Here is a 57,671-nt window from a genome sequence, read left to right on the forward strand (position 1 = left end):
CACCCTTTCACGACTTGAAAGGCTAATGTGTGCAAAGGGCAAAAAAAGTCTATAAGCACATAAAACCTGCAGAAGTCTTTTTTCGCTTACATCTTTGGGTGAAATTTTAGCATTATTAATAATAGGTCTTAAGCGTGGGATAGAAAGCGAAAATTCAGCGTGGGGGTATTTTTGCTGCAAAAAGTGTGCGTGAAGCGCACAAGCTAATGCGTCTTTTCTAAAATCATCAATCCCAAGCAAAGCCCCAAAAGCCACCCCTCTCATACCAGCCATTAGCGCTCTTTCTTGTCCAAAAAAGCGGTATTTAAATACACTTTTTTCTCCAGCTAAATGAATTTTAGAATATTTAGTTTCATTATAAGTTTCTTGAAAAATTGTTACATAATCACAGCCACTTTTATGTAAAAAGGTATATTCATCAACATTCATAGGGTAAATTTCCACGCCTACGACCTTAAAATATTTTCTTGCTAATTCACACGCTCTAGCGATGTATTCTACACTTGCAAATTCTCTACCCTCACCCGTTAGCATTAAAATTTCTTGCAAGCCGCTTTTAGCTATGGCTTGCATTTCCTCTTCAATTTCTTTTTCGCTTAATTTTGCTCTTGTAATTTTATTGCCCTTTTGAAAGCCACAATACACACATTTAGAATTACAAAAATTTGACAAGTAAAGTGGGGTAAATAAAGAAATATTATTACCAAAATATTTAAGTTTAAGTTTTGAAGCTTTGAAAGCCAAATCCTCTATAAATTCCTCAGCAGCCGTGCTTAAAAGGGCTTTTAAATGCTCTATATTAAGATAAGAAGAATTTAAAGCATTGATGACATCGTTGGTTTGATATTTTGCTTCATCATAGCTTTGCATTTCTTTTATAACTTTATCTAAAATATCGCTTTGAATAATTTGCATATGAGGAAGATAATCCATCATTTTCCTTTTGATTTTTAAGGATTGTAACAAAGAAGGGTTAGTGAAATTTAAATGAGAGAATTTGCCCTCAAAAGAGGGCAGGAGCTTAATGGAGGCATTACATCATACCGCCCATTCCTCCCATACCGCCCATAGCACTCATATCAGGCATAGCAGGTTTATCTTCTTTAATCTCGCTAATTGTCGCTTCAGTCGTTAATAGCATAGAAGCCACAGAAACAGCGTTTAATAGAGCCACTCTTTCCACTTTCACAGGGTCAATAATCCCAGCTTTAAACATATCCACATACTCGCCCTTAGCAGCGTCAAAACCGGAATTTTCATCACTACAATTTTCCACGCTATTGACAACCACTCCCGCATCAAAGCCCGCATTTTCTGCGATTTGTCTTAAAGGCGCTCTTAAGGCTCTTTCCACGATAGCCGCACCAATAGCCTCATCACCCTCTAATTTCAACTTAATCTTAGATTTAGCCTTGATAAGTGCCGCACCACCACCGATGACAATACCTTCTTCAACCGCCGCTTTTGTCGCACTTAAAGCATCATCTACGCGGTCTTTTTTCTCTTTCATTTCTGTTTCAGTTGCCGCACCGACTTTAATAAGCGCCACGCCTCCGCTTAATTTCGCAAGTCTTTCTTGTAATTTTTCTCTATCATAATCGCTTGTCGTTTCGGCAATTTGTGCCTTGATTTGATTGACTCTTGCATCGATATTTGCTTTATCTCCAGCACCATTAACGATAGTTGTGTTATCTTTATCGATAATCACGCTAGAAGCTTGTCCCAAATCTTCTATACTTGCACTTTCAAGTGTTCTTCCAAGCTCTTCAGCTATCACTTCACCACCTGTTAAAATAGCAATATCTTCAAGCATAGCCTTTCTTCTATCACCAAAGCCCGGAGCCTTAACAGCACTAATATTTAAAACTCCTCTTAATTTATTGACAACCAAAGTTGCCAAAGCCTCGCCCTCGATGTCTTCAGCGATGATTAAAAGCGGTTTTCCTGTCTTTTGAATTTGCTCTAAAATAGGCAATAAATCTTTTAAACTTGTGATTTTTTTATCAAAAAGCAAAATGTAAGGATTGGAAAGCTCGGCGGTCATTTTATCCGCATTAGTGATAAAATAAGGGCTTAAATAACCTCTATCAAATTGCATACCCTCAACAACACTTAATTCATCATTAATAGACTTTGCCTCTTCCACAGTGATAACGCCGTCTTTTCCAACTCTCTCCATAGCATCAGCTATTAAAGCACCGATTTTTTCATCAGAATTTGCTGAAATTGTCGCTACTTGAGCGATTTCTTTTTTATCTTTAACTTCCCTTGAAAGCTTTTTAAGCTCATCAACAATAGCCTCACAAGCTTTATCCATACCTCTTTTAACCTCGATGGGATTGGCTCCTGCTGTGATATTTCTTAAGCCTTCTTTAAAAATAGCGTGTGCCAAAACAGTCGCTGTTGTCGTGCCATCACCTGCTTGGTCGGCTGTTTTACTTGCCACTTCACGCACTAAAGAAGCACCCATATTTTCAAGATTTTCTTTAAGCTCAACTTCCTTAGCCACACTCACGCCGTCTTTTGTAATGCTTGGTGCGCCAAAGCTTTTTTGAATTAAAACATTTCTACCCCTTGGTCCCATTGTAACCTTTACGGCGTCATTGAGCTTTTTAACGCCTTCATAAAGCTTATTTCTCGCCTCATCTGAAAAAATTATTTCTTTTGCCATTTTTTACTCCTTATTTTAAAATTCCCAAAACATCATCTAAATTCAAAACCAAATATTCGCCATTATCTAGCTTAATCTCTGTGCCACCATACTTGGCAAATACGATTTTATCGCCACTTGTTATATCGCTTACTTCTTTACTTACTGCGACAACTTCTCCCGTCAAAGGTTTTTCTTTAGCATTATCTGGTATAATAATGCCTGAAGCGGTAGTTTTAGTTTCTTCAACTCGTTTAACTAAAACGCGTTTTCCTAAAGGTTGAAAGTTCATTTTGTCCATCCTTAAAATATTGATTTTTAGCACTCTTTAATTTTGAGTGATAAAATCATACTAAAAAAAATGAATTTTGTCAATACTCTGAATAAAAATATTTATAAAACTTTAGCTTGATTGACTAAAGATAATTTATAAAATAAACTAAAGGATAAGAAATGAAAAAGATTCTTTACGCACTTTTAGCTCTTTTTTTGGTGCTTTTTGTCGCTATTTATGGTTTAGCTTTTAGTTCTTTTGGTAATCGTTTGGTTGCTAATTTTGCTCAAACTAAAGCTAAAGAACTTTCTGGGCTCGATTTAAACATCTCTCATTTTAGCTTAAGCCCCTCTTATTTGGAGTTAGAAGCAAATTTAAATCAAATCGCTCAACTTAAAATCGAAGGGAATTTAAGCCTCTTAAGTCTTGGTTTTGAGCTTGATTATGCTCTGTCTTTAAATAAAAATCTCGCCAAAACACTCAATCTAAATTTAAAAGAAAATTTAGAGCTAAATGGCGATATAATAGGCTCTATCAAAGATTTTAATGCAAAAGGAAGAGGAGAGGTATTTGGCTCAAAGTTAAATTTTGACACAAGGATTTATCATTTTTCTCCTATCGCTCTTAATTTAGACGCTAAAAATTTAAAAATTGAAGAGCTTTTAAGCTTCTTAAATCAAGCTCCTTACGCGAGTGGGGAATTAAACGCCCTAGCTCAAATTACTGCTAAGGATTTAAAACCTGATGGTAATGCTATCATACAACTTGATATGAATTCAGTCAATTATAAACAAATTGCAAAAGATTTTGGACTTAATTTACCTTCAAATTCTAATTTAAAAAGTGAAATTTTGGCAAGCATAAAAGAAAATCAAATTTATGCTACAAGTCAAACGCAAAATGGCTATTTAAGCCTTACAAGTCAAAAAACGCTTTATAATTTAGCAAACAACACCCTTAATACGGATTTTAAACTACAAATCCCTGATTTAGCTAAACTTGAAAGTCTCACAAAAACTAAACTTCAAGGCTCTTTAAATCTAAATGGCAATTTTAGCTTTGTTAATAATACCCTAAATAACTTCGAAGCTAAACTTGACGGACTTGGCGGCGAATTTAATGCTAACCTTAAAAATAATCATTTGACCGTGCTTTTAAACGCCGTAAGGCTTGAAAAAATTCTTGCTCTTGCAGGTTATGGTGCTTTAGCAAATGGTAGTTTAAATGCAAATTTAAACAGCAAGGGTTTAGACTTTAAAAATTTTGATTTAAAGGCTAGTATTGATAATGGCAAAATAGAGCCAAAAGAGCTTAAAAAACTTATAAATTTGGAATTCCCTCAAACTAATTTTAAGCTCAACGCCACAGCAAACGCTCAAAATGGTAAGATTGATTATAATGCACTTTTAGCCTCGAGCTTACTTAACATTAAAAAATTAAATGGAAGCTATGATTTAAATAATGCAGAACTCGCACTTAATACCGAAGCCTTTATTGAAGATTTGTCAAAATTTAACAATATGGCTGGGCAAAAATTGCAAGGTGAGCTTACACTCAATGCCAAAACGCAAATCAAAGGCTCAAATATCCAAAATTTAGACGCTAATGTAAATTTAGCAGAAGGCACCATAAAAGCAAATTCTAATGGGCAAAATCTCAATTTGGATATTGATAAACTTGACTTAGCCAAACTTTTCATCATAGCAGGACAGCCAAATTATGCAAGTGGGACATTAAACGCTAAGGGCGTTTTAACAAGCCTTGATTTAAAAAAGCTAAATGGCAATGTCAATTTAAACGCCAAAGGAGTGCTTAATCACACAACTTTTTCTAAGCTTTTAGAAGTCAAATTTCCAAATAATGCAAATTATGATTTAAGCGCTAAAGCAAATATTAATAATTCTCTTGTCAATTTTGACACGAATTTAAATTCAAATCTTGCTAATGTCCCAAGCCTAAAGGGAAGTTTTGATTTAAATAATATGGCTTTAAATTCTACCTTTAAATTAAATTTAAGCGATTTCTCCAAACTTGGCTTTTTGGTGGATAGAAAATTAAGTGGAAAAGCAGATTTTGATGGACATTTTAATTTTGATAAAAAAGGAATTGACGCTTTGATTACGAGTGCAAATTTATTTGAAGCTAAGTTAAACGCCGCTCTTAAAAATAATCAATTTCAAGCTACGCTTAATCAACTTAATCTTTCTTCTTTAGCTAAAGGTATAGACATAATAGATCTTTATCAAGGAAGAGCAAATGCTAATGTTAATTACAATCTTTTAAATCAAAAAGGCGACATTAAACTTGACATCAATGAAGGTCATTTAAAAGAAAATGCCATTACAAAAGCTTTGCAAATTCTCACCCTAAAAGATGTAACAAAAGAAGTGTTTAACACCGCTCATGCCAACGCACATATTGATAAAGAACATATTGATTTTAATCTCAATATGCAAGCACCAAATTCACATATCATCATAGAAAAAGGCAATTTAAATTCTAAAAGCGGGGCGTTAAATATCCCTTTTGACGCAAAAATTGATAGAGCGAATTTCAAAGGTTTTATTACAGGAACAAGCCAAAATCCCAAAATCAAGCTTGATGCAGGAAGCGTCATTAAGTCTTTGGGTAAGGTTTTAGGACACGAGGCTACAAAACCCGCCCAAAAAGCTACTGAAGGGCTCGATAAGCTTTTCAATAAACTTTTAAAGGATCAATAGTGTTTAATGGCTTAATTAGAGAAATTGCTAAGGTAAAATTTTATCAAAACAATATCTTAAGCCTAAATGCCAAATATCGTCCTAAAATAGGCGATAGCATAGCAATTAATGGAGCGTGTTTGAGCGTGATTAGCGTGCAAAAAGATGGCTTTGAGCTGGAACTTTCTAAGGAAAGCAGAATGCATTTAGCCTTAGAAAATTTAAAAGACAGGGTGCATATAGAGCCTGCTTTGCGGTATAAAGATCGCATTGATGGGCATTTAATGCAAGGACATATTGACGGACTTGGAGTGCTTGAAAAAATCGTGCCTAATGAAAATGGGCTTGATTTTTACCTCTCTTTGCCCTCTCATCTTATGCCACTTATGGCAAATAAAGGCAGTATAGGCGTTGATGGAGTGAGCCTTACCATTAATGAAGTTTTTACTTCACAAATTCGCCTCACTCTTATACCACTAAGCCTTAAAGATACGCTTTTTAAGGAATATAAAATAGGCAGACGCATTCATATAGAAAGCGACTTGCTTGCGCGCTATATAAGGTCGCAACTTCAAGCTAAAAGGGGGCTTTCGTGGGAAGAGATCGAGCGAATTTCATATCTGTATTAGATAATGAAAAAGTAAGCATTTTTTGTGCTTACGATAAAGATTATAGCGAATTTAGAGCAAAAATTTGGCAGGAAAATTTATTTAAGCACTTAGGCTTTGAAAAAATTAAAAAATGCGTTTTTATGAATCAAATTCATTCTAATAGAGTTGAAATTTACGATGCAAATTTTCGCAATTTTTCTTGCGATGGCTTAATCACAAAAGAAAAAAATACCGCTCTTTGTGTTTTAAGTGCGGATTGTTTGCCCCTCATTTTACATCATAAAAAAGGTTTTATCGCAGCTTTACACTCTGGGCGTGAAGGCACTTTTAATAATATCCTAAAAGAAGCCTTAGATCTTTTTAAAAATCTTGACTTTTCGCTTAAAAATGAAGATTTTACCCTCTTTGTCTTACCCTCTATTTGCCAAAAAAATTATAAACTTAGTGGGACAATTTTAGATTATACGCAAAAGCATTTTGCCCCCTTTTTAAAAGATGATAAACTTGATCTAAAAGCCCTTGTGAAAGAGCAAGCGAGGAATTTGGGGCTAAAAAATATTAATGATTTAGAAATTTGCAGCTTTGAAGAAAAAAATTTATTTTCTTATCGCCGCAATCAAACGAAAAAACGCTTTGTAAGCGTTATTTTTTTAAAGGAGTAAAAATGGAATTTTTAACGCTAGAAAAATTAGAAAAAAACTATCTTGAAAGCATAGGATTTTCTTGGCATACAGATGAGGATGGGAGCGATTATTTAGATAATAAATTAATTTGCGTTAGTAAAAATGAAGCAAATGCCTACTATGAAGCAGCTAATGAGCTTTATGATATGTTTGTTGTAGCGGCACAAAATGTCATCGATAATGATAGATTTGACGAGCTTGGCATACCTTTTAATCTTATTGATGCTATTAAAATGAGCTGGGAAAATGAAGTGCATTGGCATTTATATGGGCGTTTTGACTTTGCTGGTGGGCTTGATGGTAAGCCGATAAAACTCATAGAATTTAATGCCGACACTCCAACTTCACTTTTTGAAAGTGCCATTTTACAATGGGCTATGCTTAAGCAAAATAATTTAGATGAGCATTTGCAATTTAACAGCATTTATGAAAGTTTGATGGATAATTTTAAACGCCTTATTACACTTGATGAAAGCGTGGAAGAATTTGAGGAGCATTATAGGGGCTGGAAAATTCTTTTTTCAAGCGTAGCAGGAAACAAAGAAGAAGAGCTTACAACTAAGCTTTTAGCACATATAGCAAAGGATGCGGGTTTTGAGTGTGATTTTGCCTATGTTGATGAAGTAGAATTTGGAGAAGAAGGCATTTTTAAAAATGGAGTCAATTATGAATACTGGTTTAAGCTCATACCTTGGGAAGAAATTGCCATTGAGGAAGGTGAGTTAGCTATGCTTTTAACGCAAATAATGCGTAATCAAAAAGCGATTATTTTAAATCCCGCCTATACGCTATTATTTCAGTCTAAAGGGATTTTGAAAATTTTATGGGAACTTTACCCAAATCATCCCCTACTTTTAGAAAGCTCCTGTGAGCCTTTGCAAGGGAAAGATTTTGTAAGAAAACCTATGTTTGGACGCGAAGGAGCGAATATTAGCATTGTAAAAGATGATGTAAAATTGCAAGAAAATATTGGTCCTTATGGAAATAATAAAATGATTTATCAGCAATATTATGAGTTAAATTCTAATGAAAATGAATATTATCAAGCTGGGGTATTTTTTGCCTATGAGGGTTGTGGTTTAGGTTTTAGAAAGGGAAGGCTGATTATAGATAATGCTTCTAAATTTGTAGGACATATTATCAAATAAATATAAAGAAAATTCTTTAAGAATTTTCTTTAAAAGCTCCAAGTTTAAGAATTTTTTGCATTCTATTTGCCACAAGTTCTCTTGTGTCGATATTTTCCAATTCATCTAAAGCTTTTTTAACATAGTCAGCAATAGCCACAGCGGTATTTTCTTTATCCCTATGCGCTCCCATTATAGGCTCTTCAATCACATCATCAATTAAACCTTGAGCCTTCAAATCATCGGCACTTACTTTCATAGCTTTAGTTGCTGCTTCGCTCTTAGCAGGATCATTCCAAAGTATCGCCGCACAACCCTCAGGAGAAATCACAGAAAAAACAGAATTTTTCATCATCGCAAGCTTATCTGCTACGCCAATAGCTAAAGCTCCACCACTCCCTCCTTCACCTATAACTATGGCTATAGTTGGGGTTTTTAAATCGCTTAACTCATACAAGTTCGTTGCAATGGCTTCACTTTGCCCCCTTTCTTCAGCGCCTATACCAGGATAAGCCCCCGGAGTATCAATAAGAAATAAAATGGGAATTTGAAATTTCTCCGCCATTTTGGCAACCCTTAAGGCTTTTCTATATCCTTCAGGATGTGGCATTCCAAAATTCCTTGCTATCTTATCCTTAGTGCCGCGTCCTTTTTGCTCTCCTATAACAATAAGCTTTTTATCGCCCAAGTACCCCATAAAGCAGACAATAGCAGGATCATTTCTAAAGGCTCTATCTCCGTGAATTTCATATTTGTTATTTAATATTAAGTCAATATAATCAAGCGCATAAGGTCTATCAGGGTGTCTTGCTAGTTGTAAGCGTTGAAAGTCGCTTAAATTTTTATAGGTCTTAGAAATCTCTTTTTCAAGATTTTTTTTCAAAATGGCTACAGCTTCAAAATCGCTTTTAATCTGTGCATTTATAATATCTTCATCAATTTGCTGGATATTTTTCTCAAAATCTAAATAAAAAGCCATATTAATTCACTCTTTTGAAAATTACACAGCCATTTGTTCCGCCAAAGCCAAAAGAATTACTCATCACAACATCAAGCTTCGCTTCTTTAGCAACATTTGGCACATAATCAAGATCGCAATCTTCATCTTTTTCAATTTGATTAATCGTAGGAGGGATAAGTCCTTTTTCCATAGCCATTAAAGAAATCACTGCCTCAATAGCCCCTGCCGCACCTAAACAATGTCCAATTTGTCCTTTTGTAGAGCTTACAAAAGGTAAATTTTCACCAAAAACTGCTCTTATAGCGGCAGTTTCATTTTTATCATTAACAGGGGTTGAAGTGCCGTGAGCATTGATATAATCAACCTTAACTCCAGACGCCATTTTTAAAGCCTTTCGCATAGCTCTTAAAGGACCATCTAAAGTTGGGGCGGTGATATGATGCGCATCTGCACTCTCTCCAAACCCTACAAGCTCGGCATAAATTTTTGCTCCGCGTTTTTTTGCCGCCTCATATTCTTCAAAGACTAAAGCACCAGCACCTTCACCCATTACAAAACCATCTCTTTCTTTATCAAATGGGCGTGAAGCTCTTTTGGGGTCATCATTTCTAGTCGATAAAGCCCTCATAGAAGCAAAGCCTCCTATGCCTACCGGACAAATGGCTGCTTCAGCTCCCACTACTAGCATTTTATCTGCTGTGCCCAAAACTATACTTTTATAAGCTTCGCCTATAGCATGCGTTCCAGCTGCACATGCTGTTACGCAAGAAATATTAGGACCTTTAAGGGTGTGTTCTATAGATACTAAGCCTCCTAGCATATTAACAAGAGCTGAAGGGATAAAAAATGGAGAAATTTTACGCGGTCCCTTTTCCTCGCAAATGATAGAATTTTTCTCTATATTTGGCAAACCACCTATGCCAGCAGCAGAGACGACACCAAATTCCTCTTTATCTAAAGTTTCATCAAAATTTGCATCTTCCATTGCCTCTCTCGCGGCTTTAAGTCCAAGCTGTATAAAGCGGTCGATTTTCTTAACTTCCTTACCATCTACCACATCTAAAGGGTCAAAATTTTTAACCTCCGCAGCAATTTGGACGGGAAATTCACTTGCATCAAAAAGCGTGATTTTATCCACTCCACTTTTGCCCTCACAAATCGCCTTAAAAGAACTCTCCTTATCTAAGCCTAAAGCGTTTATCATACCAATGCCAGTAACCACAACCCTTTTCAAGACAAGCTCCTTATGCGTATCTTTTATTTTTTAAGATTTTCAAGATAATTAACAACATCCTCAATTTTAACCAATTTCTCCGCATCACTATCCGAAATTTGCACACCAAATTTTTCTTCCAAAGCCATCACAAGCTCAACAACATCTAAAGAGTCAGCACCCAAGTCCTCAACAATTTTAGATTCCATTTTCACAGCATCTGCTTCTATGCTTAACTGCTCCATTACCACTGCTTTTACATCATCAAATGTTGCCATTTGTTTCTCCTTAAGTTAAAAATAAAGCGACATTTTACTATAAAAAACTTAAATTTATTTATAGTTTTTTAATACACTTACACAAATATCAAATTTTAAAGGATAAAAAATGCTTTTTCAAAAACTCTTAAAGGAAAATTCTCAAATTTGGGATTCATATTTGCACCACGATTTCGTAAAACAATTAGAAAATGGCACTTTAAAAAGTGAAAATTTTTTATTTTATCTTAAACAAGATTATATTTATCTTATTCATTATGCCAAATGCTATGCCCTACTTGCTCTTAATGCAAATAATGCCAAAGAACTTCGTTTTGCTATGAAATTTCAAAATTATATTGTTGAAGGAGAGCTTGAGCTACATAAAAGCATTTTAAAGCTTGGCATCGATGCTGATAAATTAAGCGTTAAAGATGAAAGTTTGACAAATATCGCCTATACGCGTTATATGTTAAGCGTGGGACAAAGTGGAGACTACTTAGATCTTTTGGTCGCTCTTAGTGCTTGTGCGATAGGCTACGGTTACATAGGTAAAGAGATTTATGAAAACTTAGGAGTTAAAAAATTAGAAAATCACCCCTATAAAGAGTGGATTTTAACTTATAGTGGAGAGGCTTTTCAAAGTGAAATTAAAGAATTTGAAGAATTTTTAAACACATACGAAGAAAGCGTTTCTCAAGAAAAATTTGCAAAACTAAGTGAAATTTTTCACTCTGTCGTTCGTTTGGAAGTGAATTTTTGGCAACACGCTCTTGATTTAAAATTAGAGCTTTAAAGTGCCTTTAAAAAGGCACTTATTTAAGATAAATTTTTGCCAAATTGCCCTCTAAAATAATCTTACTCCCCTCATTAACAATTTTAAAATCTCCCTTAAAATTCATTAAAAAAGCACTTTCAAATTCCATTACACTTTGAGGATGGCAAAGCATTTGCGTTGAGGCAGCACCATCAATTTGCATATTCATATCTTTCTTTTTATAATTTCCAAAAAAGCGATTGCATCCTGCAAAGCCATAAAATTTATCTTTATCAAAACTTATATTAGGATTTTCTTCCATATTTTCAGGATTGAAGCTTTTTCCACCGATTACAATCTTTTCTATTTTTAAATTTTGACCTTCCAAAGAAAGAGTTTTCATAACTTCTCCTTCTGTTTGATTTGTCGTATTATGACTTGCACAGCCTATAAAAAACGCTAAACTTGCTAAGGCAACACAAATTTTTTTCATATACTCTCCTTTAAACTTGAAATTGATTGATTTGAACTTCTAAATTATTACACACTATTTTTAACTCATTAGAAATTTGTAAAAGAATTTTGGCAATCTCCTCATTTTTTTCACTTACTTCCACGGTTTCTTGCATAGAAATAAAGAAGTTTTTGAATATTTTCTTGAGAAATTTTAATTTTTTGTGTGCATTGAATTACCAAATTTTTAGCTTCTTGATTACAAATTTTAACTTCATTTGCGGAATTTACAAGCAAATTTGCATTTTCATTTAAAGATTGAACGCTGTGAGCATTTTCTCTAAGCTCATTACTTACATCTTGTATGCTTTCTAAAAGCTCCTTGGTAATTTGCGCAACGCTTCCTAAAAATTCCTCACTGCTTTGCGCTAAATTTCTAATATCCTCCGCGATGACAGAAAAGCCACGCCCAAATGTCCCAGCTCTAGCCGCCTCAATACCAGCATTTAAAGAAAGTAAATTTGTCTTGTCAGCTATTTCGTCCATCATTGTCGTAGCTTTTTGTATATTGTGTGCTTGCTTAACCATATTTTCAACTTTTTTGGCAAGTTCATTTTCATTTGTAGCGACACCATTAACCTTTTGAGCCACATTAAAAAGAGAGTTTAGCATTTCCTCAAGCAAGGTATAAGATTTATCATTTGCCACATTTGCCTCGCTAGAAAGTGAAGCAAGCTCGGTCAATTCTGATCCTATGCTATTGCTTAAGTCAAAACTTTCATTAGTTTTATGGTGACTTTTCATAGTGATTTCATTTAAACTAGTCGCATTTGAGCTTAAAACACCTGTTTGATCTTCGACCTTTTTGACGCTTACTCCTGTGGAGATTACGGCATTTTGCGTTTTTTCTATGAATTGATTGATATAGTTACAAGCTTGTGAAATTTCATCTTGACCCTTAACCCTAATTCTTGCACGCAAATCGCCCGTGCCTTGAGCTAATTCTTTTGCGTGTTTTAAAAGCTCTAAAACGGGACTTCCCACAACTCTTTTAAGCACCAAAAGAACGATGATGAGAGTAAAAAGCAAGGCGAGACTAAAGATTACAATATAAGACCTACTTGTGCTTGCTATATCATCTTGCACACTTTGCAAGGAATGATACACATCCATAACCCCCAAAACGCTACCATTTTTAGCATTTGCGTGGCAAGCCACACAAGAATCATCGGCAATCAAAGGGCGTATGAGTCTTAAAGATGGGGTTTCATTATACATTTGCTCTAAGGTTTTAATTTCGGGCTTATCAAACTGCTCTAAGATAAGACTATCTTTTGTAATTTGTGGATTTTTCATTTCAAAAAGCTCAATGGTGTCTTTTGAAGGATAAATGTAAATATCGCTAATGCCCTTAATGCTCCTCGCATCTTCGATAGCTTCTTTAATTTTTTCAGGATCGCCCAAATTCATAGCCATACGCATAGTTTGAAAAACCGAAGTGCTTATGGTGTCCAAATTCTCTCGCCCCATTTTGTCCGCAGTATTTTTAAAATCTAAATTTAAGACAAACCATACAACCACAAAGCTAATAAGCAAAATCGAAAAAATCGTCGCAGAAACCTTAAAACCTATGCTTTTAAACATATAAACTCCTAAGACTAAGTTTATTATTTATTTAAAATGAGTTAAATTATAAATGATTTACTCGAAATTTATTAATGTAAAAAATGCCTTATTCCCGTTAAATACAAGGCTATGCCATATTCATTAGCCGCCTGAACTACCTCATCATCTCTTATGCTGCCTCCAGGCTGCACTATGGCTTTCACGCCCACTTTTGCCGCCTCATCAATGCTATCTCTAAATGGGAAAAACGCTTCACTCGCTAAAACACACCCTCTTAAGTCAAGCCCCATCTCACAAGCCTTACGAATCGCAGCCTTAGCCGCATCAATACGACTTGTCATACCCATACCTATGGCAACAAGTGCGCCGTTTTTCACATAGGCGACATTGTTAGATTTTGTTAAGGCAGCGACCCTAAGTGCGATTTCCAAATCTTTTAACTCGTCCTTACTCGCACACTTTTCACTTACGCATTTAGCCTTTAAAAGCTCGTCTTCACGGATTTCATCGCTATTTTGATATACAAAACCTCCATCAATATGCTTAAAGTCAAATTTATCATAATTTCTTAGCAAATAAGGGCTTTCCTGCGTAAAAATCTTAATCCTCTTCTTCGTCTCAAAAACAGCCAAAGCCTCCTCATCGACATTAGCCGCGATGATAAGCTCAACATAAATTTCATTAATTTTTTCTGCTAAAGTCTTATCAAGCTTTCCATTTATCGCTACAACGCCCCCATAAGCACTCACACTATCACATTTTAAAGCCTCAATATAACTTTCAAGCAAACTATCTTTTAAGGCAAAGCCACAAGGATTCCCGTGCTTAATAATCGCCACAGCAGGAGCTTTTCCAAAACTTGCAGCAAGACTAACAGCAGCATTGATATCCGTTAAATTATTAAAACTTGCCTCGCCTTTTAAAGCCTTAAAATGTGTGCTAAAAAAGGCGTCAAATTCATATAAAGCACCTTTTTGATGTGGATTTTCCCCGTATTTTGTATCAAAAACCCTTTGCCCCACAATAAATTTATGCTCTCCAAAGCCCCCATTAAAACGCTCGTTCATATAATTTGCTATGTAAGAATCGTAATTTGCTGTATGCTCATAAGCTTTTATCATCAAGTTTAAGCGAAAATTCTCATCATTTTTTCCATTTTTTAAAGCCTCAATCACACTTTGATAAGCCACCACATCGCAAACGACTAAAACATCTTTATAATTTTTCGCTGCACTTCTTATCATCGCAGGTCCGCCTATGTCGATATTTTCAATAATTTCATCAAAATCATCGCTCATAATGGTCGTTTTTTTAAAAGGATACAGATTCACACAAACTAAATCAATGCCTAAAATTCCATTATCTTTAGCTTGTTTTTTATGATTTTCGTCTCTTCTTTTATGTAAAATTCCGCCGTGAATTTTAGGATGTAAGGTTTTTACCCTACCCTCGAAAAGCTCGGGGCTATTTGTAAATTCACTCACTTCCACCACGCTTAAATTATTTTCTTTTAAAAGTCTATAAGTTCCGCCCGTAGAAAGTAATTCAAAGCCCAAATTCTCAAGCTCTTTAGCAAATTCGACTATGCCCTCTTTATCGCTAACGCTTAATAATGCTCTCATTTTCTCTCCTCGATAAATCTAAATGAAATTAAACAATAATTTATTTAATCCTTAGCACATTTTAAAAAATGCACCATTTGTCCAAGTGCTATGGAGCTGTCATTACAAGGAAATTCCAAAGGGACAAAATAATCAAGTCCTTTTTTGTGCAAAATTTTAAGCAAAGTTTTATTTTGAAAAACACCCCCACTCAAAAGCACTCTTTCGCCCTCGCTAAACTCAAGCATAAAATTCGCCAAGCCATTAAAAAAACCCGTTACCGCTCTACTTGCTTCATCTTTTAAAGCACCCAAAAACACTTCCCTAAAATCAATTTGTCCGTTTTTAAATCGAAGTTTGTAGGAAAAATTTAATCTATCATCATACATTTTCTCGCACATTAGCCCAATTTGTGCCTCGTAAGAAGAGCGTGTAAGGTCAAAAACAATGCTTCCAAACGCATCAATAATACGCCCTAAAGAACTTGTATAAAGCGTGGAATTTTCATAAATTTTTTCCAAATTTCTAAGCTTAATACTTGGTATTTTACTTAAAAATTCAGTCGCTTCTTCTTTTAAATCATAATGCAAAAGCACACTTAAGGCTAAATTACGGATATTTTTCACATCGCTATTAATAAGCTTAAAGCTTTCAAAATGCCCCACTCTCTCATAGCTCTTTAAATCTCCTCTTAAAATTTCGCCACCCCAAATTCTTCCATCATCACCATAACCTGTGCCATCAAAAATAAAACCTAATGTTCTTTTTTTAAAAGCTCCCTCAAAATAAGCCGCACAAAAATGGGCATAGTGATGTGAAATTGGGTGTTTTATTAAACCTTTAAAATCCCTAACATAATCAAAATGCGGATGTTTATCACACAAAAGCTCCTCAAATTCCAAGCCATAAAGCTCCTTAAAAAAGCTCAAAAGCTTCTCAAAACGCTCTCTTACATCAAGACTTTTTAAATCGCCTATGTAAGGGCTTATCAAAAGCTTATTTTCATAAAAAATCACAAATTCATTTTTAAGCTCGGCTCCAAGTGCAAGTAAGGGCTTTTTTCTCTTGCTAAAATTGAGATTTAAATATTTTGGATTTAAAGCCCTTGAAGTGCGAAGATACATTGTTTTACCATTAATTACTTGTGCTATGCTATCATCGCTTGAATTTACAATTTCTCTTTCGTAATCTAAATAATAATCAAAAACTTCCCCCAGCTTTTGACGCAAACTATTTTCCTCATAAATAATGCTCTCTCCACTTAAATTCGCGCTTGTAGCCACTAAAATTCCATCAAAATATTCAAACAATAAAAGATGTAGGGGAGTGTAAGCTAAGAAAATACCTATTTTATCAACATTTGGTGCGATTAAAGGAAAGTTTTTTTTAGCCTTTAAAAGCACTATGGGAGCAACTCTACTTTCAAGCAAATTTGCCTCATTTTCATCGATATAAGCCAAATTTTGAGCTTCTTCTAAATTTCTACACATTAAGGCAAAGGGCTTTAAGGGACGATTCTTCCGCATTCTTAGAGCTTTTAAGGCGTTTTCGTTTAAGGCATCACACATAAGGTGAAAGCCTCCTAAGCCCTTAATTGCTATAATTTTTCCCTCTTTTAATAGCTTGGCACAAAGCTTAAAAGCCTCATTTTGATAGGCTAAAAAATTGCCATTTTTATCCTTTAAAAAAACATTAATCGCACATTTAGGACAGCTTATAGGCTGGGCGTGAAAGCGTCTATTGGACGGGTTTTCGTATTCATTTTGACAAGACGCACACATCTCAAAATGACACATTGAAGTGTTTTTTCTATCATAAGGTAAATTTTTTATAATGGAAAATCTAGGACCACAATGCGTGCAAGTGATAAAAGGATAAAGATAACGCGGATTTGTAACATCATAAAATTCTTTTTTACACTCCAAGCAAAGACTAAAATCGCTTAAAAGTGGGGATTTTTTAGGGCTTTGCTTAGAATTTATAATGCGAAATTCACTAAAATTTTCAGTATCTTGCTGACTAATTTTAAGTGTATCTATCCTAGCAAGTGGCGGTAAATCCTGCCTTAAAAGCTTCAAAAAGCATTTAAGGGAATTTTTGGTGGCATTAAGTTTGATTTGCACACCAAAACCATCATTAAAAACCTCGCCCTTAAGCCCAAGTTTAAGAGCAAGAGTGTAGATAAAAGGACGCATTCCTACGCCTTGAACGAGTCCTAAAAGCTCTATTTTATATGTAAAGTGGCACATCGCTTAAATTTGAGTTTTTAAGGTGTTTTAAAGTGATTTTAAGTAAGGATTTATGAGAAAAAAGCGAACCGCTAATAAGAGCTTCATCCACTTGCTTTTTATCTCTTAAATCATCGTAAGTATCGCGTAAAAAATAGCCCAAACTCTCCACAGCTCCGTAAGCAATATTATTTTTCTCAACTCCTGCTAACATAAAACTCATCGCACTTCTTAGCGTTCTTGTATAATCAAATTCCTTATTTTCCTTTAAACGATAATCTATCTTAACACCACGCGGAATTTTAGCATTATCAGCCAAAGCTAAAAGTGCGAAAGCCGCTTCTTTTAAGTTAGAATTTAAATCCAAAATACGCCCTAAAATTCCAAAAAGCGAGAAGAAATTATTTTGTATCTCTAAGGCTTCATCAAGCAAGGCAAATTCCTTTTGAAAATTTGTCAAAAGTCTAGCACCCGTTTCATCTTTTCTTATTTCTTCATAAAGTTCTTTAGTGTGTTTTGGCAATTTTAATTGAAGCAAATTAAGCTCCCTATTCAAAAGCAAAATATCCTCATAATCTTCACTAAGCTCTAAAATCAAAGCCCTTTCACCTCTTAAACTCGCAAGATAAGAAAGCCTTGCCATATTTTTATCTTCTTTAGAAAAAATAAGCTCTTTAGCCCTCTTAGCTATAAAATCAAAACCTCGCAAAACCACAAGCCTATCTTCGAAATTTAAAAGCTCAAATTCTTCATTAAAGCTTTGCAATTTTTTAAAACTTAAAAAGTGGCTATCCTCAAATTTAAGCCCCAAAGCATATAAAAAAAGATCATCGGCTAATTTCACCTTAAATTCATTAAAAATTAAATGATGATTTTGCCTAAAAACCGCACTAATTTTAAGACTTAAAAGAGGCTTTTCCACACTTGCCAAAAGCTTTAAAATTTGGTCATTACACACAAAAATGGAGCGTAAAAAATCTGCCTTTAAAGGCATTAAAAAATCCCCATTAAATTCCCCACAAAAAGGGCTAATCTCATAAATTCCTCTATGATTTTTAAGATAAATCGCCTCATTATTTTTTAATTTTTTTAAACTTTCTTCCAAAAAGGTATTGAAATTTTCCTTAGTGATTTTGACAAAAATATCATTTATTTTTAGCTCACTTTCGCAGAAAATACCCCATTCATTTTCTATCAAAATGGAATTTTCTTGATAAGCCTTAGCATTTAAGTGCGTTAAAAGCGGATATTTTTCACACTCCCCTTCCTCACTTTTTAAAAAGTTTAAATCACTTGCTGCTTTGACCTCAAAATCCTTTAAAAACACACTATAACTCATCTTAGATAAAGTGTTGCAAAATTCCTTTAATTCCTCTTCTTCGCCACTTATTTTAAGCGTATAATTTTCCCTTTCTTTTTTAAATTCAAAATGATAATTTTTCGCATAAAAACACAAAAGATACTCAAAAATTTCATTATTTGCTAAATAAGTAAAATTAAATTCTAAAATCAAATTTTATCCTTTATCAATCTCTCAAAAATCCAGTCAGCGGTGAACTAGCCCTAGCCTCACTTTCCTTAGCCAAACCAGCCAAATATCCAGCCCTACCAGCCTCCACAGCCAAAGCAAAAGCTCTTGCCATAAGAGGTATATTTTTCGCCTCTGCTAAAGCCGTATTTAACATCACAGCCGCAACGCCCATTTGCATTGCCTCACACGCTTGAGCAGGAGTGCCAAGCCCTGCATCAACGATGATAGGTAGGTCTATTTCATTAAGCAAAATTTGGATAAATTCCCTAGCGCATAAGCCCTTATTACTCCCTATGGGTGCGGCTAAAGGCATAATAGCTGCAGCTCCTGCATCTTGCATAGCCCTAGCCACATACAAATCCGCACTCATATAAGGCAGGGGAGTAAAGCCGTCCTTTGCTAAAAGCTCAACCGCCTTAATGCTCTCATAATTATCAGGAAGCAAATATTTACTATCTCTAATCACCTCGATTTTAATCAACTCCGCCCCGCAAAGCTCCCTAGCAAGTCTTGCTATGCGTAAAGCTTCCTCTGCGTTTCTAGCACCTGAAGTATTAGGCAAAAAAGTGATATTTTTAGGAATAAAATCTAAAATATTTTCTATGCCATTTGCATTAACCCTACGCAAAGCAAGGGTAATTATCTCCGCTCTAGCCTCCTTAATCGCACTATTAATCAGCTCTAAAGAATACTTTCCCGAACCCAAAATAAAACGACTTTGAAATTCAAAACGACCGATTTTTAAAAGATCTTGCATTTTTAACTCCGTTTTTGTAAATCATAGCAAATTTTGACTTAATTCATAGGCTTAAAAGAAAGTTTTAAATTTACTTTTGTAAAATTAGGGCTTTAAATTGTGGTTAAGGAAAAAAATTGCAAAAATTCATCGATGAAATACAAAAGGCTAAAACGCTAAGTAAACTGGAAAATCTTAGAATTTCCGTGCTTGGAAAAAAGGGTGTCCTAACGGCAGAATTTGCCAAACTTAAAGATTTAGAGGGAGAAGCAAAAAAAGAATTTGCGGCTAAAATTAACAATTTAAAGGAAGATTTTAATAAAGCTTTTGATGAAAAATTAAAAATTCTGCAAAATCTTGAAGTCAATGAAAAAATGCAAAAAGATGCCCTTCATTTTAGCTATTTTGATGAAAATACCCAAAAAGGGGCATTACATCCCGTTTTAAGCACTATGGATAAGATTATAGAATATTTTGTGGCACTGAATTTTAGCGTAGAAAAAGGACCATTGATTGAAGATGATTTTCACAATTTTGAAGCCCTAAATTTACCCAAATCTCACCCCGCAAGAGATATGCAAGATACTTTTTATTTTAATGACGAAAGACTTTTACGCACACATACATCTCCTGTGCAAATTCGCACTATGCTTTCGCAAAAACCACCTATTAGAATGATAGCACCTGGGGCTGTTTTTAGAAGAGATTTTGACCTTACACATACGCCTATGTTTCATCAAATCGAAGGCTTAGTGGTAGAAAATGGTCAAAAAGTGAGTTTTGCGAATTTAAAAAGCGTTTTGGAGGATTTTTTGCGTTATATGTTTGGTGAGGTTAAAGTGCGTTTTCGTCCTAGTTTTTTTCCCTTCACTGAACCTTCTGCTGAAGTAGATATTAGCTGTGTTTTTTGTAAGGGCTGTGGATGTAGAGTATGTAAAAACACAACTTGGCTTGAAGTGATGGGCTGTGGGGTGGTCGATCCTAATGTCTATCATTTTGTTGATTATAAAAATGTTAGCGGTTATGCTTTTGGACTTGGAGTAGAGCGTTTTGCTATGCTTTTACACCAAATCCCAGATTTACGCTCTTTATATGAGGGCGACTTAAGATTATTGGAGCAATTTCGATGATAATTACAAGAACTTGGTTGAGCGAGTGGGTTAATATTGACGATAAAAACTTAGAGCTTTTAGTCAAAACCCTAAATTCCATAGGTTTAGAAGTCGATAAAGCTTATAGTTTAAAAGCTCCAAATAATGTAGTCGTGGGTCAAGTCATAGAAAAATTCAAGCACGAAAATGCCGAAAAATTAAGCGTTTGTAAGGTCGATATTGGCACAGAAATTTTACAAATCGTCTGTGGGGCGGCTAATGTCGCACAAAATCAATTTGTCGCCGTAGCTTTAAATGGTGCTAAAATGCCAAATGGCTTAGAAATTAAAAAGGCAAAATTAAGAGGCGTAGAATCTAATGGTATGCTTTGCTCTAGCGTTGAGCTTGGCTTTGGCAAAACAAATGATGGAATTTTGGTTTTAGATGAGAGCATAGGTGAGCTTGAGCTAGGTAGAGAATTAAATAGCTATGATATTTTTAACGATGAATTCATAGAAATCGAACTAACGCCAAATAGAGGCGATTGCCTTAGTGTTTATGGTGTGGCTAGAGATTTAGCCGTAGCTTTAGAACTTGACCTAAATGAAAAAAAAGAATTTAAAGAAAGCGAAAATGCACTCGGCATAGGACGCATTTTAAGACTTGGTGTAACTAGAGATCTTAATAGCCTCCTTATGTATAGAGCTTTCGAGCTTAAGGAGGAATTACATAATAAACTCTTAATCAATCTAAGGCTCGCACAAGCCGAACTTTTAAGTCAAAATTCCATAGAAAATTTACTCAATTACGCCACACACTCAACGGGAGTTTTATTTAATGCTTATGATTTTGATAAGCTTGAAAAAAGCAATGATGAGCTAAATTTTACCCTCAGCAAAGAGACACAAGGCGAAAGCAAAATTAGTTGTCAGGAAGAATTTTTAAGCATTAGTGGAATTTATCAAAATAAAAAAATAAAATGCGATGAAAATACAAAACTGATTATTTTAGAGGCGCATTACACTGAGCCTAGCATCATCGCACAAAGTAAAAATAAATATAAAGAAATCGATGAAAAAACATTTTATAGAAGTTTTAGAGGTAGCGAACCTAAGCTAAATGTAGGAATGGACTTTTTACTACAACAAATTGCAAAAATTCCAAGTGTTATGATTTATAGCTCTTCCCAACAAGTTCTAGATTATAAAAAAGAGCAAATTATAGCTGTTAGCATAGAAACCATTAATAACACCATAGGACAAAGTATCGACAAAGATGAAATTTTAAAAATTCTTAAAAAACTAGGTTTTGAACTTCTGCTCACAAACGATGGACTAATCAATGTTAAAGTTCCATTACACCGCAGTGATATTAAAAATATCTTTGATATTTGCGAAGAAATTGTGCGTATCATAGGTATAGATAATATCGCCTCAAAAGGTTTGGAATTTGTAGAAAAAAATCATCTTAACGAAACTTATAAGGATTACAAAAAGCTTCTGGATTTACGCCAAAGCGCAGTAAATAACGGGTATTTTGAAAGCCTACACTATGTTTTGGATAATGAAAAAGAGCTTGAGGCTTTTGGTTTTGGGAAATTAAATTTAAAACTAATCAATCCCATAACAGAAGAATTAAACACTCTACGCTCCACACTTTTAAACCAGCTTTTAAACGCCGCAAGTCTTAATGCGAAAAATTCACAAAAAATCATCAAACTCTTTCAAAGTGGGGCGGTTTTTAACGCCAAAAATGAAGAGCTTCATCATCTAGCCTTTATCCATAGTGGCTTTAAAGAAGAGGCTAAAATTTCTAATAAAGCCAAGCCTACTTTAGTAAATTTTTATGATTTTCTTTTGGATATGAGAAATATTTTAGGTGCATTTGAGCTTAAAAATTCAAATTTTAGCTTTTTAAGCCCGTATGAGCAAGCTTATATTTATAAAAATAATCAAATCATAGGCTTTCTAGGAAGAGTGCATTTAAACTTAGAGGAGCAAAAAGATTTACCTAAGACTTATGTTTGTGAGCTTAATTTGGCACTTTTAAAAAATGAGATAAAAACCGCGAAGCCTTATTCTAAATTCCCAAAAGTTAGTAGGGATTTAAGCATACTTGTGCCTAAAAATTTCTCTTATGAAACCATAAAAGAAACTATAAAAAAACTTAATCTTGACCTTTTAGAAAATTTTAGACTCATTGATATTTACAGCGATGAAAATTTAAAAGACTCATATAGCTTAACCTTAAATTTTAATTTTAAATCTCTTGAAAAAACCTTAGAGGATAAAGAAGTCAATGCGTGTTTAGATACCATTTTAAAAGCACTCCAAGAACTAGGACTGAAACTAAGATGAAAATAAAAGCTCTTAACAAAGGCTTTAAAGCGGAGTTAGAGGACATCGCCACAGATAAGAGCATTAGCCACAGATTTGCCATTTTTGCACTTTTAAGCGATAAAACTAGTAGGGCGAAAAATTATCTTTTAGCAGAAGATACGCTAAATACACTCAAAATCATTGAAAATTTAGGCGCTAAAGTCGAAAGAAATGGCAGTGAAGTTTGCATTAGTCCTAGTGCTAAAATCAATGAACCTCCTTGCATTTTAGAATGTGGAAATTCTGGCACAGCTATGCGTTTAATGATAGGTTTTTTAGCTGGGATTGAGGGATTTTTCGTTTTAAGTGGAGATAAGTATCTAAACAAAAGACCTATGAAACGCATTTGTGAGCCTTTAAAAAAAATAGGAGCTAAAATTATGGGAAGAGAGGAGGCAAATTTTGCTCCGCTTTGCATTGAAGGACAGAAGCTCAAAAGTTTTAATTATACTAGTGAAATTTCCTCAGCTCAAGTTAAAACAGCGATGATTTTAGCGGGCTTTAGAGCTGATAAGGTAAGTTTTTTTAAAGAAAGCTTTTTAAGTCGCAATCACAGCGAAAATATGCTGACTTTTATGGAAGCACCACTAAAAATTCAAGGGACAAGCCTTGAAATTTCTCCTCTTCAAAAGCCTTTAAAGCCACTTAATATCACCATACCAAACGATCCTTCTTCGGTATTTTATTTTATTCTTGCCGCACTTATCTTGCCTAATTCGCAAATTTGTATCAAAAATGTGCTTTTAAACCCTACAAGAATCGAGGCTTATAAGATTTTGGAAAAAATGGGAGCAAACATTTCTTACCATTTTGACGAAGAAAATTTTGAAAAAATAGGGACAATTTACGCCTCAAGTAGCAAATTACAAGCAGTAGAAATAAGTGAAAACATCTCTTGGCTTATCGATGAAGCTCCAGCTCTTGCCATAGCTTTTGCTCTTGCAAATGGCACAAGTTTATTAAAAAATGCCAAAGAACTTCGCGTTAAAGAAAGCGATAGAATCAAAGCTATGGTTACAAATTTACAAAAGTGCGGCATCAAAGCAGAAGAGCTAGAAGATGGTTTTAAAATCACAGGTGGCACACCAAAATCTGCTTACATAGAAAGCTTTGGCGATCACCGTATTGCTATGAGTTTTGCGATTTTGGGTTTAGTTTGCTCTATGGAGATAGATGATTATTCTTGCATTGCCACTTCTTTTCCTAATTTTACAACCATACTCGAAAATTTGGGGGTGCAAATTGATTATTGAATTGGCAAAAAATTATGGCTTTTGTTTTGGTGTAAAAAGAGCCATTAAAAAAGCTGAACAAATTAAAAACGCCGCTAGTATAGGTCCTCTTATTCACAATAATGAAGAAATTTCACGCTTACAAAATGATTTTAATGTCAAAACTCTTCAAAGTATCAATGACCTAAGTAATGAAAAAAAGGCTATTATAAGAACTCACGGCATTACTAAACAAGATTTAGCCCTACTTAAGAGAAAAAATATAGAAATTTATGATGCCACCTGCCCCTTTGTAACAAAACCTCAACAACTTTGCGAAAAAATGAGCGATGAGGGCTATGAGGTCGTTATTTTTGGTGATGAAAATCATCCTGAAGTTAAGGGTGTAAAAAGCTATGTTAGCACGAAAGCTTATGTGATTTTAGATGAAAAAGAATTATACAACATCAAACTACCTAATAAAATCGCTGTCGTTTCTCAAACCACAAAAAAAGTGGAAAATTTTATGAAAATCGTCAATTATTTAATGCTTAAATGCAAAGAAGTTAGGGTATTTAACACCATTTGTGATGCAACTTTTAAAAATCAAGAAGCCATTTTAGAACTCTCTCAAAAAAGTGATGTGATGGTAGTTGTAGGAGGCAAAAACTCAGCCAACACCAAGCAACTTTTTCTCATCGCTAAACAACATTGCGAAAATAGCTATTTAATCGAAACTCAAGAAGAATTAAAAGCGGAGTGGTTTAAGGACAAAAAGCATTGTGGAGTAAGTGCTGGAGCTAGCACACCTGATTGGATTATCAAAAAAGTGCTTGAAAAATTAGAAGAAATTGCTAACGAATCTAAAGGCATAAAATGTCCGTAAATACACAAAAAATAGAAAATATCTTCACTCAAATTTTTAAAATCTCAAAAAAAGAGATATTTAGCATAGAAAAAATCGGCGGTATGACAAATCAAAATTATCTAGTCAAAATTGCTAAAATGGGGGGGGGGGGGGGTATAAATAGCTATTGTATAAGGCTTACAAATGATACGACAAACAAACTTATACAAAGAAATGATGAAAAACTTAACGACCATTTAGCAAGTAAAGCTAAATTTAGTATGGAAAGTGTTTATTTTGATGAAAAAAGTGGGATTAAAATTACCAAATTTTTAAATAATTCTCATACGCTCAATCACAAAAATATACAAGATAAAAATATCTTAAAACAAATCGCCTTAAAGCTTAAAGAACTACATCAAAGTAAATTAGAATTTAAAAACATTTTTAATATTTTTGATATTTATAAAAGATATTTTTCTTTGCTAAAACAAAAAGATATTTTTTATAAATATCACGAAAATATGGACTATATTTTAAAAGCTTTTGATAAGATTGATTTATATTTTCAACAAGAAAATATCAAGCTTTGCCCTTGTCATAACGACCTTGTTCCTGAAAACATTTTGATTAAAGATAGAATTTATTTGATTGATTGGGAGTATTCTGGTAAAAGTGATGCTTTATGGGAACTTGCTAATTTTATGATAGAAAGCAGGTTAAGCACTGATTTAAAAGAGATATTTTTACAAAGCTATTTTAAGCGTCAAATTAGTGCAAAAGAAACATTGCATCTTAGTTATTATGCCTTTTGTTGTGATGTTTTATGGACTCTTTGGACAGCTTTAAAAGAAGAAAATGGTGAATTTTATGGAAATTATGGCTTTATGAGAATAAATAGAGCATATAAACAATTAAAAAGCTTAAAATTATGAATAATTTAGGCTTAATTATGGGCATTTTATCAGGTCTTTTTTGGGCACTTAGTGGAATTTTTTATGTTAAAATTAACGAATTTAATAATGCTTCTCATCTCATCTTTATACTACTTTTTTGTATAGAATTTACCCCTTGGCTCTTTTTAACTTTTTCACTTTTATTTTTGAAAAAATATTTCGTTTTTGACATAAAGCTTATCTTAGCTTTCATCGCGGGCTTTATCGCAGGACCTGTGGCGATGTATTGTTATCTTAATTCTATTGTGTTGATAGGATTGAGTCTTAGTGCTTCCATTACAAGTTTATATCCTATATTTGCTACCTTTTTAGCGCTTATATTCTTAAAAGAAAGGTTAAATTTATTGGGTTTTTTGGGTATATTTTTAGCTTTTGGTGCTTTATTTTTACTTTTTTTTGAAAAATTTCATTCTCATCTTTTAGGATTAAGCCTAGCTTTTATTTGTGCTTTATCTTGGGGAACAGAGCTAATTTTAAGCTCACTTGTTTTAAAAAAAATACCAACAGCAAGTGTTTATTACGCAAGGCAAAGCGGCTCTAGCTTTGGTTATATTGTATTAATCTTAATTCAAAAACCAAATTTTATTTTACAAGATTTTATTTCTTTCAATTTTTTATTTGTATTATTTTTTCTCATTTTTTTCTGGGCTATGTCGTATTTTTTATACTATTTTACCATTGCAAAAATAGGAATCATCAAGGCTATGATGCTAAATGTTTCTTATGTGATATGGCTTGTTTTATTCGAACAAGAAATTGAATTTAAGCAAATGATTTTAATCTTTTTTATTTTTATTGGCATTAATTTAGTTTTATTTTCAAAAAGGAACAAATGATGAATGCGATTATTTTGGCTGCTGGTCTTGGAAGTAGGTTTAAAGAACTTTCAAAAAAACCCACAAAGCTTTGTTAAAAATACAAGGTATGGCTAACATAGAGCGAACCATCCTTTATCTTAGGGAAGCTAGGATTAATGAAATTTACATAGTTGTAGGACACTTAAAAGAGCAGTTTGAATATTTGAAAGAAAAATACGATGTGAAGTTAATTTTTAATGAAAATTATGAAAAATATAATAGCATTTATTCTTTTTACAAAATCAACGAATTTTTTAACGATAGCTTTGTGATTGATTGTGATGTGGTTTTAAATGAAAATATTTTTTTACAAAAGCAAAATTTTAGCACCTATTATTGCATATTAAGAAATGCTAAGGGTGAGTGGTATGTAAAATTAGAAAAAAATTTCATCATAAGCATCGATACTTCTTTATCAAATGGTTTAGCCTTGCTTGGAGTTTCTTATTTTTGTATGAGCGATTGCTTAAAAATAAGAGAAAATTTAAAGAAATTTCTAAAACCCATCTACTTGCTAAACAAAAAATTGTATTGGGATAATATCATTTTAGATATGCTTTCTAGCCTAAAAATACAAGCAAAAGAGGTTAAAAATTGCTACGAAATGGATAATTTAAAAGAATATAAGGAGATTTTAAAACAATGCAAGAAATAACTTTAGACGAGTATAAAAAAGCCTTGCTTCATTTGCTTGATTATTTTGATGCATTTTGCAAAAAGCATCAAATTAGCTATTCTTTAGGTGGTGGCACATTAATAGGAGCGGTAAGACACAAGGGCTTTATCCCTTGGGACGATGATATTGATATTTATATGTATCACAGCGAATATGAAAAATTTGTAAAACACTGGAAAGATACGCAAAACATTACTCTAGCGGGTTTATACGATAAAAATTATAGATGTTTTTGCTGTTTTGACAAAATTTACGATTCTAATTTTATATTTGAAGATTACACTCATCAATTTGGAAATCTCTTTTTAGATATTTTCATTTATGATTTTGTGCCTAATAATCCCAAATTTATCTACAAAAATATTCAAAAAATAAAATTTTTCAAAAAGCTTACTAGATCTTTTGTTAAACGCTCTCATAAACATGGCTTGATGAGGAGCATTTTTCTCTCTTGTGCCAAACTATTAGAAAAGAAGACCTTAAGTTTATTAGAAAAATGGCGTTTAACATACACCGATGCAAACTGCGAAAATATCGCTATTTTTATGAGTGAATATGCAAAATCAGAGCATTTTATTATGCCTAAGCAGTATTTTAGCAATGTCGTTTATCTCCCTTTTAAAGATAGAAAGTATCCTTGTATGAATAATTATGATGAGCATTTGAAAAAATATTATGGTGATTATATGAAATTACCTCCTATAAACGAAAGAGTTGCTCCCCATAGTTTCAAATATTATAAAGCAAATTGAAAAGGTGTTTAAAATTTGCGAAAAAATACGCAAAATTAACCCTTATTAACAAATTTTTAGATAAAATTTAGCATTTATTTAAATCAAAAAAAGGACCACGATGAACGAGGCGAACAAAAAAGTTCAAAATAATATAGAAGATCTTTTTGAGGAAGAAGAAGATTTTGGAAAGCTTTTGGATGCTTATGATAAATCCAAAGAAGAGGCGATTTTCGAAGGTAAAATAGTCGCCATTAAAAACGATGAAGTCTATGTAGATATAGGCAAAAAATCGGAAGGCTTGTTGGCTCTTGAAGAAATTCAAGATGACAAAGGAAATTTAATTTTTAATGTAGGCGATAGCATTAAGGTCGCTACTATGGGTTCTCGTGGTGGTAGAATTGTTGTTTCTCACAAAAAAGCTTTGAGAAAAGAGAAAGTTGTTGAATTCATTAAAAACTATAATGAAGAAAATGAAAACATTTTTGATGTCAAAATAATAAGCAAAAACAAAGGCGGACTTGTCGCTGTTGATAATGATGGCGTGGAATTTTTCATCCCTAAATCCCAATACGGCTTTAAAGACTCAAATAATCCTATTGGTAAAAATTTTAAAGTCAAAATAATCAAAGTTGATAAAGAAGAGCAAAGCATTGTGGCTTCTAGAAAAAGGGTTTTAGAAGATGAAAGAAAAAAACGCAAAGAAATCATTAGCGAAATTTTAGACAAAAACGAACTTATCGAAGGACTTGTGAAAAAAATCACCACTTATGGTATGTTTGTTGATGTAGGTGGTATAGACGGGCTTGTGCATTATAGTGAAATTTCATATAAGGGTCCTGTAAATCCTAGCTCTCTCTACAAAGAGGGCGATAAAGTGCCGGTTAAGATCATTAAATATGATAAGGACAAAAAACACCTCTCCTTATCGATAAAAGCAGCCTTGCCAGATCCTTGGAGCGAGATAAAAGATAGCTTGGAGGTTGGAGATACGATTAAGGTTGTCGTTTCAAATATCGAGCCTTATGGGGCTTTTGTGGATTTGGGTAATGACATTGAGGGTTTTTTACATATAAGTGAAATTTCTTGGGATAAAAATATAAAAAATCCTAAAGATTATATTAGCAAAGGTGAAGAAATTGATGTTGAGGTTATAGAGATTAACTCAAATGAAAGAAGATTAAGGGTTTCTCTTAGAAATTTACTTTCTAAACCTTTTGACGAATTTAGTAAAACGCATAAAATTGGTGATATAACTCAAGGAATTGTTACTTCCATTACCGCTTTTGGTGCTTTTGTAAAAATTGACAATGTTGAAGGGCTTTTACACAATGAAGATGCCTCTTGGGATAGAAACGATAAATGCAAAGAACTTTTTAAAATCGGCGATGAAATTAAAGTAAAAATTATCAAAATTGACGAAGATAATCAAAAAATTTCACTCAGCACGAAAGAATTAAAAAATAGCCCTATTCAAGAATATGCCAAAATTCACAAAGTCGGTGATGTAGTCAAAGGTATAATTCGAGACATAAAAGACTTTGGAATATTTGTGGAGCTTAGCGAAAATGTAGATGCGTTAATTCACAAAGAAGATATTAGTTCGGCTATGCTAGAAACTTTAAAAATTGACGATGAAATAGAGGCAGCTATTGCCTTTATTGATGAAAAGAAAAATAGAATTCGTCTAAGTGTGAAAAATTTATTAAGGCTTAAAGAAAGAGAAGCCTTAAATGAAATCAATGGCGATGATAAAATGACTTTAGGCGATATCATCAAAGAACAGCTATCGTAAAAATATGAAAAAATACGCCCTCATAGGCATTTTAAGCGTTTTAACGCTTATTTTGCTTATTGTTATTTTTGTTTTATTATGGAATTTTAAATCAGATTCTGATTTTTTTCCGCAATTCATAAAAGAAAATAACACCACAAAAGCCGTTTTAGACAAAACTAAAACTTGGCAACAAGAACTTGCAATGTGGCCTGTAAAGGACTTTACTCCAGCAGCGGAACAATTTCGCTTATATTTTGATGCGGATACAAGTGAGCTTAAAGAAAAAAATAAATATTATCAGCTCATTATCAATAAATACGACATTTACTCTATGTTTTGCTTAAGACAAACGCTTGATTCTTTTAAGGTTAAATACTTTTTACTAAAATCCATAGAAAGCCCCGAAATTTTCTTAGATACAGACAATCAAAAACTTATAGAAGAAATCATAAATGAACTTAAAAAATATAAAATTAACACTCAAGCAAAGGAGATTTGGTTATGAAAAAAAAAATTATAGTATGCGATGCTATCTTAGATAAAGGTGTGCAACTTTTAAGAGAAGCAGAAGACATAGAGCTAATTGAAGCAGCTAAAGTGCCTAAAGATAAGCTTTTGGCTATGCTAGAAGATGTTGAAGTTGCTATTACAAGAAGCTCAACAGATGTTGATGATGCTTTTCTTAAACACGCCAAAAAGCTTAAAGCTCTCGTTCGAGCTGGTGTTGGCGTTGATAATGTCGATATTCCAAACTGCTCTAAACAAGGCGTTATAGTTATGAATGTCCCAACAGCCAACACCATAGCAGCTGTTGAGCTTACTATGGCACATCTTATCACCTCAGCAAGATCCTTTGTAAATGCACATAATTTCCTTAAAATCGAAAGAAAATGGGAGAGAGAAAAATGGTATGGCATAGAACTTAAGGGCAAAACTTTGGGCATTATAGGCTTTGGTAATATAGGCTCAAGAGTTGCTATTCGCGCTAAGGCTTTTGGTATGAAAATTTTAGCTTATGACCCTTACATTGGTGCTTCCAAAATCACAGATTTAGGCATGAAGCAAGCAAAACATTTAGATGAAATTCTTACCCAAAGTGATTTCATTACAATTCATACTCCAAAAACAAAAGAAACAAATGGTATGATAGGCAGCAAAGAAATCGCAAAAATGAAAGATAAGGTTAGATTAATCAATTGTGCAAGAGGGGGTTTATATACAGAAGATGCGTTATGCGAAGGGCTTAAAAGTGGTAAAATCGCTTGGCTTGGAATTGATGTATTTGACAAAGAGCCAGCCATAAATCACCCTCTTTTGGACTTTGAAAATGTCTCCGTTACCTCTCATCTTGGTGCAAATACCTTAGAAAGTCAAGAAAATATAGCCATAGAGGCGTGTGAACAAGCCTTAAATGCCGCTAGAGGTGTGGCTTATCCAAATGCTTTAAATTTGCCTATTAAAACGGAAGATTTGCCACCTTTTGTTGAGCCTTACATCGAGCTTATATCCAAAATGGCATTTTTAGCCGTGCAAATTGACAAAAGTCCCGTTAAATCCATAAAAATCGAAGCTGAGGGCAATATAAGTGATTATGCAAATTCTATGCTAACTTTTGCAACAGTTGGTGCATTAAGTGGAATTTTGGGAGAGAATATTAATTATGTTAATGCTGAATTTGTTGCTAAAGAAAAAGGCATAGAGCTTTCTTGTGAAACCCTACCAAATAGTGGCTACAATAATAAACTAAGCGTAAAAATAACAACAGATAATTCAAGCGTTATTGTCTCTGGCACGGTTTTTAACGAAAATGAGCAAAGAATAGTGGGCTTAAATGGCTTTAAAACAGATTTTAAGCCAAAGGGCAAAATGCTTATTTTTAAAAATAAAGATATTCCGGGAGTTATTTCAAAAATAAGCTCCACGCTCGCAGCACAAAACATTAATATAGCAGATTTTAGACTAGGACGCGATGGCTTTGGCTATGCTTTAGCTGTTGTTTTGGTCGATGAAGTGATTTCCAAAGAAGTTTTAGATGAGCTTAATAAACTCGAAGTTTGCGTCTTTGTTCAATATGTAGAAATTTAATTTATGTGCGTATAGGACGCAAATGGCACTCATTGACATTATTGAAGCGAGTAAAAAATTTGGCGAAAAGACTATTTTAGACAATGTTAGCTTTAGCGTTAATGAAAATGAGAAAATTGCTATTATAGGTAAAAATGGCGAGGGAAAATCAACCCTACTCAAAACACTTTTAGGCGTTCTCAATTTAGATAGCGGTAGAATTATAAGGCAAAATCATAAAAGCATTGCCCTACTTTCACAAAATGTAAATTTTGACAGCGATTTAAGCGTAAAAGAAGCGATAGAAAAAGAACTCAATGAAATTTATGAAGCCTTGCAAAATTATGAAAAACTCCAAAATGCTTTAGAAAAAAGTCAAGATAAATCCTTGCTTAATGAGATGGATAGCGTTATTAATTTCATAGAAAGCAAAGACGCGTGGAATATAGATCATAAAATATCGCGTTTTCTTAAAGAATTTAAATTAGACAGCTATCAAAATAGAAGCCTCTCAACACTAAGTGGCGGAGAAATACGACGCGTTGGACTTTGCATACTCTTACTGCAAAATCCAGACATCCTACTTCTTGATGAGCCTACAAATCATTTAGATGTTTATATGTGTTCTTTTTTAGAAAATTTATTAAAAAATTCCAAGATGTGCGTCATTTTCATCTCGCACGATCGATACTTTATCGACGAAGTGGCTGAAAAATGCTTAGAGATAGAAAATGGAAAAATACGCATTTTTAGAGGTGGCTATACGCATTATTTAGAGAAAAAAGCCGAACTTTTAGCTTCACTTTCTAAAAGCCACGAAACTCTACTCAAACAACTCAAAAGCGAAGAAGAGTGGCTAAGAAGAGGGGTAAAGGCGCGTTTAAAACGCAATGAGGGTCGCAAAGAAAGACTTTTTAAAATGCGAGAACTTGCTAAAAAAAATCCAAGTGAAATAAGAAAAATAAGACTTGAAATAGAAAGAGCAAATCTAAATTTCAATCAAACTCAAAGCACAAATCGTAAAAAAATGCTTTTTGAGCTTAAAAATCTTAATTTGAGTTTTGGTGCAAAAAAGCTTTTTTCAAATTTTAGTGCAAGAATTTTACAGGGCGAAAGAATAGGAATAGTAGGACGCAATGGTAGTGGAAAATCAAGCTTTTTAAAACTTCTTTTAGGTGAGATTAAGGCTGATGCAGGAGAGCTTAAAAGGGGAGATTTACAAATAGGCTATTTTGATCAAGCTAGAAATTTAATCGATGAAAATAAAAGCTTGATGGAAATTTTTTGCCCAAATGGAGGCGATAGGGTGGAGGTAAGAGGAAAAAATATGCATATCTTTGGCTACCTTAAAAGCTTTTTATTTCCTAAAGAATACTTAGATAAAAGTGTCGCTTTGCTAAGTGGAGGTGAGAAAAATCGCCTCGCTTTAGCCTTACTTTTTACTAAAGAATATGATGTTTTAATACTTGATGAACCTACAAATGACCTTGATATAGCGACTATTAATATTTTGGAAGAATATTTGCAAAATTATGAAGGGGCTATTTTGCTAGTCAGTCACGATCGCTATTTTGTTGATAAAATTTCTACAAAAATTTACGCCTTTGAAAATGAAAGCATTGAAGTGCTACATATACCTTATACGCAGTATTTAGAAAACGAGAAGGAATTAAAAGAATTTGACGAATTTTTAAAACTTAATGAGAAAAATTATGCCGCAAAAGAAAAAACAAACAAAAAACTAAGTTATAAAGAAAATGAAATTCTACAAAAACACCCAGAAAAAATAGAACAATTAGAATATGAAATTAAAGAATTGCAAAACGCTCTTTCTAATCCGCAAATTTATGAAAAGCTTGGAATTGATAATCTTTACAAACAGCTTGAAGAGGTTCAAAAAACACTAGAAATTTTAGAAAATGAATACTTTCTTGTTTTGGAAAAAAGCGAAAGGGAAGCTTAGCATCCCCTTTCTTCTATCAATCCCAACATTCAGCATTTTTAATGCCAAGTTTTGAAGCACTAAAGCTAGGATCAAGTCCTGCTCTTTTTTGTGTCGTATAATCATTAAGCACTTTTGAAACAATACCACCTAAAAGTAGTAAGGATATAATGTTAGTCGTAGCCATAAAAGCCATCGTTAAATCCGCCAAACTCCAAGCGAGTTTTAAGTCCATTTGTGCACCAATGAAAATCATCGCCACAGCAGTGATCCTAAATAAATTCATTACAAATTTAGAATCTGTGAGGTATTTAACATTAGCTTGTGCGTAATAATAATTTCCTATCAAAGAAGTAATCGCAAAAAGCACGATAGCAACACTAACAAAATGAATTCCAAAGCTACCATAATACTCCCTCATCGCTTCTTGCACTAAAGGCATAGCAGTAAGCAAAGGCTTTCCATCTGCTCCTACATTAAAATATGCCATAGAAAAAAGCACCAAAAAGCCTGAAGCCGTGCAGATAATAAGGTCAATTAAGACGGCAAAAGCTTGAATTATCCCTTGTTTGGCAGGGTGATTTGTAAGCGCAGAGGCGGCAGCATTTGGGGCTGAACCCATACCTGCTTCATTTGAAAAAAGTCCTCTTTTAATCCCTATAACCAAAGCCGAACCTGCAAAACCACCAAAAATCGCCTTAAAATCAAAAGCACTTTCAAAAATAAGGCTCAAAACGGAAGGAATTTTTTCTAAATTCATACATACAGCAATTAAAGAAAGTCCTATATAAGCTAAAGCCATAAAAGGCACGATGACTGAACTTACCTTGCCTATTTTAGTGTGATGAGAAAAAAACATCCAAAGACCAAATAAAGCTAAAATTGTCCCTATAATAACGGGCCAAGAGCTTTGTGCAAAAGTTTGAGTGGCGTTTGGATTAAACATATTATAATAAATTTCAAAAGAAGAAGTCATAGTTTGACTTTGAAGACCATTAAAGCCGTAAGCATAAGTGATGATTAAGATAATGGCAAAAAACGCTCCAAGCCATTTAAGTCCTAATGCTTTTTTTATGTAATAAGCAGGACCACCCTTATAGCCTCCTCTTGAATCTTTTGATTTATAAACCTGTGCCAAAGTGCTTTCCGCAAAAGCTGAAGCTCCTCCAAAAAACGCCATAGCCCACATCCAAAATATAGCCCCAGCCCCACCTAAGGTTAGTGCAGTCGCTATACCTGCGATATTTCCTATGCCTACTCTTGAAGCCGTTGAAATCATTAGAGCTTGAAAGGGTGAGATGTGTTCTTTAGTGTGTCCGTCATTTTTTTCCGTTAAAATGCTAAAAACTGAGCCTAGCATTCTAAACTGCACGAAGCCTGTCAAAAAGCTATAATAAATCCCACATACTATCAAAATGACAACCATCATTGTGTCAGTATAAGGGATAATATGCGTTGCGCTTGATAAAAAATCAAGCAAAGGCTTTAAAATATCCATTAAAACTCCTTTAATAAAGATAAAATTAATTTTAACATTAAGATTTAAAAAAATGGCTTATTTTCCAAATTTAAATAATTCGCTGTGTCAATTTGAAACTAATTAAAAAAATTAAAATTTTGCCTCAAAGCCTCATAAGCAATAATTCCAACACTTGTAGCTAAATTTAAACTTCTGCCATAAGGCTTCATCGGTATGGTTATTTGATGTGCCTCATTAAGATTCATCAACTCATTTGGCAGCCCAAAACTCTCACTTCCAAAAAATAAAAAATCCCCAGCCCTAAATTTCACACTAAAATAAGGCTTTTTGCTTTTAGTTGTCGCAAAGAAAAAATGCTCTTTACATTGCAAATTTGATCCCAAAAATTCCTCCAAACTCTCCCAAATTATAGGTTCAAGCTTGTCCCAATAATCAAGCCCCGCTCTTTTCACTGCCTTCTCACTCAAATCAAAAACGCAAGGTTTAATAATGTGAAGCTTAAAGCCTGCATTAAAGCACATTCTGCCTATACTGCCAGTATTTTGCGGAATTCTAGGATGAACTAGGACGATATGAAACATTAAACAAGCACTCTTTTAATATTAGCGTTAAGCTTCACTAAAATTTCATAGTTTATAGTATGAAAAAAATCAGCCCATAAATTCGCATCATCAAGCACACAAATTTCCTCTCCACTATCTTCACAAGAAAAGCTATCCATAGACATTTTGCCCAACATTTCCTTGCCATTAGCAAGCTTTAATTGCCCTTTGCCATCGTAACGAAAAAGCCCATCCGCATAGCCCAAATCATAAGTAGCTATTTGAAGTGGCTCGTTTGCCACATAAGCTCCACCATAACCCACACTTTGCCCTTTTTCAAGCACTCTTGAGCTTAATTTGTGTGCGTAAAGTCTTAAAACTTTTTTAAGCCCCTTATCTCCGTAACCAAATTGCACAAGTCCCACTCTACACATTTCATCTTGTGGCATTTTTCCTCTAAAAAGTGCGGAGGAATTGAAAGAGTGAAAAATTAAAGTTTCTTGCGTAAAATTTTTAATGATTTTTTTAGCTTTTTGAAAATTGTATTTTTGCGTAAAATAGCTAGCGTCAAGCTCGTCAGCCGACATAAAGTGCGTAAAAGCGCCCTCTAAATTCAAATGGCAAAGCTCTTTTAAAAATTTTTCCAAGCCATTTACATCTATACCATTTCTATGCATATTTGTGTCTATTTTAAGGTGAATGCGTGTATTTTTTTTAAATTTTGCAAAACTAGAAGGCTCATTTAAAGCATAAATAAAATTAAGATTTTCATTTCCTGTGGGTCTGTGTGAAAGGATTAGTATATTATCAAAATATTTTTCTAGTAAATATGCTTCATTTTCATCTTTTACAGCTACAAAATTTACCCCGCAAGCTTTAGCCACAGGGGCTAAGAGACAAATTCCATGCCCATAGGCATTATCCTTAAAAACACAAATAAGTTTATCATAGCCACCAGCTCTAGTAGCTATGTAGGAGAGATTATGTTTGTAAGCATTTGAATCTAATGTGATTAAAGACATTATTGTTCTGCTAAAATTTTCATTTTACCTTTTTTATCAAGCTTAACATAAAGAATTTTATTGCCCTTAAATTGATAATTTTTTGTATAATAATCCTCGTAAAAAGAAATTCTATACATTTTTTCATCTTTCAAATTTGGATAAGGGCTAATATCAATATTAGAAAATTTAATGATCTTATGCTCTCTTCTTGCAAAAATAATCTTTTTCATTGAAGCAAATTGTGAAAAACTACTTTTATCAAAACGCTTAAAATCTTTTTTATCATAAAAAGCTAAGTATGCATTGACATCACTCACTGTCCAAGCATATTTCCAAGCAAATAAATCAGCCATTAATGAGGCAATTTCTTCTTTTTTAGCTCTAACACTATCTTTTTCCTCTGTCAAAACATAGACTTTTTTACCTGCCACAACCTTAGCAAAGTCTTCTAATTTATCATTAAATAAAGCAATGCAACCTCTTGTTTTAAACTCATCTAATCTCGTCCCATCAAGAGGATAGCCGTGTATCCAAATGCCTCCCCCCGTTTTATCTTGCACCTTGTCAAGTAGATTAGGATAGCTTGTAGCAAAAGCAAAAGGTCCATAATATTGATCTCCGGGGCTAAATTTCATCCCAAGCTCGTAAAAGCCCACAGGAGTCTTTAAATCGCCTTCTTTTTCCTTATCGCCCATAAGTCCAGTAATTACTTCCTTTTGCTCAAATTCCTTTTTAATCTTACCATTTGTGTAGGAAAAAACTTTTAAGATTTTATCATTTTTGTTTGTTTTAACTATCATAACATCTTGAGTATAGTAGCCAAGACTTAAATTTTTATCTCCCAATTCTTCAAGCCAAAAGTCCTTATTTCCAAGCTCTCTTTCTATCGCAGCGCCTACGGCATCCAAACCATTATTTAAATATATCTTCACCAAATCAGAAGCACTCAAGCTTGATAAAAAAGCCATAAAAACTAGCAAAAATCTCAAAATATTTCCTTAAAAATTAAATTTCAAAAGTGGAATTATAATATTTTTTTCTTAAAAAATATTAATGATTTACGACATTATAAAGCTTTTTTGCTATACTCGACACTTAAAAAACATTATATTTGGAGATGACAATGCTAAGCAAAAAAATTTTTATTTTAAGTCTTCTTGGCTTAAGCTTAAGTGCCACAGAAATCGAAATTAGCAATGCTTACATTAAACAAACTCCGCCAAATTCTAAAAATACAGCCATTTTTCTTACCCTTACCAACAAAGGCGCGAAAGAAATCGCTCTCATAAATGCACAAAGTGATTTAAGTGATAAAATAGAGCTTCACACACATATCCACAAAGATAAAAAAATGTCTATGATACAAATTCCTAAAATTACAATTGAACCTAATTCTACTACCGAATTAAAACCGGGCTCTTATCATATAATGCTTTTTGATTTAAAAAATCCCATAAATGCCGATACTAAAGCAAATTTAACGCTTTATTTTGATAATAATACTAGCTTAAAAGTCGAGCAAATTCCATCTAAAAAGCTCTAAATTTTGAAAAAATTTTTTTTTATTTTTGGCTTTGCGTTTATTTTGCTAGGTTCTTATCTTTACCTTAAATTTGATTTTGATAAAGATAAAAAATTGACCGATGCTAACGCTCCTTTGACTTGCGATTTAAATATTGAAGATTGTATTTTTAATTTTAATAATAAAAAAATTCGTATTTTTTTAAATCCAAAACCTCTACAAGCTATGCAAGAGCTTCATTTAAAGATAGAAAATTTAGATTTTTATAAAAATTTAAGCCTTAAAATTTATGGTTTAAATATGTTTATGGGAGAAATAAAACCGCGTCTTATTTACAAAAATTCACACTACGAAGCCAAAATTCTTTTAAGTGCTTGCACGCTTGACACTATGCGTTATAGAGCGCAATTTTTTAAAGACGATAAGCCTTTGGGCTTTCATTTTGATTTTGAGTTAAGACGATGAAAAAAATTATTTTTATTTTAGTTTTTTGCTTTATTTTGGGCTTTGGTTATTTTTTTTATCCTAGTCAAAATTATGATTTTTCCTTACGCTCAAGCTTCTCACATCACACAAGCTTGAAAGATTTTAGAGGTGAAAAATTGATTATATATTTTGGTTATACTTTTTGTTCGGACATTTGTCCGGGCACACTTTCTTTACTTGCCTTAGCTTTAGATAAAATGAAAAATAAACCTCATCTTCTTTTTATCAGTCTTGATATTAAAAGAGATAAAGACCCTGCCAAACTTGAAGAGTGGCTTAAATATTTTTACCCAAATTCCACCGCTCTCATCGCTAAAGATGAAAAAAGTTTAAAAAAACTAACAAAAAACTATGGAGTTTTGTATGAAGAGATTGACCTTAAAGACTCTTTTATGCAATATTCCATAGCTCACAGTAACGAGCTTTACCTATTTGATGAAAAGGGACATTTTAAAGGTTCTATAAATGATCTAAGTCAAAAGGAACTTTCAAAAGCTTTAAATGAATTTTTAGAAGATAAAAAATGAAATTTGAGTGAGCTAAGGCTGAAAATTCAGCCTTATAATTATTTTTTCTTTTTTCCAGCTTTAGCAGCAACTGCTTCTTTAAGATTTTTACCTACCTTAAATTTAGCAACTCTAGTCGCAGGAACTTTAATTGTCTTACCTGTGCTTGGTACTCTAGCCTCTCTAGCAGCTCTTTCAGTGGTTGAAAATGTTCCAAAACCAATAAAACTAATGCTATCGCCCTTAGCTAAAACTTCAGTGATAGTAGAGATTACCGCATCTGTCGCAGCACCTGCATCTTTTTTTGTAAGCCCAGCATTTTGAGCAACCTGTGAAATGAAATCTGCCTTAGTCATTTAAGACTCCTTTTAAATTGATTTAAAACGCCTAATTCTAGCACACTTTAAACAAAATAGCAAGAAAAAAGGCTATTTTTAGGCTTTTTTCTTCATTTTTTCATCATTTTTCCTAGTGTAGCGCTCAAATTCTCCACTTTCATCAAGCTCATTGCCGATTTTTTCATAAAGAGCATAATAAAATTTCACAAATTCCCTACATTCACTATGTTTAGGTAAAAAAACCTCATTTTCTAAAACACAAAAAATATCTAAAAATTCTTTAGCATCAAGTCTAAGTGCATAATGCTTGGCTAAGGCATGGTAAGTTTGCAAACAAAGCTTTTTAAATGCTTCGTAAGCTTGAGTGCTAAAGTCTATCTTTAAATTTTCTTGCTTAAATTCCAAAACTCCGCTTTGAAACAATAAACAAAGATGAATCAATCCCTCCGTATAATAAGCCTTAACTTCTTCAACCTTTTGCCACGCTATTAGCCCCACAGCTCTTTTAATGAGTTCGTGAAAAACAGGCATTTTAAGCTCTTCTTCCTCATGATAGAAAAAATTCACAAGCCCACCACAAGTAGCCTTGTATTCCTCGATATTTTTGAAAAATCCACTTTGATTCATCAATTTTTCACTATCTTTTGCGATAAAAAAGATATGTCCGTATTCGTGTCCTATGGTTGAAATTTCATAAATTCTTTTCCAAAGCTTTTCATTATAAAATAAAATATCACGCCCATAAGTTAAAAATTCCTTATCGAAAATTTCACTTGCCATTTTCATAAAGGGCTTTGTTTTGCTATTTTCATACACAAAATTTAAAAAAGCAAAGATTTTTTTACCTGCTTTTGAGCTGACAAATTCATCGTTTGGCACAACTTGTGCTGAAAAAAGCCCCTTTAACTCCGCTCCATAATAAATCATCGGCAGACAAATATAAAGCTGAGTTTTGTCTATATTTTCGCACACTTCTTTTCTTAAATTTTCATCCTCAATGCCAATATTTTCATATATTCTTAAAAAAGTTTTCTTAATATTTTGTGCAAATTCTTGTCCATTGAATTCGCTAGCATCACTTAGTCTAATATCCCACTCTAACGCCACTGCGTGCGTGTATTGATCCTCATAATACTCAAGCGGATGTCCTACTTGCAAAGGCGATTTAACCCTCATCCAAGCAAATTCAGCCTCCTGCCACGCGGCAATAACTCTCTCATCTTCCTTCTCACAAAAGGCATTTTTAAGCTTTTCAAAATACTCTATATAAGCAAATTCTTCTTCATTTTGTGCGAAAACTCGCAATTTTTCAATCATACTTTCAAAAGCAAATTCTAAGCGTAAAATTTCATTTTCAAAAAATCTAGCATAAGGAACAAAACGCCACAAAGAGCCTATTTTAACAATAACCCCATAACTTCTTTCGCAAATTTCACCAAAATTATCCACTTGATAAAGTTTATTTTTACGCAAAAACTCAAGCGCATCTTCTAAATTTGAAAAGCTTGATTTTAGCATTTTATTATTTTTTTCTATAATTTCTTTAGTCCAAACAATTTCAAAGTCATTTATCACAAGTCCCACACTATGAACGCCTTCAACTAAGGCTTGATAAAAATCATTTAAAAGCCTTTTTTCCTTTACTTCTTCTATGAATTCTTTATGTTCTCGCTCATAAAATTTTCTCACCTCTTCATAAAGAGCGTGTTTAATCTTTGTAATTTTCTCTTCTTTGACTCCTCTTTTTTCCAATTCTTTTACCAAATTTTCCTCTTTTAAATCAACCAAACGCCGCAAAATAGCTAGCAAAGCACTTTTTTCATATTCTAAACCGCTACTTTTTAAAAGTCCCTCCAAAAATTCGTTTTTTTCTTCGCTTTCTAAAAAATGATAAAGTCCATTGATTTTATCTCTACGCTTTTTGGCAAGTTTTGCGATTTCTTTAAAATCATTCATTTAATTCTCCTAAGCCTATTAACTTTTTTAATTATAATTTTCTTTTTAAAACAAGGAGTAATCATATGAAAGATATGGGAGAGCCAAAGCTTAAAATAGTCGCCATGCCAAGCGATACTAATCCTGCGGGCAATATTTTTGGCGGCTGGATCTTGTCGCAAATTGACCTTGCTGGAGCCATCGCCGCAAGAGAACTCGCGCCAGAAAGAGTCGTAACCATCTCAATGGACAAGGTCGTTTTCAAGCAGCCTGTTTTTGTGGGCGATATACTTTCTTGCTATGCGAAAATTCTCAACGTAGGCAACACCTCCATCAATGTCCGAGTTGAAGTTGTCGTCCAAAGGATCGATGAGCTAGGCTGTGCCTCCTGCATACGCGTAACCTCAGCTCTGGTAAGCTATGTGAGTGTGGATAAGGGGGGCAAAAAAAAGCCTATCAGTAGTGAGCTAAAAAAAATTCACGGCTTTTTAGCTGAGTGATTGTCTAGCAAAACCTTTGCTCTAAATTTTATCAGCATTTATTTAAGCCGCCTTGATTATACTTTTTTTCAAGGCATTCTTTAAAAAACTCCCCACGACTTTTGGGGACTTTATCGGGGTGATTTTTTCGCATATGCTCTAAGTATTTGTCATAACTTGAAAGTCCCACTAAGGGGTGAAAAAACCTCTCGGCTTTTTCGTAAAAATTTTTTATTTTCTCAAACAAGGCACTTCATCCATCTTAACATAAGCACTCTCTTTAAGTGGAATTTTAATTCTACCTAAAGCAATTCCCGCACAAGAAATGATAACAAATAAAGTCGTCAGCATAAAAAACACGCACAAAACCGCATCCAAGGCATTAGCAAATTTAGCCTGCGTAGCGACTGAAATATCTTTTTGTATTTTAGCCCTTTGTGCTTCATCGGCACTGGCTAAATTTGCTTCTAGGGTTTTGATTTTTTCACTCTGAATGCGCACAGCCGCCACATGGCTCACCGCATTACGCACCCTATTTCCCTCTTCGTAGGGTAGAATTTTTTGAATACCCCCGTAAAGTGTTGCTATAAGGACAAAGGTGGAGGGGACGAGCGTTACCCAGGCATATTTTGCCTTACCCATTTTGACTAAAATCGCCGTTACTAAAAGCAAAGCCATACCTGCTAACATTTGATTGCTCACGCCAAATAAAGGCCAAAGCGTGTAAATTCCGCCCTTAGGATCAATCGCCCCTTGATAAAGAAAATAACCCCACCCAGCCACACTCAAAGCTGTAGCCAAAATCCCCGCTGGAATGCTATGGATATTTCCCAAAGGCTTATAAACATTACCCAAAATATCTTGCACCATAAAACGACACGCCCTAGTGCCAGCATCAACTGCCGTTAAAATAAACAAAGCTTCAAATAAAATGGCAAAGTGATACCAAAACGCCATTAAATCCACACCGCTAAATAACTCATGCAAAATCAAAGCCACACCAATGGCAAAAGTCGGCGCACCACCCGTTCTTGAAAGTATGGTCTCTTCGCCTATGCTTTTTGTAAGATTCATAATCTCTTCAGGACTTACACTAAAACCCCAGCTAGAAATAGTCGCCGCAACACCAGCTAAATCCGTGCCTATTAAAGCACTTGAAGAATTAATAGCAAAATAAATTCCCGGATGCAAAATACAAGCACAAATCAAAGCCATAATAGCCACGGCACTTTCCATAAGCATAGAGCCATAGCCAACGGCTAGAGCGTGTGTTTCGTTTTCTAGCATTTTAGGAGTCGTGCCACTGGATATGAGGGCGTGGAAGCCACTGATCGCCCCGCAGGCTATGGTGATGAACAAGAAAGGATAGATCGCTCCTGCAAAAACGGGTCCCGTGCCGTCAAAATACTGCGGATTTGCCTTAGGCATTTGCAAATCAGGAGCCACAATCACAATAGCCACAGCCATCACAACTATAACGCCAATTTTTAAAAAGGTAGAAAGATAATCCCTAGGAGCGAGTAAAAACCACACGGGCAAAACAGCCGCCACAAAACCATAAATCATCATCACAATAGCTAAAGTCGGTGCGTCAAGGGTGAAAAATTCTTTCCAGTAAGCATCGGCTGTAATCACGCTACCATAATGAATCGCAAGGATTAAAAGCACAAAACCTATAATAGAAGCCTCTCCTACTCTACCAGGGCGCAAAAATCTCATATAAATTCCCATAAAAATCGCAATAGGAATCGTCATCGCAATGGTAAAAAGCCCCCAAGGAGACTCCGCTAAAGCCTTCACCACAACCATAGCCAAAATAGCGATGATGATGAGCATGATGCCAAAAATCGCTATCATAGCCACGCCGCCTGTGAAATTCCCCATCTCGTCTTTGATCATCTCGCCCAAGGAGCGGCCATTGCGCCTTGTGGAGATAAAAAGCACGACAAAATCATGCACAGCGCCCGCTAAAACGCCGCCAACTAAAATCCAAAGCATTGAAGGCAAATAGCCCATTTGAGCCGCCAAAATAGGACCTACCAAAGGACCCGCACCCGCAATAGCGGCAAAATGATGTCCAAAAAGAACAACTTTATTTGTAGGGACAAAGTCGCGTCCGTCATTTTGCGTAATAGCAGGGGTCGCACGAGACTTATCAAGCTCTAAAACCTTATACGCCACAAAACGCCCATAAAATCTATATCCTATCATATAGATACACACCGCAGCAACGACCAAATAAATCGCTGAAACACTTTCTCCATTTTGCAAGGCTAAGTAGCCAAAACAAACAGCACCCAAAGCTGCTACAAAAAGCCATAAAATTTTTGTAGTCAAGGAATTCATAGCTCTCCTTTCAAACTTAAAATATTTTTATGATAGCAAAAAAGGCTAAAAAACAACCGATAATAAACAAAAGTTAGTCATAAAGTAACAAAAAGTAACAAATTTACGCACTCAAATTTAAATTTATAAAGAAAAAAGGCTATAATTTTAAATAAAAAAAGGATAAAAATGCAAATTTATAAACAAGCTTGTGGGGCTTATGAGACAAATTGTTACATTTTAAGCACACAAAGAGGAGAATTTATCATCGATCCTGGAGTTGGAGCTTTGGAATTTGTGAAAAAACATACGAAAAATCCCTTAGCCATACTAAATACACACGGACATTTTGACCACATTTGGGATAATGCGGCAGTAAAAAAAGAATTTAATGTCCCTCTTTATATCCATAAAAACGATGCCTTTTTTTTAGAAGACCCCTTTAATCAAGGCTTTGAAAAGCATAAAGCCGATGTCTTGATTGAAAGTGAAGAGCCACTAGAGCTTTTTGATAGCATTTTTAAATTTCACTTTCTTCCCGGTCATACGCCGGGCTGTTGTATGATAGAAATTGTTGGAGAGGGCGTGATGTTTAGTGGGGATTTTTTATTTTATAGAAGTATAGGGAGGTGGGATTTCCCCTACTCTGATGCCACTTTAATGAAACAAAGTTTAGAAAAAATTTTAAATTATAAAGAAAATTATAAGCTTTTACCGGGACACGGAGAGCATACCTTTCTTAAAGATGAGCAAGAGCATTTGCCGACTTGGTTAAGGTATTTTTAATGGATATTTTACTGATTTATTATTTTGCCTTTTTGATTATTTTTGGGCTTTTAGGCTTGAAATTTCAAAAAAAAACCCAAACTAACAATGAAAAATTCTACCATTTTTGTCCTTGTAAAAAAATGGCTGAAAATGGCTCTTTGAGTATGATTTGTATGTATAGTGCTATGGGAGGCTTTTTATATAGCGCAACCTCTTTAAGCTTTATAGGCTTTGTCAATTTGGAACTTAATGCACTTTTTGCGTTATCTTTACTCTGTGCTTATGTGGGCTGGAGGCTTAAGAAGGAGTGATTTTAAGCTCGTATTTGTCCCCTATATCCTCAAAATGATACACCGCTTCATCGCTTGGATAGCTTAAAATTCTCGGCTCTCTTTGAAAGCTTTTTCCCTCAAGCTTGTCTAAAATGAGCGGCAATTCTTTTTTAAACACCCTTTCATTTGAAATTCCTGCGTGACTTAAATTTCTTATCATTTTTCCATCTATCTCACTTTCATTTTTGATTAAATGCAAGGTCGCATCAAAACCCAAATTTGCGTAAGTTTGATATAATTTCTCCTTATCTTTTGCTGTTTTAAATTCATCTTTGTTAGAGTGATAGCTCACAAAAATGCAATTTTTATCATAAGCTTTTTGAATTTCTAGGTGTTTATAATTTAAAAGATTTCTTATATCAAAGGCTGCTTTTGTAAAATTATTCTTCGTCCAAAAACTTTTTGTATGACAAGAAATTTCTAAATGCTCGGTGTAAAAATAAAACTCCCCCTCCGCCGTTCGCATAAACATTTGCTCTCTTGGCAAAACAGCACAAGCGACATCAATCACGCCCTGCGTATAGTGCGGAGCGATTTTAGCGATTAAATAAGCAATTTGTGAGCCATAACACCCACCCGCATAAATGATAGGTAAGTTACCCCCCCCCCCCCCGAGAGTTTTAAATAAATGCTTAAGGGCGTTAATATGGTCAAGTGCTGGCATTAAAAGATAATTTTGATATTCCTCATTTGGCGGTAAAATGGTATAGCTAAGTCCTTTTAAAAGAGCATTTTGCGCGTAAATTCCAGCCTCTTTTTGCTTTTTCATCATATCTTCAAGCAAAAAATAATAAGCATTATGTGGCAAATTTGAGTGATAAGGTAAATTTAATTTTGCAAGTGTTTTTTTGATATTTTCAACATCTTCTTTTTCTATGCTATACTCAGCACTATAAGTAGTCTCTTTTGAAACACGACAACAAAAGCCGTGATAAAAAACATTCATCGCCAAAACGCCAAAACGCGAGGCAAATTGACGCCTTGTAAAATCAAGCATCCTAGTATCCACACTAGAGCCAAAGCCTCCTACTATCACAAAAATCGCTCTTATGGGCTTACTCTCATCGTAGCTAATGCGGTATTCTAGCTTTGAGTTTCTTTTAATGCCAAGCTCCACATCATCACAAGAATCAATAAAAAAACTTTTATCTATCATAATGCTCGATCTCTAGCTTCATTTTGTGATTTTGCTCGCTAAAATGATAAATTAAATCATAGCAAGTATAGCTAATGCTTTTTTTGCAAGGCTTTTTCTTTTGCTTTTTGATTTTTTCTAAAAGCGGCGGGAATTCTTTATTAATCAAGGCTTTAAAAGGAATTCCTAATCCGTGGTCTAAATTTTTAACAAATTTACCATCAACCTCACTTTCATCTTGTATCAAATGCAAATGTGCGTCAAATTTAAGCTTTTTTAAAAGCTCAAAAAGCTCGACTTTTTCGGTATAAGGGGCTAAAAAAGTATCATTTTTAGAATGATAGCTTACAAAGATAATATGATTAAATTTAGCCAAAGCTTCTAGGTGCGTAGGATTAAGGATATATCTTATATCACTTCTTGATTGTGAGAAAAAATAAAGAGAATGCGCATCAAGAGTCCAAAAAGTCTTATCGCTCAATAAAAAATGCACATCGCCTATCCTAGCACCGCAACCACAATATGTTTTAAAATCAAGCTCCTTGCCAAAGCCTATCATTCTCCACGAAAATAGCCCAGAGCCTGAATTATCAATCACTCCATCAATGAGCCAAGGCGCGATTTTAGCACACATTAACGCCAAATAGCCCCCATAAGAACCCCCAGATACCACGACACGCAAACTCTCTCCCCCCCCCCCTGTCTTAAAGGGCGGATTTTTCTTAAGGTGTAAAATGGCATTAATAATATCCATAGCAGGCATAATGCCCCAGTTTTGATACTCACCATTTAAAGGGTCTAAACTACAATGTATAATCGCCGCATAATCTTGCTTTAAATCACCTTTTGACTTTTTATAGGCTATATGGATATTAAGCTTTTCTAAAATTTTTTCAGGGGGATTTGAGCTAAAAATTTCCTCATCTAAAGCGATATTAAGACTTTCACAAAGATCATACATAATCTTTTTATCAAGCTCGTCAAAATAGGGCTTTGCACCTGTTTGAGGGCGGTTATGAATTCCAAAATAATTTGGACTAATGATAGCAGCATTATGCTTTTTGGCTAAATTTTCCATAATGAATTTCAAATAAGCATTATTTGCATCATCTCCCGTGCCTTGTATCAACACTAAAATCGCCTCAATCTCCTTTTCATCATCATAACTTAGCTTAAATTCCAGCTTAGATTTTCTTTTGATATTAAGCTCTATATCATCAGTAGAGTCTATTTCAATGCTTTTAAAAACTATCATCTCGTGCCTAGTAATAAATAAGTTTTATTTGCCAAAGCCTTAAAATTTTCACTTTTGCTTAAAGCCACACAAGCTTTATTTTGAGAGGGGCTTGTAAAATCAGCATTACCCAAAACGCTCTCATCGGCTCCATTTGCTACCGCTTTAATGGCATTTTTGACATTATCATTAGTCGAAAGCCCCATTAAAACAAAACTAGCTCCTTGCACGAAGACAAATTCCACGCACCTTTCATCCTCACCCACCTTAAACGCCACATCACTCAAATTTCTAGACAAATCCACCTCCTCCACGCCGCTAACATTGCTAAGAAGTTTAGTATTTGCAAGTTTGTCATTTTTAAGAGCATAAATACTTACATCATTGATAAAAGTTCTAAGATTATTCAAAGCCTTGCTAATCTCAGCCTCATCTTTACTTGAGCTAAGTTTTGGCAGGGCAATAGCTGCTAAAATTCCAAGTATGATAATTACAAAAACAAGTTCTAAAATCGTAAAAGCCTTTTTCATCATCTTCTCCTAAAGTCTTTCTAAATGCTTATTTTTAGGGCTTAAAATATCCTCTTGTATCTTTACAAATTCATTTCTTTCATACGCACTAACCGCCGCTCTTGCTATCATTAAGGCATTATCGGCACAAAATTCAAGTGGGGCAAGTTTAAGCTCACAATCAAACTCCGCACAAAGTTTTTCTAGACGCTTTCTTAAATTTAAATTTGCACTCGCACCGCCGACAACCCCAAACTTCTTAAATGAATGGATGGCAAAAATTTTTTTACATCTATTGATAATGTGTGAGCAAGCCGCCTCTTCAAAAGCATAAGCTATCTCGCTTTTAATGCCCTCATCTAAATGTTGGTGTTTTGTAAGCTCAAGTCTTGTTTGATTTTTAAGCCCTGAAAAAGAAAAGTTAAGCTCTTTTGAGCGAAGCATAGGCACAGAGAAATGGAGCTTTTTTATCTTTGCTTTTTTTGCTAAATTTTCTATAATAAGTCCTCCCGGATAGCCTAAATTCATCATCTTAGCCACCTTGTCAAAACTCTCGCCAAAGCTATCATCATTACTTTTTGCTAAGATTTCTAAAAAGCCTTTTTCATCGACTTTTAAAACCATACTATGCCCACCACTAACTAATAAAATTCCCATATCATACTCTTCTTTTTGTTTCAAAAAAAGAGAGTAAATATGCCCCTTGAGATGATTGACGGCGATGAGTGGTAAATCAAGCGTTAAAGCCAAACTTTTAGCCATAGCTATACCTCCTACCAAACTCACGCTAAGACCGGGCTCATTTGTAACGGCTATGGCACAAAGTTTGCTAAAATAGTCCTTACACTGCTCCAAAATTTTAGGCAAAGCCTCACTATGAAGTCTAGCAGCAAGTTCAGGCACGACTCCGCCATAATTTGCGTGTGCGTTCTCTTGTGAAATTTTTTTATAAAAAAGGCAATTAAAATTATTCTTATTAATGATAGCTATGGAGCTATCATCACACGAGCTTTCTATCGCTAAAATGCAATTTTTCATTGAAATTCCACAAGCACAGAGCCTAAAAATTTATCTTTTCTCGCTGCTTCTTTAAATATGCTAATATCCGGCATTTTAGCATTTTTAATGACCTTAGTGCCTTTTTGATATTCAAGGAGCTGTTGTAAATTTGCTCCTCTTAATTCATAAAATTCCACTCTATAAATTTTACCTGCATCATCTAAGGCGTATTGAGCTTTCATCTTATCTTTTGTTATGATAATATTGCTTTCATCTTTTGAGTGATCAAATCCTATAATATTCACACGCACATTTTGAATTTTTGGGATCATAAATTCTTTTTTAACTTTAACTTTAGTTGCAAAAGGCACGGAAGTCTCATTACCATCGATGATAAAATCAACCTCCTCAAAGGCATCGCTAAATTCTAAATATTCTGGGTAAATTCGACTTTGAAAGCGATTACCATACTGGATAAAGAAATGATTATTCTCCGCTACAACGGCGGTTAGCTCATTGCTTGTTTGATAATTTAGCTCCTTATTGACAGGAAAGGGGATATAATTCATACTTTTTCTAGGATTTTTAAGATAAAGCAAAATTTTATCATCAAAAAGCTTAACTTCAATCTCCCTATTAATCGCTCCATATACACCCTCAGGACTTAGCTCAAAGCTTCTTTCCCACTCAAGTCCAGCTGTTTTAAGATAATTTTCCACCGCTAAAAGATGATAATAAGCTCTTAAATGCACGGGCAAATTCTTACTTGCCTCATTTGCAAAAGCGGCTTTTTGATTAGAAATGACAAAATAAGTCAAGGCTTTAAGCATTTCCGTATCGTTTAGTTCTTCTGTTTTGGTATTTTTAAGGAAATATTTATGTTTAGGATCAGCCAAAGAAGCATTAACGCTCTCAACCGTTTGAAGTGCTATATTTTCTAAATTATTATAAGCAGTAGCATTAATTTCTTTTGTATCGATGACGCTAGAATTTCCCCAACGCTTAGGATTTTTAAGTGCATTTTCATAAGTAGGGCGGTAAAAACCCCAGCCATCGTGAAGATTAATTACCATACTCACTTCAGGCTTTAAAATAAGGCTTTTTATCCTTTGCACTGTCTCAAAATCTGGGTCTTTAGGATTAATCTCTGCAAATTTGCGGTTTAAGTCTCCACTTACTCCCCTACTTCGCTTAATAATGCTCTCAAAAGCCAAATTGGGTGCTACGATAATCTTACCCTTAGTGATATTATAATCACTAAGCAGCAAACTCGCTGCGTGAAAGCCGCCCGGCTCATCGCCTTGCATACCACCAAAAATTAAAATAGTATTATTATTTTCGCTACTCGTGCCATTTTCTCCTACGCTAAAATCAAGAGCAAAAATACTCACAACAAAACTAAACAATAAAGCTAAAATTTTCACAATATTCCCTTACCTTTCTATCATATTCAAAAATTTCCTCAAGCTTCGTTATTTTAGGCTCTCCAAAATGCTCCAAAGTCTTAAAAACACCCTTTGAAATGTCTAAAAATTTACATTTTTGTTTTAAAAATTTCTCAACCATTACTTCATTTGCCGCATTGATGATGACCCCTAAATTTGGATTTTTCAAAAGGGCATTTTTAAGAGCAAAAAGTGGATATTTTTTAAGATTAATTTTATGAAATTTTAAACTAGAAAGTTTAACAAAATCAAGCGGAGGTAAAATTTCAAGCTCGTGCGTATCAAAAATGGCTTCAGCGATTGCCAATTTCATATCAGGCTTAGAAAAATAGGCACTTGTAGCACCATTTTGAAATTCACAAAGAGCGTGAAGTAAAGATTTAGGCTCGATAAAAGCGTCAATTTCTCTAATGTTAAAAAGATGATAAGCCTCGATAATTTCAAAAAGTTTATTTGCCATAGTGGCACTATCTATGGTGATTTTCGCACCCATAGACCAGTTAGGGTGCTTTAGAGCATCACTTGGCTTGACGCTTTTTAAATCCTTTGTTTTTAATTTAAAAAATGCCCCTCCACTTGCACAAATATAAAGCTTTTTAATATTTTGCCTCTCTTTAAGCAAAGCATTTAAAGCGGAATGTTCGCTATCCACAGGGATAAGATTTGCTCCCTTTAAAAATTCGCCAGCAACGACTAGGCTTTCTTTATTTGCTAGGGCGATTTTTTTATGAAGTTTATGGGCTTTTAGTGTGCTTTTAAGCCCTGCAAAACCGACAATAGCATTAAGCAAGAGTGAATCATCGCTAAGTTCTAAAATTCTCTCAAGTCCCTCTTGACCTACAAAAACATTTTTATGTTTAACTAAATGCCTATCTTTTGCCTCTTTAATGCAAACAAATTCGGGCTTAAAACGCTCGATTTGTTGATTTAAAAGCTTAATATTGCTACCACACGCTAAAGCACTAATGCGTAGATTTTTCAAAACAGCAAGTTTAAGGGCATTGACCCCTATACTCCCTGTGCTTCCAAAAACTATCATAAAAACACAACCATAGCAAAAGCAGCGATGATAACAGCATCAATTCTATCTAAAATGCCTCCGTGTCCGGGGATTAAATCTCCGCTATCTTTGACACCAGCTATCCTTTTAAAATAGCTTTCCATCAAATCCCCCACCACAGCTAAAACAGCCACAAAAAAACTAATTACAATCCACAACCAAAATCCCCCCATAATAATGCCTACTAGTCCCCCACCCACAACAGCACAAAGCACACCGCCTATAACGCCCTCTAAGGTTTTATTAGGGCTAGTTTGTGAAAAAGGTGTTTTACCTAGCATTTTACCGATAAAATACGCCCCGCTATCACACAATACAACAAGCAAAATGAGCAAAAAAAGCGTAATCATACCCTCATCTAAATACACCTGCCAAAGAGCTAAAATAGGCAAAGTAGGATAAAGATAAATCAAGCTTAATCTTAAATTTTCCGCCTTTTTATAAGATAAATACCCCACCACCAAAATCACAAGCAAAAGCCCAAAAAACAAGGCTTTTTCATAATAGCTTCCTAGTAAAAAGGCTAAAAAGGGAGGGATAAAAGAGGCATTAGGCACATTAAAAAGCTTTTTTGCCTCATCAAAAGCAAAATAAAGCAAAAGTCCAAACACTACAAAATTAATCCAAAAAACATCAATCAAAGCGATGATGATAACCGCTACTATCATCACAAAGCCAGATATTATCCTCGTCATATCAAACATAGATTTTCCTTTTAAATACTAATATCAATGTGAGGGATTTTTTGCGCGTTTTTAAACAATGCTTCTTCCTCATCTAATTTTTCTAAATCCCCACTCTCCTCCGCTTCCTCCAAATCCTGCTCTTCGCCGTTTTCCTCGTCCTCTTCTTCATTTTCTTCGCGTTTTTTCTTTTTCTCTTCCTCGTCAGCTTTTTCTTTAATCTCCTCATCGACCTCGTGGCTTTTAGCGACTTTTTCTAATTTTTCTATTGTTTTTTCTTTTTCGCTAAATTCGCTTAAATTCAAATTTGCAGCAAAGCCCTCTTTGGCAAGCTCATTACTCATTTGAGTCGCCGGATAAGCCATATTTTGATTGATGTAATTCATATTTCCTATGGGACTTACTGGCATTTTCACTCCTTTAAAACGCTAAGGGTTTTATAATTTGTATAATTAACAAAAGCCCTTTCTCTTATTTTGACAAAATTCCTTGTTGTATAATCGACCAAAACGCTCCCGGGATTTAGCTTAGAAAAACTTACGCAAAGTTTTGCGGCAAATTCTAGCACCTCTTGGCTAATATTTTGTTTATTGTGTATAATGAAAGTATGTGAGCTTGGCACATCTTTGATATGTAACCACATATCGTTTTTTTTAGTATTTTTAAGTAAATAAATATTACCCTTTTCATTTTTACCTACACAAATTTTAAATTCTTTATAATAAAAACTCGCAATTCCTAGCTCATTTTCATCTTTTTTTGTAAGCTCTTTTTTGCTTTTTTTAGGGAGTAAAATTTCAAGCTCAAATAGACTTTGACAATTTTGAACTAAATTTTTTAAAGCAGATAAAAATTCTAATTTTTCCTCTAAATTTTCTCTTTGCAAGCAGATATTTTTAGCCTTTTGCTTAAGCTTTTTTGCCAATTTATAATAAAGATTTGCACTCATTTTAGGACTATCTTCAAGCACAAATTTCACTTCTTTTCCCTCAAAATCTAAAAGCGTAAATTTCCTTTCATATTCTTTTAAAAAACTCAAATTTGCAAATAAAATATCCGCTTTTTGACTGAGCTTCATCGCCTTTAAAAATAAATCTTCTTCACTTTCTAAGGTGTTTAAATAATTCTTTAATTTTTCAATTTTACCCTGCAAAAAAATTAATTTTGCTCCTTGAATTTGCAAAAATTTTTTGGAATATAAAGCGTGAAATTTCTCTTCAAAATATGCCTTAAAATCGTCAATTTTAATAAAATTTGTATCCATTTTAAAAGGCTTTAGCTCTAAAAGCATTAAATTAGGCTTTACTTGACGATAACTTTTATCAATATGCCTTAAAGCCTCTAAAATTAAGCCTTTACTATCTGTAATAATCACATTTGTATTTTTACCTGTAAATTCAAAATAAATCACACTTTCATAGCTTTTATAAGCTTTGTTAAGCTCCACTTTTAAACATAAAATGCGGTTATTTTCAAGCACTTTCAATTCTTTAATCAAGGCATTGCTAAAATATTTTTTAAGAGCAAAATCAAAGGGCGCATTGTAGCTTTTCATTTTTACATTTGCCGTGTAAATTCCGCTTTCACTCTTATTTAAATCAAAAATATAATGCTCTTTATCAAAACTAAGACACAAAACATTATCATCGATTCTTTTGATAAAATCAAGCCTTCGATACTGCTTTAAAAATTCGCAAATTTGCACTAATTCTGTATATTTCATAACCAAATTATAAGATATTTTGGAAATTTATGCTAGAATTCGCCATTTTTCATTAAGGATTAAGATGAGTTCGCTTTTAAATGCGGTGATTTTATGCGGAGGTAGGTCTTCTCGTATGGGACAGGACAAAAGCCTACTTCAAATAGGACAAAAAAGCCTCGCTCAAAACGCTTATGAAAAGCTCACTCCACTTTTTAAAAGGGTCTATCTCTCCAGCAAAGATGAAAAATTCGACTTTAAAGCAGATCTTATCAAAGATGATAAAAGCTTTCAAATTTACTCCCCTATGCTTGCACTTTATTCTATTTTAAGGCATTTTAAAGATGAATTTGTATTTATTTTAGGCGTGGATTTTGTGCGTTTTTCTGGGGAAGAATTAGAAAAATTAACGCCCTTTTTAAAACAAAATTATAAAATCATTATTCCACAAACCAAACTTTACAAACATAGCCTATGTGGCTTTTACCACTCATCTTTAGCCCCCTTATGTAAAGAAATGCTTGAAAAAAATGAGCAAAAAATAGGGCTATTATTTGATAAAGTTCCAAGCAAATTTGTGCCCTTTGAAAGCGAAGAAGCCTTTTTAAATTTAAATTATTATGATGAATTTTTAAAATATCAAAGCGAATGTTTATGAAAAAAATTTTTCTTATTTTCAGCCTTTTTTCCTTATGCTTTGCAGATGATTTAAGTAAGGCTTTAGAGTATGAAAAAAAGGGCGATTACAAAAGAGCTATGCAAATTTATAAAAAACTAGCTCTTAAAAATCAAACACCAAATTCCACCGAAATTTTAAATGAGACAAAAAGCACTCAAGCCCCAAAAGAACAAAAACGCCAAAAGGATAATTTTTCTAAAATCGCTCTAGCAAATTATTTGGGAGATGAAAATTCCTTTAATCCACTTGGCATTAACTCTTATAAGATGAATTATTTTTTACCCTTTTCACACACTAATCACGACTTAAGCGGCTCTAAAAATGAAGTCAAATTTCAAATCAGCATTAAAAAACGCCTATTTGAAAATTTACTAGGACTTGACGAAAAATACTATCTAGGCTATACGCAAACTTCGTGGTGGCAGCTTTATAAACACTCTTCTCCTTTTAGAGAAAATAGCTATCAGCCTGAATTTTTTGTTGATTTTCCTATCCATTTTGACGGATACGATTATTTTAATAATCTTAGGCTAGGATTTTTACACGAAAGCAATGGCAGAGATGACGATCACGAGCAGTCTCGCTCTTGGAACAGGCTTTACGCCTCCACGACCTTTTTATACAAAAGATTTTTAATTGTTCCTAGAATTTGGTATAGGATCAATGAAGACGGCGGAAGTGATGATAATCCTGCTATGGAGCATTATATGGGAAATTTTGATGTGAATTTGGGCTATTTGGGCAATGATTTTTTCATCAATACTATGCTAAGAAATAATCTCAATTTTTCGCGTAACAAAGGCGCTGTGCAAGTGGATATTGGCTATGATGTGTTTAACAATGGCATTTATTATTATGTGCAGTATTTTAACGGCTATGGCGATAGTCTCATCGACTATAACAAACGCTTAGAGCGTATTTCTACGGGCTTTTTGATTTCTTACTGATGTTTTTAGAAAAAAATTTATCCGCCATAAATTCTAGTGTTTTTAGCGAATTAAGCCACAAAATTATCTCCTACCTTCAAAGCGGTGAAAAAAGCCAATTAAGTAAAAACGGGGGGGGTCTTGCGTATGAAGAAGGTGAAAAAGAGCGGCTTTTTGATGAAATTCGAGCGCAAAGTTTGCGTTATCCTTTCATTTGCCTTTTTGGCATAGGAGATGGTGAGCTTTTAAAAAGGCTTATTCCCTCATACCCTCTTATTATCGTCTTTGAAGAGAATTTAGACTTTTTCATTTCGGCTTTTTCACGCTTTGATTTTAGTGAGGATTTTAGGCAAGGTAGGGTCATTTTTGTCGATACTAGTAGTGAAAAATTAGAGCTTTATCTCACTATGCTTTTTTCGACTAAGCCTTATTATCAATACCTTAGCCTTTTTGAGCTTTTTATGAACGGAAACTTTTATCATCGCTTTTATTTGGAAAAAGCAAAAGCCGTGCATAGACTTTGCGAAAGCGTTATTTTTACGACTTTAAGCACACTTGGCGTGTGGGCTAAGGACATTTTATTTAGCGTTTATGAAAATTTTCTTTCCAATGTGCCTTTAATGCTTGAAAATATCCCCATAGCAAGGCTTATTGAGGAGAGAAAAAACAAATTTGAAAATGCCATTGTCATTTCAGCAGGTCCAAGCCTTAGCAAACAACTTCCCCTTTTAAAAAAGGTGCAAGAAAATGCCGTGCTTTTTTGTGCGGACGGAGCTTTAAACATAGTCCTAGAGCAAGGCATAGAGCCTGATTATATTTTAAATACAGACATTAGTGATTGGGCGAAGGCATTTTTACATCAAATTCCAGCCAAAAGCCTCCTTATAAACGGCTACTCCACTCACCCAAAAACCCTAGAAAGCCTTAAGGGTAAAAATTTAAGTGTGGTGCTAGGCACGAAAGACGGCGTTTGTCAATATAATTTTTTTAAGGACTTTGGCTTTGTCGAGCTTGGGGGCAATGTGAGCCATTTTGCTTACGCACTAGCCTTAGAGCTTGGCTTTAAAAATATCATTATGCTAGGACAGAATTTAAGCCTTGACTTTAATGGAAATTCACACGCCAAAGGATATGCTTTTGGGGAAAATTATGAAACAGAAGCAGACATAAAGTATTTTAAAGTCAAGGCTTATAAAGGCTTGGGTGAGGTTACAACGCATATTACTTGGGATTATTATAGAAAAGATTTAGAAAGGCTTTTTCTTTTAAATAAAGATAAAGCGACTTTCATCAATTCAACAGAAGGCGGGGCTTTCATCAAATTTTGTCAAGAATTAAGCTTTAAAGAAAGTGCAAAAATTTTAAATACGAAAAAACCAAATTTTAGCCTTACAAAGTCCCTTACGCAAAATAAAGCAAAGAAAATCCTAAGCAAATTTAACGCTAAAGTCAAAGCAGATCTTAGAAAAAGTCAAGGTATGCTAGAGGGAGCAAAAGAGCTTTTAAACGCTTTAAATACCATACTTGAAAGTAAAAAAACTCTCCCTCTTAGTTTTTTAGAAAAAGTCAAAAAGATGATTGATGAATTTGACGGGAAATTAGAAGAGGACGAATTTTTAAATGACGGGAAATTAGGCTTTGTATT

At 34.1% G+C, this 57,671-nt stretch carries 54 protein-coding genes and 1 pseudogene (2 of these 55 cut by a window edge); 26 read left to right on the plus strand and 29 right to left on the minus strand.

Annotated elements, in window-relative coordinates:
* From thiH to groES, 3 genes are all read right to left on the minus strand, one after another.
* Positions 1-936, minus strand: partial view of a 2-iminoacetate synthase ThiH gene (gene thiH / locus NYG92_RS04135; RefSeq protein ID WP_289233609.1) — the 5' portion only. The gene continues 201 nt to the left of window position 1, outside the view; the window shows 936 of its 1,137 coding nt (coding positions 1-936); it begins with the start codon at positions 934-936; the stop codon falls past the left edge of the window.
* Between the two features lie 97 nt (positions 937-1,033).
* Entirely contained in the window at positions 1,034-2,671 is a 1,638-nt protein-coding gene (groL, locus tag NYG92_RS04140) for a chaperonin GroEL (protein ID WP_289233610.1), read from the minus strand.
* A 10-nt stretch (positions 2,672-2,681) separates the two neighbouring features.
* The gene (groES, locus tag NYG92_RS04145; protein WP_270976727.1) at positions 2,682-2,942 is read right to left on the minus strand and encodes a co-chaperone GroES; all 261 of its coding nucleotides are present in this window, start codon (positions 2,940-2,942) and stop codon (positions 2,682-2,684) included.
* Between the two features lie 161 nt (positions 2,943-3,103).
* On the opposite strand from groES, the gene NYG92_RS04150 reads away from it, so the two are divergent.
* The 4 genes from NYG92_RS04150 to NYG92_RS04165 are packed head-to-tail and all read left to right on the plus strand — an operon-like array spanning position 3,104 to position 8,065.
* A complete protein-coding gene (locus NYG92_RS04150) occupies positions 3,104-5,644 on the plus strand; it encodes a translocation/assembly module TamB domain-containing protein (RefSeq protein ID WP_289233611.1) in 2,541 nt (846 codons plus the stop codon).
* Positions 5,644-6,252, plus strand: coding sequence for a riboflavin synthase (ribE, locus tag NYG92_RS04155; RefSeq protein WP_270966127.1), 609 nt, complete (start codon positions 5,644-5,646; stop codon positions 6,250-6,252). The genes NYG92_RS04150 and ribE overlap by 1 nt, the downstream gene beginning before the upstream one ends.
* Positions 6,216-6,896 (plus strand): purine nucleoside phosphorylase YfiH/LACC1 family protein, encoded by a 681-nt coding sequence (locus NYG92_RS04160; protein WP_027303761.1) that lies wholly within the window; start codon positions 6,216-6,218, stop codon positions 6,894-6,896. The genes ribE and NYG92_RS04160 overlap by 37 nt, the downstream gene beginning before the upstream one ends.
* A 2-nt stretch (positions 6,897-6,898) precedes the next feature.
* On the plus strand, positions 6,899-8,065 hold the full coding sequence (locus NYG92_RS04165) for a glutathionylspermidine synthase family protein (RefSeq protein WP_289233612.1): 1,167 nt from the start codon (positions 6,899-6,901) through the stop codon (positions 8,063-8,065).
* A 16-nt stretch (positions 8,066-8,081) separates the two neighbouring features.
* Here the strand turns inward: NYG92_RS04165 and NYG92_RS04170 are convergent, their stop codons facing one another.
* The 3 genes from NYG92_RS04170 to acpP are packed head-to-tail and all read right to left on the minus strand — an operon-like array spanning position 8,082 to position 10,496.
* Positions 8,082-9,023: an acetyl-CoA carboxylase carboxyltransferase subunit alpha gene (locus NYG92_RS04170; protein ID WP_289233613.1), complete on the minus strand. Its 942-nt coding sequence runs from the start codon at positions 9,021-9,023 to the stop codon at positions 8,082-8,084.
* 1 nt (position 9,024) lies between these two features.
* A complete protein-coding gene (locus tag NYG92_RS04175) occupies positions 9,025-10,239 on the minus strand; it encodes a beta-ketoacyl-ACP synthase II (RefSeq protein WP_289233614.1) in 1,215 nt (404 codons plus the stop codon).
* A gap of 23 nt (positions 10,240-10,262) precedes the next feature.
* Positions 10,263-10,496, minus strand: a complete 234-nt coding sequence (gene acpP, locus NYG92_RS04180; protein WP_289233615.1) for an acyl carrier protein — start codon at positions 10,494-10,496, stop codon at positions 10,263-10,265.
* 109 nt (positions 10,497-10,605) lie between these two features.
* Here acpP and tenA point away from each other — a divergent pair, with 109 nt between their 5' ends.
* The gene (tenA, locus tag NYG92_RS04185; RefSeq protein ID WP_270976734.1) at positions 10,606-11,271 is read left to right on the plus strand and encodes a thiaminase II; all 666 of its coding nucleotides are present in this window, start codon (positions 10,606-10,608) and stop codon (positions 11,269-11,271) included.
* 19 nt (positions 11,272-11,290) lie between these two features.
* Here the strand turns inward: tenA and NYG92_RS04190 are convergent, their stop codons facing one another.
* The 6 genes and pseudogenes from NYG92_RS04190 to NYG92_RS04215 form a co-directional block, all read right to left on the minus strand.
* Positions 11,291-11,725, minus strand: coding sequence for an META domain-containing protein (locus tag NYG92_RS04190; protein ID WP_270976736.1), 435 nt, complete (start codon positions 11,723-11,725; stop codon positions 11,291-11,293).
* 10 nt (positions 11,726-11,735) lie between these two features.
* Positions 11,736-13,329 (minus strand): annotated as a pseudogene (locus NYG92_RS04195) (methyl-accepting chemotaxis protein).
* 71 nt (positions 13,330-13,400) lie between these two features.
* Entirely contained in the window at positions 13,401-14,933 is a 1,533-nt protein-coding gene (purH, locus tag NYG92_RS04200) for a bifunctional phosphoribosylaminoimidazolecarboxamide formyltransferase/IMP cyclohydrolase (protein ID WP_270976739.1), read from the minus strand.
* Positions 14,934-14,977: 44 nt separating this feature from the next.
* A complete protein-coding gene (gene hypF / locus NYG92_RS04205; RefSeq protein WP_289233617.1) occupies positions 14,978-17,161 on the minus strand; it encodes a carbamoyltransferase HypF in 2,184 nt (727 codons plus the stop codon).
* On the minus strand, positions 17,142-18,653 hold the full coding sequence (locus NYG92_RS04210) for a hypothetical protein (protein ID WP_289233618.1): 1,512 nt from the start codon (positions 18,651-18,653) through the stop codon (positions 17,142-17,144). The genes hypF and NYG92_RS04210 overlap by 20 nt, the downstream gene beginning before the upstream one ends.
* Before the next feature lie 13 nt (positions 18,654-18,666).
* The gene (locus NYG92_RS04215; RefSeq protein ID WP_289233619.1) at positions 18,667-19,428 is read right to left on the minus strand and encodes a thiazole synthase; all 762 of its coding nucleotides are present in this window, start codon (positions 19,426-19,428) and stop codon (positions 18,667-18,669) included.
* Positions 19,429-19,544: 116 nt separating this feature from the next.
* On the opposite strand from NYG92_RS04215, the gene pheS reads away from it, so the two are divergent.
* From pheS to abc-f, 12 genes are all read left to right on the plus strand, one after another.
* On the plus strand, positions 19,545-20,537 hold the full coding sequence (pheS, locus tag NYG92_RS04220; RefSeq protein ID WP_270976744.1) for a phenylalanine--tRNA ligase subunit alpha: 993 nt from the start codon (positions 19,545-19,547) through the stop codon (positions 20,535-20,537).
* The gene (gene pheT / locus NYG92_RS04225) at positions 20,534-22,855 is read left to right on the plus strand and encodes a phenylalanine--tRNA ligase subunit beta (RefSeq protein ID WP_289233620.1); all 2,322 of its coding nucleotides are present in this window, start codon (positions 20,534-20,536) and stop codon (positions 22,853-22,855) included. The genes pheS and pheT overlap by 4 nt, the downstream gene beginning before the upstream one ends.
* On the plus strand, positions 22,852-24,129 hold the full coding sequence (aroA, locus tag NYG92_RS04230) for a 3-phosphoshikimate 1-carboxyvinyltransferase (protein ID WP_082200135.1): 1,278 nt from the start codon (positions 22,852-22,854) through the stop codon (positions 24,127-24,129). The genes pheT and aroA overlap by 4 nt, the downstream gene beginning before the upstream one ends.
* Entirely contained in the window at positions 24,119-24,973 is an 855-nt protein-coding gene (locus NYG92_RS04235; protein WP_139021402.1) for a 4-hydroxy-3-methylbut-2-enyl diphosphate reductase, read from the plus strand. The genes aroA and NYG92_RS04235 overlap by 11 nt, the downstream gene beginning before the upstream one ends.
* The gene (locus NYG92_RS04240) at positions 24,964-25,869 is read left to right on the plus strand and encodes a phosphotransferase (protein ID WP_289233621.1); all 906 of its coding nucleotides are present in this window, start codon (positions 24,964-24,966) and stop codon (positions 25,867-25,869) included. The genes NYG92_RS04235 and NYG92_RS04240 overlap by 10 nt, the downstream gene beginning before the upstream one ends.
* Positions 25,870-25,886: 17 nt before the next feature.
* The gene (locus NYG92_RS04245) at positions 25,887-26,726 is read left to right on the plus strand and encodes a DMT family transporter (RefSeq protein ID WP_270973763.1); all 840 of its coding nucleotides are present in this window, start codon (positions 25,887-25,889) and stop codon (positions 26,724-26,726) included.
* Positions 26,727-26,796: 70 nt separating this feature from the next.
* Positions 26,797-27,402 carry a hypothetical protein gene (locus tag NYG92_RS04250; RefSeq protein WP_349252733.1) on the plus strand — a complete coding sequence of 202 codons (606 nt, stop codon included), beginning with the start codon at positions 26,797-26,799 and terminating at the stop codon, positions 27,400-27,402.
* Complete coding sequence (locus NYG92_RS04255; protein WP_289233623.1) at positions 27,390-28,175, plus strand: LicD family protein; 786 nt, start codon at positions 27,390-27,392, stop codon at positions 28,173-28,175. Before NYG92_RS04250 ends, NYG92_RS04255 begins: the two co-directional genes overlap by 13 nt.
* A 100-nt stretch (positions 28,176-28,275) precedes the next feature.
* On the plus strand, positions 28,276-29,949 hold the full coding sequence (locus NYG92_RS04260; protein WP_289233624.1) for a 30S ribosomal protein S1: 1,674 nt from the start codon (positions 28,276-28,278) through the stop codon (positions 29,947-29,949).
* Positions 29,950-29,953: 4 nt separating this feature from the next.
* Positions 29,954-30,436, plus strand: a complete 483-nt coding sequence (locus tag NYG92_RS04265; protein ID WP_004275021.1) for a hypothetical protein — start codon at positions 29,954-29,956, stop codon at positions 30,434-30,436.
* A complete protein-coding gene (gene serA / locus NYG92_RS04270; protein ID WP_270976751.1) occupies positions 30,433-32,016 on the plus strand; it encodes a phosphoglycerate dehydrogenase in 1,584 nt (527 codons plus the stop codon). The genes NYG92_RS04265 and serA overlap by 4 nt, the downstream gene beginning before the upstream one ends.
* Positions 32,017-32,038: 22 nt before the next feature.
* Positions 32,039-33,958, plus strand: coding sequence for a ribosomal protection-like ABC-F family protein (gene abc-f, locus NYG92_RS04275; RefSeq protein ID WP_289233625.1), 1,920 nt, complete (start codon positions 32,039-32,041; stop codon positions 33,956-33,958).
* Between the two features lie 16 nt (positions 33,959-33,974).
* Here the strand turns inward: abc-f and NYG92_RS04280 are convergent, their stop codons facing one another.
* The 4 genes from NYG92_RS04280 to pgp2 form a co-directional block, all read right to left on the minus strand.
* Entirely contained in the window at positions 33,975-35,435 is a 1,461-nt protein-coding gene (locus NYG92_RS04280; protein ID WP_289233626.1) for an alanine/glycine:cation symporter family protein, read from the minus strand.
* Between the two features lie 98 nt (positions 35,436-35,533).
* The gene (locus tag NYG92_RS04285) at positions 35,534-35,998 is read right to left on the minus strand and encodes a tRNA (cytidine(34)-2'-O)-methyltransferase (protein ID WP_289233627.1); all 465 of its coding nucleotides are present in this window, start codon (positions 35,996-35,998) and stop codon (positions 35,534-35,536) included.
* Entirely contained in the window at positions 35,998-36,981 is a 984-nt protein-coding gene (locus tag NYG92_RS04290) for an alanine racemase (protein WP_027303784.1), read from the minus strand. The genes NYG92_RS04285 and NYG92_RS04290 overlap by 1 nt, the downstream gene beginning before the upstream one ends.
* Complete coding sequence (gene pgp2 / locus NYG92_RS04295; RefSeq protein WP_432264799.1) at positions 36,981-37,931, minus strand: cell shape-determining L,D-carboxypeptidase Pgp2; 951 nt, start codon at positions 37,929-37,931, stop codon at positions 36,981-36,983. Before pgp2 ends, NYG92_RS04290 begins: the two co-directional genes overlap by 1 nt.
* Positions 37,932-38,086: 155 nt before the next feature.
* Between pgp2 and NYG92_RS04300 the strand changes: the two genes are divergently transcribed.
* Genes NYG92_RS04300 through NYG92_RS04310 form a run of 3 tightly spaced genes read left to right on the plus strand, consistent with a single transcriptional unit; the run spans position 38,087 to position 39,498 of the window.
* A complete protein-coding gene (locus NYG92_RS04300; protein WP_027303786.1) occupies positions 38,087-38,506 on the plus strand; it encodes a copper chaperone PCu(A)C in 420 nt (139 codons plus the stop codon).
* 3 nt (positions 38,507-38,509) lie between these two features.
* Positions 38,510-38,950: a hypothetical protein gene (locus tag NYG92_RS04305; protein WP_270976758.1), complete on the plus strand. Its 441-nt coding sequence runs from the start codon at positions 38,510-38,512 to the stop codon at positions 38,948-38,950.
* Positions 38,947-39,498, plus strand: coding sequence for an SCO family protein (locus tag NYG92_RS04310; RefSeq protein WP_289233628.1), 552 nt, complete (start codon positions 38,947-38,949; stop codon positions 39,496-39,498). Before NYG92_RS04305 ends, NYG92_RS04310 begins: the two co-directional genes overlap by 4 nt.
* A gap of 38 nt (positions 39,499-39,536) precedes the next feature.
* Here NYG92_RS04310 and NYG92_RS04315 read toward each other — a convergent pair whose 3' ends face one another.
* Together NYG92_RS04315 and ciaB are read right to left on the minus strand one after the other, a co-directional pair.
* Positions 39,537-39,833, minus strand: coding sequence for an HU family DNA-binding protein (locus NYG92_RS04315; RefSeq protein WP_027303789.1), 297 nt, complete (start codon positions 39,831-39,833; stop codon positions 39,537-39,539).
* 78 nt (positions 39,834-39,911) lie between these two features.
* The gene (ciaB, locus tag NYG92_RS04320; protein ID WP_289233629.1) at positions 39,912-41,771 is read right to left on the minus strand and encodes an invasion protein CiaB; all 1,860 of its coding nucleotides are present in this window, start codon (positions 41,769-41,771) and stop codon (positions 39,912-39,914) included.
* Positions 41,772-41,836: 65 nt separating this feature from the next.
* On the opposite strand from ciaB, the gene NYG92_RS04325 reads away from it, so the two are divergent.
* Positions 41,837-42,250, plus strand: a complete 414-nt coding sequence (locus tag NYG92_RS04325) for an acyl-CoA thioesterase (RefSeq protein WP_289233630.1) — start codon at positions 41,837-41,839, stop codon at positions 42,248-42,250.
* Between the two features lie 31 nt (positions 42,251-42,281).
* Here the strand turns inward: NYG92_RS04325 and kcuS are convergent, their stop codons facing one another.
* Positions 42,282-42,476 carry a KCU-star family selenoprotein gene (kcuS, locus tag NYG92_RS04330; RefSeq protein WP_289233631.1) on the minus strand — a complete coding sequence of 65 codons (195 nt, stop codon included), beginning with the start codon at positions 42,474-42,476 and terminating at the stop codon, positions 42,282-42,284.
* Positions 42,461-44,575, minus strand: a complete 2,115-nt coding sequence (locus tag NYG92_RS04335; RefSeq protein ID WP_289233632.1) for a carbon starvation CstA family protein — start codon at positions 44,573-44,575, stop codon at positions 42,461-42,463. Before NYG92_RS04335 ends, kcuS begins: the two co-directional genes overlap by 16 nt.
* A gap of 168 nt (positions 44,576-44,743) precedes the next feature.
* On the opposite strand from NYG92_RS04335, the gene NYG92_RS04340 reads away from it, so the two are divergent.
* Complete coding sequence (locus NYG92_RS04340; RefSeq protein ID WP_027303793.1) at positions 44,744-45,340, plus strand: MBL fold metallo-hydrolase; 597 nt, start codon at positions 44,744-44,746, stop codon at positions 45,338-45,340.
* A complete protein-coding gene (locus NYG92_RS04345) occupies positions 45,340-45,633 on the plus strand; it encodes a hypothetical protein (RefSeq protein WP_270976766.1) in 294 nt (97 codons plus the stop codon). The genes NYG92_RS04340 and NYG92_RS04345 overlap by 1 nt, the downstream gene beginning before the upstream one ends.
* Here NYG92_RS04345 and NYG92_RS04350 read toward each other — a convergent pair.
* Genes NYG92_RS04350 through NYG92_RS04390 form a run of 9 tightly spaced genes read right to left on the minus strand, consistent with a single transcriptional unit; the run spans position 45,620 to position 54,442 of the window.
* Positions 45,620-46,810, minus strand: a complete 1,191-nt coding sequence (locus NYG92_RS04350; RefSeq protein WP_289233633.1) for a DUF2920 family protein — start codon at positions 46,808-46,810, stop codon at positions 45,620-45,622. The genes NYG92_RS04345 and NYG92_RS04350 overlap by 14 nt on opposite strands.
* Positions 46,800-48,044: a DUF2920 family protein gene (locus NYG92_RS04355; protein WP_289233634.1), complete on the minus strand. Its 1,245-nt coding sequence runs from the start codon at positions 48,042-48,044 to the stop codon at positions 46,800-46,802. Before NYG92_RS04355 ends, NYG92_RS04350 begins: the two co-directional genes overlap by 11 nt.
* Positions 48,041-48,553 (minus strand): prepilin-type N-terminal cleavage/methylation domain-containing protein, encoded by a 513-nt coding sequence (locus NYG92_RS04360; RefSeq protein WP_027303797.1) that lies wholly within the window; start codon positions 48,551-48,553, stop codon positions 48,041-48,043. The genes NYG92_RS04355 and NYG92_RS04360 overlap by 4 nt, the downstream gene beginning before the upstream one ends.
* A gap of 9 nt (positions 48,554-48,562) precedes the next feature.
* Positions 48,563-49,570 (minus strand): tRNA (adenosine(37)-N6)-threonylcarbamoyltransferase complex transferase subunit TsaD, encoded by a 1,008-nt coding sequence (gene tsaD, locus NYG92_RS04365; RefSeq protein ID WP_289233635.1) that lies wholly within the window; start codon positions 49,568-49,570, stop codon positions 48,563-48,565.
* On the minus strand, positions 49,567-50,955 hold the full coding sequence (gene pgp1, locus NYG92_RS04370; protein ID WP_270966098.1) for a peptidoglycan D,L-carboxypeptidase Pgp1: 1,389 nt from the start codon (positions 50,953-50,955) through the stop codon (positions 49,567-49,569). Before pgp1 ends, tsaD begins: the two co-directional genes overlap by 4 nt.
* A complete protein-coding gene (dxr, locus tag NYG92_RS04375) occupies positions 50,930-52,015 on the minus strand; it encodes a 1-deoxy-D-xylulose-5-phosphate reductoisomerase (protein ID WP_027303800.1) in 1,086 nt (361 codons plus the stop codon). The genes pgp1 and dxr overlap by 26 nt, the downstream gene beginning before the upstream one ends.
* Complete coding sequence (locus NYG92_RS04380) at positions 52,012-52,740, minus strand: phosphatidate cytidylyltransferase (protein WP_289233636.1); 729 nt, start codon at positions 52,738-52,740, stop codon at positions 52,012-52,014. Before NYG92_RS04380 ends, dxr begins: the two co-directional genes overlap by 4 nt.
* A gap of 11 nt (positions 52,741-52,751) precedes the next feature.
* Complete coding sequence (locus NYG92_RS04385) at positions 52,752-53,129, minus strand: hypothetical protein (protein ID WP_027303802.1); 378 nt, start codon at positions 53,127-53,129, stop codon at positions 52,752-52,754.
* 2 nt (positions 53,130-53,131) lie between these two features.
* A complete protein-coding gene (locus NYG92_RS04390) occupies positions 53,132-54,442 on the minus strand; it encodes an NFACT family protein (RefSeq protein WP_289233637.1) in 1,311 nt (436 codons plus the stop codon).
* 64 nt (positions 54,443-54,506) lie between these two features.
* Here NYG92_RS04390 and NYG92_RS04395 point away from each other — a divergent pair, with 64 nt between their 5' ends.
* The 3 genes in view from NYG92_RS04395 to NYG92_RS04405 are tightly spaced (each overlapping or abutting the next) and all read left to right on the plus strand, a layout consistent with a single transcriptional unit that may run on beyond the window.
* Complete coding sequence (locus NYG92_RS04395; RefSeq protein ID WP_270976776.1) at positions 54,507-55,079, plus strand: molybdenum cofactor guanylyltransferase; 573 nt, start codon at positions 54,507-54,509, stop codon at positions 55,077-55,079.
* Positions 55,076-56,047 (plus strand): phospholipase A, encoded by a 972-nt coding sequence (locus tag NYG92_RS04400; protein ID WP_289233638.1) that lies wholly within the window; start codon positions 55,076-55,078, stop codon positions 56,045-56,047. The genes NYG92_RS04395 and NYG92_RS04400 overlap by 4 nt, the downstream gene beginning before the upstream one ends.
* A protein-coding gene (locus tag NYG92_RS04405) for a motility associated factor glycosyltransferase family protein (RefSeq protein WP_289233639.1) crosses the window boundary here: on the plus strand, positions 56,047-57,671 show its 5' portion. 175 nt of this gene lie beyond the right edge of the window; 1,625 of the gene's 1,800 nt are visible here — the first part of the coding sequence; it begins with the start codon at positions 56,047-56,049; its stop codon lies off the right edge, out of view. The genes NYG92_RS04400 and NYG92_RS04405 overlap by 1 nt, the downstream gene beginning before the upstream one ends.

The sequence above is a fragment of the Campylobacter felis genome, from assembly GCF_030250085.1.
Taxonomy (GTDB): domain Bacteria; phylum Campylobacterota; class Campylobacteria; order Campylobacterales; family Campylobacteraceae; genus Campylobacter_D; species Campylobacter_D upsaliensis.

Coding starts and splice junctions, on each gene's coding strand:
- acpP (WP_289233615.1), bottom strand. CDS start 10,496: ATGGCAACATTTGATGATGTAAAAGCAGTGGTAATGGAGCAGTTAAGC.
- dxr (WP_027303800.1), bottom strand. CDS start 52,015: ATGATAGTTTTTGGAAGCACAGGGAGTATAGGGGTCAATGCCCTTAAA.
- NYG92_RS04400 (WP_289233638.1), top strand. CDS start 55,076: ATGAAAAAAATTTTTCTTATTTTCAGCCTTTTTTCCTTATGCTTTGCA.
- NYG92_RS04215 (WP_289233619.1), bottom strand. CDS start 19,428: ATGCAAGATCTTTTAAAAATCGGTCGTTTTGAATTTCAAAGTCGTTTT.
- purH (WP_270976739.1), bottom strand. CDS start 14,933: ATGAGAGCATTATTAAGCGTTAGCGATAAAGAGGGCATAGTCGAATTT.
- NYG92_RS04240 (WP_289233621.1), top strand. CDS start 24,964: ATGTCCGTAAATACACAAAAAATAGAAAATATCTTCACTCAAATTTTT.
- NYG92_RS04385 (WP_027303802.1), bottom strand. CDS start 53,129: ATGCCAGTAAGTCCCATAGGAAATATGAATTACATCAATCAAAATATG.
- NYG92_RS04390 (WP_289233637.1), bottom strand. CDS start 54,442: ATGAAATATACAGAATTAGTGCAAATTTGCGAATTTTTAAAGCAGTAT.
- tenA (WP_270976734.1), top strand. CDS start 10,606: ATGCTTTTTCAAAAACTCTTAAAGGAAAATTCTCAAATTTGGGATTCA.
- NYG92_RS04280 (WP_289233626.1), bottom strand. CDS start 35,435: ATGGATATTTTAAAGCCTTTGCTTGATTTTTTATCAAGCGCAACGCAT.
- NYG92_RS04190 (WP_270976736.1), bottom strand. CDS start 11,725: ATGAAAAAAATTTGTGTTGCCTTAGCAAGTTTAGCGTTTTTTATAGGC.
- aroA (WP_082200135.1), top strand. CDS start 22,852: ATGAAAATAAAAGCTCTTAACAAAGGCTTTAAAGCGGAGTTAGAGGAC.
- NYG92_RS04290 (WP_027303784.1), bottom strand. CDS start 36,981: ATGTCTTTAATCACATTAGATTCAAATGCTTACAAACATAATCTCTCC.
- NYG92_RS04170 (WP_289233613.1), bottom strand. CDS start 9,023: ATGGCTTTTTATTTAGATTTTGAGAAAAATATCCAGCAAATTGATGAA.
- NYG92_RS04380 (WP_289233636.1), bottom strand. CDS start 52,740: ATGTTTGATATGACGAGGATAATATCTGGCTTTGTGATGATAGTAGCG.
- hypF (WP_289233617.1), bottom strand. CDS start 17,161: ATGTGCCACTTTACATATAAAATAGAGCTTTTAGGACTCGTTCAAGGC.
- abc-f (WP_289233625.1), top strand. CDS start 32,039: ATGGCACTCATTGACATTATTGAAGCGAGTAAAAAATTTGGCGAAAAG.
- NYG92_RS04340 (WP_027303793.1), top strand. CDS start 44,744: ATGCAAATTTATAAACAAGCTTGTGGGGCTTATGAGACAAATTGTTAC.
- NYG92_RS04355 (WP_289233634.1), bottom strand. CDS start 48,044: ATGATAGTTTTTAAAAGCATTGAAATAGACTCTACTGATGATATAGAG.
- NYG92_RS04165 (WP_289233612.1), top strand. CDS start 6,899: ATGGAATTTTTAACGCTAGAAAAATTAGAAAAAAACTATCTTGAAAGC.
- NYG92_RS04150 (WP_289233611.1), top strand. CDS start 3,104: ATGAAAAAGATTCTTTACGCACTTTTAGCTCTTTTTTTGGTGCTTTTT.
- NYG92_RS04360 (WP_027303797.1), bottom strand. CDS start 48,553: ATGAAAAAGGCTTTTACGATTTTAGAACTTGTTTTTGTAATTATCATA.
- ciaB (WP_289233629.1), bottom strand. CDS start 41,771: ATGAATGATTTTAAAGAAATCGCAAAACTTGCCAAAAAGCGTAGAGAT.
- NYG92_RS04300 (WP_027303786.1), top strand. CDS start 38,087: ATGCTAAGCAAAAAAATTTTTATTTTAAGTCTTCTTGGCTTAAGCTTA.
- NYG92_RS04255 (WP_289233623.1), top strand. CDS start 27,390: ATGCAAGAAATAACTTTAGACGAGTATAAAAAAGCCTTGCTTCATTTG.
- serA (WP_270976751.1), top strand. CDS start 30,433: ATGAAAAAAAAAATTATAGTATGCGATGCTATCTTAGATAAAGGTGTG.
- NYG92_RS04335 (WP_289233632.1), bottom strand. CDS start 44,575: ATGAATTCCTTGACTACAAAAATTTTATGGCTTTTTGTAGCAGCTTTG.
- NYG92_RS04245 (WP_270973763.1), top strand. CDS start 25,887: ATGGGCATTTTATCAGGTCTTTTTTGGGCACTTAGTGGAATTTTTTAT.
- NYG92_RS04265 (WP_004275021.1), top strand. CDS start 29,954: ATGAAAAAATACGCCCTCATAGGCATTTTAAGCGTTTTAACGCTTATT.
- NYG92_RS04260 (WP_289233624.1), top strand. CDS start 28,276: ATGAACGAGGCGAACAAAAAAGTTCAAAATAATATAGAAGATCTTTTT.
- pheT (WP_289233620.1), top strand. CDS start 20,534: ATGATAATTACAAGAACTTGGTTGAGCGAGTGGGTTAATATTGACGAT.
- NYG92_RS04310 (WP_289233628.1), top strand. CDS start 38,947: ATGAAAAAAATTATTTTTATTTTAGTTTTTTGCTTTATTTTGGGCTTT.
- tsaD (WP_289233635.1), bottom strand. CDS start 49,570: ATGAAAAATTGCATTTTAGCGATAGAAAGCTCGTGTGATGATAGCTCC.
- NYG92_RS04285 (WP_289233627.1), bottom strand. CDS start 35,998: ATGTTTCATATCGTCCTAGTTCATCCTAGAATTCCGCAAAATACTGGC.
- pgp2 (WP_432264799.1), bottom strand. CDS start 37,931: ATGGCTTTTTTATCAAGCTTGAGTGCTTCTGATTTGGTGAAGATATAT.
- NYG92_RS04325 (WP_289233630.1), top strand. CDS start 41,837: ATGAAAGATATGGGAGAGCCAAAGCTTAAAATAGTCGCCATGCCAAGC.
- NYG92_RS04350 (WP_289233633.1), bottom strand. CDS start 46,810: ATGATAGATAAAAGTTTTTTTATTGATTCTTGTGATGATGTGGAGCTT.
- groL (WP_289233610.1), bottom strand. CDS start 2,671: ATGGCAAAAGAAATAATTTTTTCAGATGAGGCGAGAAATAAGCTTTAT.
- NYG92_RS04315 (WP_027303789.1), bottom strand. CDS start 39,833: ATGACTAAGGCAGATTTCATTTCACAGGTTGCTCAAAATGCTGGGCTT.
- NYG92_RS04345 (WP_270976766.1), top strand. CDS start 45,340: ATGGATATTTTACTGATTTATTATTTTGCCTTTTTGATTATTTTTGGG.
- NYG92_RS04395 (WP_270976776.1), top strand. CDS start 54,507: ATGAGTTCGCTTTTAAATGCGGTGATTTTATGCGGAGGTAGGTCTTCT.
- groES (WP_270976727.1), bottom strand. CDS start 2,942: ATGAACTTTCAACCTTTAGGAAAACGCGTTTTAGTTAAACGAGTTGAA.